The 56,450-nt window shown below is 53.9% G+C and carries 55 protein-coding genes and 1 tRNA gene (2 of these 56 running past the window's edge); 26 read left to right on the forward strand and 30 right to left on the reverse strand.

Annotated features, from left to right (window positions below):
• On the reverse strand, nt 1–1,722 hold the 5' portion of the coding sequence (locus ACJJH9_RS20880) for a Tex family protein (protein WP_444923887.1). It extends 633 nt beyond the left edge of the window; only the first 1,722 of its 2,355 coding nucleotides appear in the window; its start codon is at nt 1,720–1,722; its stop codon lies beyond the left edge, outside the window.
• Nucleotides 1,723–2,017: 295 nt separating this feature from the next.
• Between ACJJH9_RS20880 and ACJJH9_RS20885 the strand changes: the two genes are divergently transcribed.
• The 6 genes from ACJJH9_RS20885 to ACJJH9_RS20910 all read left to right on the forward strand — a co-directional run bounded on the left by ACJJH9_RS20885 (nt 2,018) and on the right by ACJJH9_RS20910 (nt 9,017).
• Complete coding sequence (locus ACJJH9_RS20885) at nt 2,018–3,259, forward strand: efflux RND transporter periplasmic adaptor subunit (RefSeq protein ID WP_444923888.1); 1,242 nt, start codon at nt 2,018–2,020, stop codon at nt 3,257–3,259.
• The gene (locus ACJJH9_RS20890; protein WP_444899515.1) at nt 3,259–6,390 is read left to right on the forward strand and encodes an efflux RND transporter permease subunit; all 3,132 of its coding nucleotides are present in this window, start codon (nt 3,259–3,261) and stop codon (nt 6,388–6,390) included. Before ACJJH9_RS20885 ends, ACJJH9_RS20890 begins: the two co-directional genes overlap by 1 nt.
• Nucleotides 6,391–6,525: 135 nt before the next feature.
• Nucleotides 6,526–7,272, forward strand: coding sequence for a 16S rRNA (uracil(1498)-N(3))-methyltransferase (locus tag ACJJH9_RS20895; protein WP_444899516.1), 747 nt, complete (start codon nt 6,526–6,528; stop codon nt 7,270–7,272).
• 50 nt (nt 7,273–7,322) lie between these two features.
• Nucleotides 7,323–7,688, forward strand: a complete 366-nt coding sequence (locus tag ACJJH9_RS20900) for a hypothetical protein (protein WP_252083806.1) — start codon at nt 7,323–7,325, stop codon at nt 7,686–7,688.
• Between the two features lie 14 nt (nt 7,689–7,702).
• The gene (locus ACJJH9_RS20905) at nt 7,703–8,350 is read left to right on the forward strand and encodes an HAD family hydrolase (RefSeq protein WP_444899517.1); all 648 of its coding nucleotides are present in this window, start codon (nt 7,703–7,705) and stop codon (nt 8,348–8,350) included.
• Between the two features lie 73 nt (nt 8,351–8,423).
• On the forward strand, nt 8,424–9,017 hold the full coding sequence (locus ACJJH9_RS20910; protein ID WP_444883153.1) for an OmpA family protein: 594 nt from the start codon (nt 8,424–8,426) through the stop codon (nt 9,015–9,017).
• Between the two features lie 74 nt (nt 9,018–9,091).
• Here the strand turns inward: ACJJH9_RS20910 and ACJJH9_RS20915 are convergent, their stop codons facing one another.
• Nucleotides 9,092–10,795 carry a phytoene desaturase family protein gene (locus ACJJH9_RS20915; RefSeq protein ID WP_444923889.1) on the reverse strand — a complete coding sequence of 568 codons (1,704 nt, stop codon included), beginning with the start codon at nt 10,793–10,795 and terminating at the stop codon, nt 9,092–9,094.
• Nucleotides 10,796–10,949: 154 nt separating this feature from the next.
• Between ACJJH9_RS20915 and ACJJH9_RS20920 the strand changes: the two genes are divergently transcribed.
• Both ACJJH9_RS20920 and map read left to right on the forward strand, forming a co-directional pair.
• Entirely contained in the window at nt 10,950–11,156 is a 207-nt protein-coding gene (locus tag ACJJH9_RS20920) for a ParD-like family protein (protein ID WP_152455728.1), read from the forward strand.
• The gene (gene map / locus ACJJH9_RS20925) at nt 11,149–11,925 is read left to right on the forward strand and encodes a type I methionyl aminopeptidase (RefSeq protein WP_444923890.1); all 777 of its coding nucleotides are present in this window, start codon (nt 11,149–11,151) and stop codon (nt 11,923–11,925) included. The genes ACJJH9_RS20920 and map overlap by 8 nt, the downstream gene beginning before the upstream one ends.
• A gap of 80 nt (nt 11,926–12,005) precedes the next feature.
• Here map and ACJJH9_RS20930 read toward each other — a convergent pair whose 3' ends face one another.
• The 5 genes from ACJJH9_RS20930 to ACJJH9_RS20950 all read right to left on the reverse strand — a co-directional run bounded on the left by ACJJH9_RS20930 (nt 12,006) and on the right by ACJJH9_RS20950 (nt 17,696).
• The gene (locus ACJJH9_RS20930; protein ID WP_444923891.1) at nt 12,006–13,508 is read right to left on the reverse strand and encodes a tetratricopeptide repeat protein; all 1,503 of its coding nucleotides are present in this window, start codon (nt 13,506–13,508) and stop codon (nt 12,006–12,008) included.
• A 186-nt stretch (nt 13,509–13,694) separates the two neighbouring features.
• Nucleotides 13,695–14,327 carry a DUF6058 family natural product biosynthesis protein gene (locus ACJJH9_RS20935; protein WP_444923892.1) on the reverse strand — a complete coding sequence of 211 codons (633 nt, stop codon included), beginning with the start codon at nt 14,325–14,327 and terminating at the stop codon, nt 13,695–13,697.
• A 228-nt stretch (nt 14,328–14,555) separates the two neighbouring features.
• Nucleotides 14,556–15,374 carry a prolyl hydroxylase family protein gene (locus ACJJH9_RS20940; RefSeq protein WP_444923893.1) on the reverse strand — a complete coding sequence of 273 codons (819 nt, stop codon included), beginning with the start codon at nt 15,372–15,374 and terminating at the stop codon, nt 14,556–14,558.
• Nucleotides 15,375–15,413: 39 nt separating this feature from the next.
• Nucleotides 15,414–16,742, reverse strand: coding sequence for an aldehyde dehydrogenase family protein (locus tag ACJJH9_RS20945; protein WP_444923894.1), 1,329 nt, complete (start codon nt 16,740–16,742; stop codon nt 15,414–15,416).
• A 27-nt stretch (nt 16,743–16,769) separates the two neighbouring features.
• Nucleotides 16,770–17,696 (reverse strand): CmcJ/NvfI family oxidoreductase, encoded by a 927-nt coding sequence (locus ACJJH9_RS20950; protein WP_444923895.1) that lies wholly within the window; start codon nt 17,694–17,696, stop codon nt 16,770–16,772.
• Nucleotides 17,697–17,712: 16 nt separating this feature from the next.
• Here ACJJH9_RS20950 and ACJJH9_RS20955 point away from each other — a divergent pair, with 16 nt between their 5' ends.
• Together ACJJH9_RS20955 and ACJJH9_RS20960 are read left to right on the forward strand one after the other, a co-directional pair.
• The gene (locus tag ACJJH9_RS20955; protein WP_252083791.1) at nt 17,713–18,729 is read left to right on the forward strand and encodes a LysR family transcriptional regulator; all 1,017 of its coding nucleotides are present in this window, start codon (nt 17,713–17,715) and stop codon (nt 18,727–18,729) included.
• Nucleotides 18,730–19,011: 282 nt separating this feature from the next.
• Nucleotides 19,012–20,349 (forward strand): dicarboxylate/amino acid:cation symporter, encoded by a 1,338-nt coding sequence (locus tag ACJJH9_RS20960; protein WP_444887529.1) that lies wholly within the window; start codon nt 19,012–19,014, stop codon nt 20,347–20,349.
• Nucleotides 20,350–20,371: 22 nt separating this feature from the next.
• Here ACJJH9_RS20960 and ACJJH9_RS20965 read toward each other — a convergent pair whose 3' ends face one another.
• From ACJJH9_RS20965 to ACJJH9_RS20975, 3 genes are all read right to left on the reverse strand, one after another.
• A complete protein-coding gene (locus ACJJH9_RS20965; RefSeq protein ID WP_444923896.1) occupies nt 20,372–20,806 on the reverse strand; it encodes a DUF1810 domain-containing protein in 435 nt (144 codons plus the stop codon).
• A 260-nt stretch (nt 20,807–21,066) separates the two neighbouring features.
• A complete protein-coding gene (locus ACJJH9_RS20970; RefSeq protein ID WP_444903426.1) occupies nt 21,067–21,492 on the reverse strand; it encodes an acyl-CoA thioesterase in 426 nt (141 codons plus the stop codon).
• 638 nt (nt 21,493–22,130) lie between these two features.
• Nucleotides 22,131–22,646, reverse strand: coding sequence for a hypothetical protein (locus ACJJH9_RS20975; protein ID WP_444899523.1), 516 nt, complete (start codon nt 22,644–22,646; stop codon nt 22,131–22,133).
• A 385-nt stretch (nt 22,647–23,031) separates the two neighbouring features.
• On the opposite strand from ACJJH9_RS20975, the gene ACJJH9_RS20980 reads away from it, so the two are divergent.
• Nucleotides 23,032–23,193, forward strand: coding sequence for a hypothetical protein (locus ACJJH9_RS20980; RefSeq protein WP_444923897.1), 162 nt, complete (start codon nt 23,032–23,034; stop codon nt 23,191–23,193).
• Between the two features lie 699 nt (nt 23,194–23,892).
• Here ACJJH9_RS20980 and ACJJH9_RS20985 read toward each other — a convergent pair.
• Nucleotides 23,893–24,219, reverse strand: coding sequence for a hypothetical protein (locus ACJJH9_RS20985; protein WP_444923898.1), 327 nt, complete (start codon nt 24,217–24,219; stop codon nt 23,893–23,895).
• An 89-nt stretch (nt 24,220–24,308) separates the two neighbouring features.
• Between ACJJH9_RS20985 and ACJJH9_RS20990 the strand changes: the two genes are divergently transcribed.
• On the forward strand, nt 24,309–25,250 hold the full coding sequence (locus ACJJH9_RS20990) for an IS1595 family transposase (protein WP_444923899.1): 942 nt from the start codon (nt 24,309–24,311) through the stop codon (nt 25,248–25,250).
• Here ACJJH9_RS20990 and ACJJH9_RS20995 read toward each other — a convergent pair.
• The 4 genes from ACJJH9_RS20995 to mutY all read right to left on the reverse strand — a co-directional run bounded on the left by ACJJH9_RS20995 (nt 25,242) and on the right by mutY (nt 27,775).
• Entirely contained in the window at nt 25,242–25,526 is a 285-nt protein-coding gene (locus tag ACJJH9_RS20995; protein ID WP_444923900.1) for a DUF5677 domain-containing protein, read from the reverse strand. The two genes, ACJJH9_RS20990 and ACJJH9_RS20995, sit on opposite strands and share 9 nt — an antisense overlap.
• 671 nt (nt 25,527–26,197) lie before the next feature.
• Nucleotides 26,198–26,273: transfer RNA gene (locus tag ACJJH9_RS21000), tRNA-Phe, on the reverse strand.
• Nucleotides 26,274–26,398: 125 nt separating this feature from the next.
• A complete protein-coding gene (locus tag ACJJH9_RS21005) occupies nt 26,399–26,674 on the reverse strand; it encodes an oxidative damage protection protein (protein WP_152455703.1) in 276 nt (91 codons plus the stop codon).
• 15 nt (nt 26,675–26,689) lie between these two features.
• Complete coding sequence (gene mutY / locus ACJJH9_RS21010) at nt 26,690–27,775, reverse strand: A/G-specific adenine glycosylase (RefSeq protein ID WP_444923901.1); 1,086 nt, start codon at nt 27,773–27,775, stop codon at nt 26,690–26,692.
• Nucleotides 27,776–27,954: 179 nt separating this feature from the next.
• Here mutY and ACJJH9_RS21015 point away from each other — a divergent pair, with 179 nt between their 5' ends.
• Nucleotides 27,955–28,122 carry a hypothetical protein gene (locus tag ACJJH9_RS21015; protein WP_444923902.1) on the forward strand — a complete coding sequence of 56 codons (168 nt, stop codon included), beginning with the start codon at nt 27,955–27,957 and terminating at the stop codon, nt 28,120–28,122.
• Between the two features lie 227 nt (nt 28,123–28,349).
• Here the strand turns inward: ACJJH9_RS21015 and ACJJH9_RS21020 are convergent, their stop codons facing one another.
• From ACJJH9_RS21020 to ACJJH9_RS21035, 4 genes are all read right to left on the reverse strand, one after another.
• Nucleotides 28,350–28,877 (reverse strand): hypothetical protein, encoded by a 528-nt coding sequence (locus ACJJH9_RS21020; RefSeq protein ID WP_252083777.1) that lies wholly within the window; start codon nt 28,875–28,877, stop codon nt 28,350–28,352.
• Between the two features lie 360 nt (nt 28,878–29,237).
• Entirely contained in the window at nt 29,238–31,406 is a 2,169-nt protein-coding gene (locus ACJJH9_RS21025; protein ID WP_444923903.1) for an AsmA family protein, read from the reverse strand.
• A 176-nt stretch (nt 31,407–31,582) separates the two neighbouring features.
• Nucleotides 31,583–33,718, reverse strand: a complete 2,136-nt coding sequence (locus ACJJH9_RS21030; RefSeq protein WP_444923904.1) for a TonB-dependent receptor — start codon at nt 33,716–33,718, stop codon at nt 31,583–31,585.
• A gap of 88 nt (nt 33,719–33,806) precedes the next feature.
• On the reverse strand, nt 33,807–34,106 hold the full coding sequence (locus ACJJH9_RS21035; RefSeq protein WP_444923905.1) for a hypothetical protein: 300 nt from the start codon (nt 34,104–34,106) through the stop codon (nt 33,807–33,809).
• A gap of 116 nt (nt 34,107–34,222) precedes the next feature.
• Between ACJJH9_RS21035 and hisB the strand changes: the two genes are divergently transcribed.
• The 4 genes from hisB to hisF are packed head-to-tail and all read left to right on the forward strand — an operon-like array spanning nt 34,223 to nt 37,005.
• Entirely contained in the window at nt 34,223–34,810 is a 588-nt protein-coding gene (gene hisB / locus ACJJH9_RS21040) for an imidazoleglycerol-phosphate dehydratase HisB (protein WP_444883132.1), read from the forward strand.
• On the forward strand, nt 34,810–35,460 hold the full coding sequence (hisH, locus tag ACJJH9_RS21045) for an imidazole glycerol phosphate synthase subunit HisH (protein ID WP_444899532.1): 651 nt from the start codon (nt 34,810–34,812) through the stop codon (nt 35,458–35,460). Before hisB ends, hisH begins: the two co-directional genes overlap by 1 nt.
• A 52-nt stretch (nt 35,461–35,512) precedes the next feature.
• Nucleotides 35,513–36,244: a 1-(5-phosphoribosyl)-5-[(5-phosphoribosylamino)methylideneamino]imidazole-4-carboxamide isomerase gene (gene hisA / locus ACJJH9_RS21050; protein ID WP_444883130.1), complete on the forward strand. Its 732-nt coding sequence runs from the start codon at nt 35,513–35,515 to the stop codon at nt 36,242–36,244.
• Nucleotides 36,244–37,005 carry an imidazole glycerol phosphate synthase subunit HisF gene (hisF, locus tag ACJJH9_RS21055; RefSeq protein WP_444923906.1) on the forward strand — a complete coding sequence of 254 codons (762 nt, stop codon included), beginning with the start codon at nt 36,244–36,246 and terminating at the stop codon, nt 37,003–37,005. Before hisA ends, hisF begins: the two co-directional genes overlap by 1 nt.
• A gap of 80 nt (nt 37,006–37,085) precedes the next feature.
• Here the strand turns inward: hisF and ACJJH9_RS21060 are convergent, their stop codons facing one another.
• The 3 genes from ACJJH9_RS21060 to gpmI all read right to left on the reverse strand — a co-directional run bounded on the left by ACJJH9_RS21060 (nt 37,086) and on the right by gpmI (nt 41,334).
• Nucleotides 37,086–38,447 carry a S41 family peptidase gene (locus ACJJH9_RS21060; RefSeq protein WP_444883128.1) on the reverse strand — a complete coding sequence of 454 codons (1,362 nt, stop codon included), beginning with the start codon at nt 38,445–38,447 and terminating at the stop codon, nt 37,086–37,088.
• 212 nt (nt 38,448–38,659) lie between these two features.
• Nucleotides 38,660–39,787, reverse strand: a complete 1,128-nt coding sequence (locus ACJJH9_RS21065) for a murein hydrolase activator EnvC family protein (protein ID WP_444923907.1) — start codon at nt 39,785–39,787, stop codon at nt 38,660–38,662.
• Nucleotides 39,787–41,334, reverse strand: coding sequence for a 2,3-bisphosphoglycerate-independent phosphoglycerate mutase (gene gpmI / locus ACJJH9_RS21070; protein ID WP_444923908.1), 1,548 nt, complete (start codon nt 41,332–41,334; stop codon nt 39,787–39,789). Before gpmI ends, ACJJH9_RS21065 begins: the two co-directional genes overlap by 1 nt.
• Nucleotides 41,335–41,561: 227 nt before the next feature.
• Between gpmI and ACJJH9_RS21075 the strand changes: the two genes are divergently transcribed.
• From ACJJH9_RS21075 to smrA, 6 genes are all read left to right on the forward strand, one after another.
• Nucleotides 41,562–41,978, forward strand: a complete 417-nt coding sequence (locus ACJJH9_RS21075; RefSeq protein WP_444883125.1) for a rhodanese-like domain-containing protein — start codon at nt 41,562–41,564, stop codon at nt 41,976–41,978.
• 39 nt (nt 41,979–42,017) lie between these two features.
• Entirely contained in the window at nt 42,018–42,278 is a 261-nt protein-coding gene (grxC, locus tag ACJJH9_RS21080) for a glutaredoxin 3 (RefSeq protein ID WP_444903415.1), read from the forward strand.
• Between the two features lie 158 nt (nt 42,279–42,436).
• Nucleotides 42,437–42,931: a protein-export chaperone SecB gene (gene secB / locus ACJJH9_RS21085; RefSeq protein WP_444883123.1), complete on the forward strand. Its 495-nt coding sequence runs from the start codon at nt 42,437–42,439 to the stop codon at nt 42,929–42,931.
• Nucleotides 42,932–43,053: 122 nt separating this feature from the next.
• Nucleotides 43,054–43,506, forward strand: coding sequence for an acyl-CoA thioesterase (locus tag ACJJH9_RS21090; RefSeq protein WP_444883122.1), 453 nt, complete (start codon nt 43,054–43,056; stop codon nt 43,504–43,506).
• Entirely contained in the window at nt 43,499–44,362 is an 864-nt protein-coding gene (locus ACJJH9_RS21095) for an SDR family oxidoreductase (protein WP_444923909.1), read from the forward strand. The genes ACJJH9_RS21090 and ACJJH9_RS21095 overlap by 8 nt, the downstream gene beginning before the upstream one ends.
• Before the next feature lie 18 nt (nt 44,363–44,380).
• Nucleotides 44,381–44,968 carry a DNA endonuclease SmrA gene (gene smrA / locus ACJJH9_RS21100; RefSeq protein ID WP_444883121.1) on the forward strand — a complete coding sequence of 196 codons (588 nt, stop codon included), beginning with the start codon at nt 44,381–44,383 and terminating at the stop codon, nt 44,966–44,968.
• A 168-nt stretch (nt 44,969–45,136) separates the two neighbouring features.
• Here smrA and ACJJH9_RS21105 read toward each other — a convergent pair whose 3' ends face one another.
• Nucleotides 45,137–45,634, reverse strand: coding sequence for an META domain-containing protein (locus tag ACJJH9_RS21105; RefSeq protein WP_444923910.1), 498 nt, complete (start codon nt 45,632–45,634; stop codon nt 45,137–45,139).
• A gap of 64 nt (nt 45,635–45,698) precedes the next feature.
• Nucleotides 45,699–46,172 (reverse strand): META domain-containing protein, encoded by a 474-nt coding sequence (locus tag ACJJH9_RS21110; RefSeq protein ID WP_252083757.1) that lies wholly within the window; start codon nt 46,170–46,172, stop codon nt 45,699–45,701.
• A gap of 181 nt (nt 46,173–46,353) precedes the next feature.
• On the opposite strand from ACJJH9_RS21110, the gene pyk reads away from it, so the two are divergent.
• Nucleotides 46,354–47,790: a pyruvate kinase gene (gene pyk / locus ACJJH9_RS21115; RefSeq protein WP_444923911.1), complete on the forward strand. Its 1,437-nt coding sequence runs from the start codon at nt 46,354–46,356 to the stop codon at nt 47,788–47,790.
• A gap of 704 nt (nt 47,791–48,494) precedes the next feature.
• On the opposite strand, the gene ACJJH9_RS21120 is transcribed toward pyk, so the two are convergent.
• The 5 genes from ACJJH9_RS21120 to hutC all read right to left on the reverse strand — a co-directional run bounded on the left by ACJJH9_RS21120 (nt 48,495) and on the right by hutC (nt 54,012).
• Complete coding sequence (locus ACJJH9_RS21120) at nt 48,495–48,995, reverse strand: hypothetical protein (RefSeq protein WP_252083754.1); 501 nt, start codon at nt 48,993–48,995, stop codon at nt 48,495–48,497.
• Between the two features lie 97 nt (nt 48,996–49,092).
• On the reverse strand, nt 49,093–49,434 hold the full coding sequence (locus ACJJH9_RS21125) for a hypothetical protein (RefSeq protein ID WP_444923912.1): 342 nt from the start codon (nt 49,432–49,434) through the stop codon (nt 49,093–49,095).
• Nucleotides 49,435–49,718: 284 nt separating this feature from the next.
• Entirely contained in the window at nt 49,719–51,269 is a 1,551-nt protein-coding gene (gene hutH, locus ACJJH9_RS21130) for a histidine ammonia-lyase (RefSeq protein ID WP_444923913.1), read from the reverse strand.
• Nucleotides 51,270–51,536: 267 nt separating this feature from the next.
• The gene (gene hutU / locus ACJJH9_RS21135) at nt 51,537–53,213 is read right to left on the reverse strand and encodes a urocanate hydratase (RefSeq protein WP_444923914.1); all 1,677 of its coding nucleotides are present in this window, start codon (nt 53,211–53,213) and stop codon (nt 51,537–51,539) included.
• Between the two features lie 88 nt (nt 53,214–53,301).
• Nucleotides 53,302–54,012 (reverse strand): histidine utilization transcriptional repressor HutC, encoded by a 711-nt coding sequence (gene hutC, locus ACJJH9_RS21140; protein WP_252083750.1) that lies wholly within the window; start codon nt 54,010–54,012, stop codon nt 53,302–53,304.
• Between the two features lie 187 nt (nt 54,013–54,199).
• On the opposite strand from hutC, the gene hutI reads away from it, so the two are divergent.
• Entirely contained in the window at nt 54,200–55,429 is a 1,230-nt protein-coding gene (gene hutI, locus ACJJH9_RS21145) for an imidazolonepropionase (RefSeq protein WP_444923915.1), read from the forward strand.
• A complete protein-coding gene (gene hutG / locus ACJJH9_RS21150) occupies nt 55,413–56,381 on the forward strand; it encodes a formimidoylglutamase (protein WP_444923916.1) in 969 nt (322 codons plus the stop codon). The genes hutI and hutG overlap by 17 nt, the downstream gene beginning before the upstream one ends.
• Before the next feature lie 49 nt (nt 56,382–56,430).
• Here hutG and ACJJH9_RS21155 read toward each other — a convergent pair whose 3' ends face one another.
• Nucleotides 56,431–56,450, reverse strand: the 3' portion of a protein-coding gene (locus ACJJH9_RS21155) for an organic hydroperoxide resistance protein (protein WP_444887504.1). The gene runs 403 nt beyond the window's last position; only the last 20 of its 423 coding nucleotides appear in the window; its start codon lies beyond the right edge, outside the window — the gene reads right to left on this strand; it ends in the stop codon at nt 56,431–56,433.

The raw sequence follows: 56,450 nt of genomic DNA on the forward strand, positions 1-56,450 counted from the left end.
GTGTACGCCGGATTTATCCAGCGGGTTTTCACCGTTATTAATTCGCAGGAAGCCGGCGGCTTGCTCAAAGGCTTTGGGCCCCAGGCGCGGTACTTCCATCAGCTGTTTGCGGTTTTTAAAGGCGCCGTGTTGATCGCGGTAGCTGACGATATTGCTGGCGATGGAGGCAGTCAGGCCGGAAACCTTGGCCAACAGCGGCGCTGAGGCAGAGTTCAATTCGGCACCGACACCGTTTACACAGTCCTCTACTACAGCGTCGAGGGAACGCGCCAGCTGAGTCTGTGAAACGTCATGCTGATACTGGCCGACACCAATGGATTTAGGCTCGATTTTTACCAGCTCAGCCAGCGGGTCTTGCAGGCGACGGGCAATAGAGATGGCGCCACGGATGGTGACATCCAGATCGGGAAATTCCCGCGCGGCGAATTCGGAAGCGGAGTACACGGAGGCGCCTGCCTCGTTTACCACCACCTTTTGCGCATTTAATTTGTATTGCTTAATGGTCTCGCCGACAAATTTATCGGTCTCGCGACTGGCTGTGCCGTTGCCGATGGCGATCAAGCCTACATTGTATTTATTGCACAGGGCGGCAATAACCGCGGCGGATTCCTGATGACGGTTTTGCGGCGGATTGGGGAAGATGGCGGTGTGGTCCAGTATCTTACCGGTGGCATCTACCACTGCAACTTTCACACCGGTACGCAGCCCCGGATCCAGGCCGATAGTGGCCTTGTGTCCGGCAGGTGCGGCCAACAGCAGATCTTTGAGATTGCGGGAGAAGACCTTGATGGCTTCCTCTTCCGCTTTCTCGCGCAGCTCACCCAACAGGTCAGTTTCCAACGCGGTAAGCAGCTTGATACGCCAGGTCCAGCGCACCACTTCGCCGAGCCATTTGTCCGCCGGGCGGCCTTCGTCGCTGATATCGAAATGCCGAGCGATCATAGATTCACAGGGATGGCTGGCGGTGGCTGGAGTACCTTCCTCTTCTGGTAATCCAACACTGATGGCGAGGATGCCCTCGTTGCGACCGCGGAAAATCGCCAGGGCGCGGTGGGATGGCACCTTGGACCAGTCCTCGGCGTATTCGAAATAGTCGCGGAATTTGGCTCCCTCTTCCTCTTTGCCGTCGAGCAGCTTGGATTTAACCTGGCCATCGCGCTTGAGGAAGTCTCGCAGTTTACCCAGCAGTTCGGCATCTTCGGCAAAGCGTTCCATCAGGATAAATTTGGCCCCGTCGAGGGCGGCCTTGATGTCTTTTACCTGCAAGGAGGCGTCTTCGTGATCGGTGTTGAGGTATTGCTGTGCTTCTGCGGCGGGATCGAGGGATGGATCGTTAATCAGGGCGTCGGCGAGAGGTTCGAGGCCCGCTTCGATGGCGATCTGCCCCTTGGTACGACGTTTGGGTTTGTAGGGCAGGTAGAGATCTTCGAGGCGGTTCTTGGTGTCGGCACCGTTGATTTGCTGCGCTAATTCCGCGGTGAGTTTGCCCTGTTCATCAATACTCTTGAGGATAGCTGCGCGGCGCTCTTCCAGTTCGCGCAGGTAGCGCAGGCGCTCTTCCAGTTTGCGCAGTTGGGTGTCGTCTAAGGCTCCCGTTACTTCTTTCCGGTAGCGGGCAATAAAGGGCACCGTGGCGCCTTCGTCCAGCAGGGATACTGCGGCAGTTACCTGTTGGGAGCGTACGTTGAGTTCTTCTGCGATGCGAGCGTTGATATCCAGCATTTGATGTCTATATCCGTTTTCCGGGGGTTCGTACCTTAAGGAGCGGCGTTTGACCGGGAAATAGCCTATCGGTTTCCTTGGCTTTGCGCGGCCCGTTGTCTCTCCTGCAACGGTAAATTGGGGCGGGCATTATGCGTTACCAGGGGCCAGCGAGGAAGGTTTGCGATAAAGCACAAACTCCTGCGGCGACCTGCATCCGAATCGACTCTTATCGGCGTCGAACTCCAGTAGAATGCGCGCTAATTAAAATTTGACCAGTATCGGTCACAGAATGGGGTAGAGGGTGCCTGTGAAAGTGTCGAGCAAGAACAAGCTTTTATTTACCGTTTTGGCTATCGGGGCGGCAGCCATTACTGCGGTGGTGCTATTGAAGCCCAAGCCGGAAGAAAAACCACCGGAGACGGTGGTACCGCCGGTGGCGGATGTCCTGTATGCGGAACCGGGGCGCCAGACCCTGTTGGTACCGAGCCAGGGCACCGTGCATGCTCGCCATGAAATTGAGGTGGTGGCCCGTGTCGGCGGTGTGATTGAAGGTGTGGGCGAGTCCTTTGTGCCCGGCGGCTTCTTTGCCGAGGGGGAATCATTGCTGCAGCTCGAGCAAGCCGACTACATCCATAAAGTGACACGTGCCGAATCACAGCTGGCCGATGCCAAGTCCGCCCTGGCTCAAGAGCAGGGTCGCGCCAAGCAGGCCAAGCGCGAGTGGCGCAATCTGGGCAGCGAAGCTGCCAACGCCCTGTTTCTGCGCAAGCCACACCTTGAAGCCGCCGAGGCCGCAGTGGCCGCAGCGCGAGCGGATCGCGACCAAGCCAAACTCGATCTGGCGCGCACCGCAGTGAAAACGCCGTTTGCCGGGCGCGTAGTGGAGACTTATGTCGATCTGGGCCAGTACATCACCCCCGGCACGCCTCTGGCAAAAATCCACAGCACCGGCATCGCCGAAGTGCGCCTGCCTCTGACCGATCAACAGCTGGCACTGCTTGATCTGCCTCTGGGTAAATCCTTCGAACATGGCCCCGAAGTACGCCTGCGGGCGATGGTAGCTGGGCTTGAGCGCGAGTGGCGTGCCCAGCTGGTGCGCACCGAGGCCAGCATCGATACCAATAGCCGCTTTATTTATGCCGTGGCTCAGGTGCAGAACCCTTATGAGGGTGCTGTTCCCCTGATGAATGGCCTGTTTGTGGAGGCCGATATTGCCGGTCGCACTCTGGATGGCATAGTGGTTTTGCCGCGCCAGGCTTTGCACGAGGGCGACCACCTGCTGGTGTTGGATGAAGAGAGCAAGCTGGTGTTCAAAACTGTGGAGCTGCTGCAAAGTATCGGCGACCAGGTGTGGTTGCGCGGTGATATTGCCGTTGGTGATCGCGTCGTGGTGTCCAGCCTGGGCTACTCCCGCGAGGGCATGGCACTTACCGCTAATCCTCTCAACGAGAAGCCTGCCGGTCTAATCGATAGCGTTAAGAGCGATGCCGAAGCCGATTCAAGTACTTCCGGTGAGACCGCAGCCACGAATAGCGCTGCCCACGGAGGCCACTGATGAACGGCATTATTTCCTGGTTTGCGCGCAACAGTAAGGCCGCCAACCTGTTGATGATTATGATCATCATCGGCGGCTTCTTCGGAATCAGTGGGATTGATCGCGAGGTCTTTCCAGCGATTCAGCCCGGTATTGTCGAGGTGGAAATATCCTACCCCGGTGCCGGCCCGGCGGAGGTCGAGCAGCAGGTAACCGTGCGTGTGGAGGAGGCTATCTCTGAGGTGAAGGGCATCAAGGAGGTGAACTCCGCCTCTCGCCGCAGCCACGCCTCTATCGAAGTTCAAGCAGTGGATGGCTACGATGAGCTGCGTCTGCTCAACGATATCAAGGTGCAGGTGGATAGTATTAACACCTTCCCCGAGGGTATCGAGCGCCCGGTGATTCGCCTGCAGGAGTGGGATACCCAGCTGATGATGATCGCCATTGGCGGTCCGGTTTCCGAGCGTCAGCTCAAGGAGACCGCGCTGGACCTGCGCGACAAACTCACCCTGATTCCCGGTGTGCGCCGTGTGGATATCTGGGGCGAACGCCCGGATGAGCTGTCCATCGAGGTTTCCGAGCTGGACCTGCGCCGCTATAACCTGAGCTTCAATGACGTAGCCAATGCGGTGCGCCGCTCCTCCCTCGATCTGCCCGCGGGTATGGTGCGTTCGGATCGCGGTGATATCCAGGTGCAGACCCGTGGTCAGGCCTACACCGCCGAGGACTTCGAGCGTATTCCGGTAGTCAGCCGTGCAGATGGCTCTGTACTGCTGCTGCGTGATGTGGCCACCGTGCGCGATGGCTTCGAGGAATACAACAACGTCATTCTCTTTAACGGCAATCCGGCTATGAACCTGCGTGTGGTTCAGGGCGAGCCGCTGGATGTGGTGGCCACCGCCGAGCGTATCAAGGCGTTTATGGCGGAGGCGCGCACCCAGTTGCCGCCGGGTATGGAGTTCGATGTCTGGTTCGACTTCTCCAAAGCTTTTGAAGGCCGCATGAACCTGTTGACCACCAACGCCTTAAGCGGCTTCGCCATGGTCTTTATCATGTTGATGCTGTTCCTGCGCCCGGCGCTGGCGATGTGGGTAACGGTGGGCATTATTGTGGCCTTCCTCGGTGCCTTCTGGTTGCTGCCGATTACCGGGGTCAGCCTGAATATGCTGTCGCTGTTCGCCTTCCTGCTGATTCTCGGCATTGTGGTGGACGATGCGATTATTGTGGGGGAAGCGGTGCATGCGGCCCACGATCGCGGTGTTACCGGTCTGGCCGCTGCGGAAGAGGGTGTGAAGCAGGTCTCCGCGCCGGTGATCTTCGCCGTGACCTCCACCATGGTGTTCTTTATCCCCATGCTGTTCCTGCCCGGTTATACCGCGCAGATGATGTTGGCACTGCCGGTGGTGGTGCTCTTGTGTCTGGTGTTCTCCCTGGTGGAGTCTCTGCTGATTCTGCCGGCGCACCTGGTGGGCATGAAACCAGAGCAACCCGCCAAATCCGCCCTGGGTATCAAGTTGCAGAAGCTGCGTGGCCGCTTCGCCGGGGCCATGAAGACCGCCGGTGACAAGTACTACTTGCCGCTGCTCAAGAAGTCCCTTGGCAACAGCCGCACCACGGTGATGGTCTTCTTCATGGCGCTGGTACTTTCCATCAGTGTCTTTACCAGTGGTTATGTGGGTTCTTCCTTCTCGCCACAGGTACCGTCGGATCTGTTGGAATTGCGTGCCAGCATGGCCGATGGTGAGCCTTTCCATGAGGCCGAGCGCGTGATGAATCAGGTGCTGGAGGCCGCAGATAAGCTCGCTACCGATGAGGAGATGCTGAAGCTCAACGACGGCGAGCCCTTCGTAATGAACTCCATGGTGTTCAACTGGCGCGGCAACATCTTTGTGATCTTGCAGCTCACCGACGGAGAGATGCGTGATGTGACTTCCAAAACCCTGTCGTTGCGCTGGCGCGAGCTGATCGGTGAAATGCCGGCCAGTGTTGAAGACCTGAATATTGATGCCACCATCAACGATGGAGGCAACGGTATGAGCCTGAACCTGAGCACCGCTTCAGGGGATATGGACGAATTGCGCGCTGCCGCCGATGCGGTGAAGAAGAAGATGAACAGCTATGCCGGTGTTTACGATGTGCGTGACAATCTCACCAGTGCGCGTCGCGATATCGAAATTCAGCTGAAGCCCCACGCCACCACCATGGGTATCAACCTGGCGGATGTGGCCAGGCAGGTGCGCCAGGGTTTCTATGGTGAAGAGGTACAGCGTATTCCCCGCGGTCGCGAGGACGTTAGGGTGATGGTGCGCTACCCGCAGGAAGAGCGCGCCAGCGAAGAGCAGATGGACCGCGTGCGTATTCGTACGGCGGAGGGAGAAGTGCCCTTCTCTGCGGTGGCCGATGCGGTCTATGTGCCCGGTTACACCACCATCCGCCGCAACAACCGCGAGCGCACCGTACGCGTGTTTGCCGAGTTGACGCCGAATACCTCCACTGCGCAGGAAATTCTCAAGGATATGCGCGAGACTCTGGTGCCTGAGCTGGAGCGCCAGTTCCCCGGTTTCTCCCTGAGAACTGCCGGTGAAATGCAGGAGGAGGAAGAGTTCAACGGTGCGATCCTGGCGTTCTTCGTGCTGTCTCTGTTCGCCATTTACGCCCTGCTGGCCATTGCTTTCCGCTCTTACTCGCAGCCGCTGTTGATCCTCACCGCAGTACCGTTCGGCTTCTTCGGTGCGGTAGTAGGCCACTTGTTGATGGGCCACGATATCAGCATCATGTCCATGCTCGGCTTCCTCGCCGCCGCTGGGGTTGTGGTGAACGATAACCTGGTATTGATGGACCGCATCAACCAGCTGCGCGCCCAGGGTTGGGCGGTGATGGATGCGGTGGTACAGGCGGGTCGCGATCGTTTCCGCCCGATTATCCTCACCTCTATCACTACCTTTATCGGGTTGGTACCGATCATGTTCGAGCGCTCTATTCAGGCGCAGTTCCTGATTCCCATGGTAATCAGCCTCGCCTTTGGCGTCCTGTTTGCCACCGCGGTAACCCTGGTACTGGTGCCGAACCTGTACAAGGTGATCGAAGTGCTGCGCCCGAAAGGCAAGCGCCAGGAGCAAACTGACACTCCGGTGTCTCTGGAAACTGCCTGATCGCGATTTTCACGCCGGGCAATGGTGGGGGTTTTCCGCCATTGCCTGGTCTGTGCATTAGTGCCTAAACTACCCGCCTGCAAAATGCCGACATCTCTGTCGGCTTTTTTATAGTGCTTTACAGGATCTTTACCCATGCGCATTCCGCGTATCTTCTCCCAGCAGGCCCTGGCCGGTGTTTCGCAAATCGAGTTGGATGAGGGCGCTTCCCGGCACCTGGTAAAAGTCCTGCGCCTCGGCGCCGGCCACCCTATTACTCTTTTCGACGGTTTGGGCGGCGAGTACAGCGCGGAATTGCTGGCAACGGGTAAGCGTGTACAAGTGGGTGTTGGTGCGTTTCGCGAAGATAATCGCCAGTCGCCTCTGGCGTTAACCCTGGCAATTGGCATTTCCCGCGGTGACCGATTCGACTGGGTGATACAGAAGGCTACCGAGCTGGGGGTGGCGGCCATCCAGCCGCTGTTCAGCGAGCGCTGCGAAGTCAAACTATCTGGTGAGCGCCTGCAAAAAAAACTCGGCCACTGGCGCCAGATTGCCATCAGCGCCTGTGAGCAGTGTGAGCGCAATCTGTTGCCGGAAATTGCCGAACCGGTAAAACTACCGCACTATCTGCAGACCTCAGCACAACAGGGTGCACCGCAAACCAAGCTGGTATTACACCACCGCACCGAGCTGGATCTGCGCCGCTGGGAAGCGGACAATGGCAAGCCGGATTCGGCCCTGTTGATGGTGGGGCCAGAGGGTGGATTGTCCCAGGCGGAGATTGATCTGGCCTTGGGCCAAGGCTTTATGCCACTGCGCTTGGGACCGAGGGTTATGCGCACCGAAACCGCGCCTATCGCCGCACTGTCTGTATTACAGTTCCAATGGGGTGATCTGTAGGAGCCGACGCAAGCCAAAATTGGATAGGATGAAAACCAGGAAGGGAAACTATGATTCGAGTGATTGTAGGGTTATTGGGTATCGCGATTGTCTTGTTGTCGCTGGCGGTTATTGCCAAGCCAAAGTTGGCGCAAACCATCAGTGAGCGACTCAGCGAAACGGGCTATTTCTTTTCCGCCTGGCTGCGCATCTTTATCGGTCTCTTCCTGTTGTTGATCGCTGACACGCGCCACTGGTATATCCTCTTCAACGCCCTGGGCGTATTGGTGCTGCTGAGTGGCGCCTATATGCTGCAAATGGGTTTTGAGCGCGGCAAGGCGCTGGCCATCAAGATCTCCCAGGGCAATGAAAACTTCTTGCGTATCAGCGGCATACTCGGTGTGGTTATCGGTATTATGCTGCTTTCCGCGCGCTGATTTTACGGAGTCCCATGTCTTCCACAGATTTAATTATTTTTGATTGCGACGGTGTGTTGGTGGATAGCGAGAGTATCGTTTGCCGCATCCTCGCTGAAGAAATGAATAAGTTGGGTATGGCCACCACTGCGGAGGAGCTGGATGAGCAATTCAGCGGCCGGCCCGCCAGGGACTGCCTACTGGAAATCGAGAAGCGTTTCGGCGGCCCCCTGCCAGACAATTATTTTGGCAATACCGAGCGCCGTATTCGCGAAGCATTCCACGCCGAGTTGGAACCCGTAGTCGGTATTGAGGGCTTGCTCGATCACTTACAGCAGATCGGCATGCGCAGTTGCGTGGCCTCATCGGGCTCTCACCAGAAAATGCATCTCACCCTAAATAAAACCGGTCTCTACGACTACTTCGACGGCAGGATCTACAGTGCTGAGGATGTTTCCCGCGGTAAACCCTGGCCGGAGCTGTTCCTGCATGCGGCCACCAGTATGGGGGTGGAGCCGGGGCGTTGTCTGGTCGTGGAGGATTCTAACGCTGGCGTGGAAGCTGCGGTAGCCGCTGGCATGCGGGTAGTCGGTTACAGTACCCATAAGCAGAGAGCGCCACAGCTGGAGCAGCGCGGTGCCAGGGTAGTTAGCGATATGATGTCGGTGTTGAATTTCCTCTAACGGCTAGATATCTCCTCCCGCCGGCAGCTTGTTCTACACTGAATTTGACGTCTGCAAACCGGAAGTTTTGTCTATGGCGGGCAAGCCTTTATTCGTCTGCTATCTCGCCCTGCTGGTGCTATTACTTGCCGGCTGCCCCACCCCCGATCCCAATAGAAAATATGCCCTTGAGCCTCAGTCTGCGGTGCAGTCCGGAGACAGTGAGAAAGAGGCGCGGCAGGCGGCTCCCTTTGCCGATGATTTGGTGCGCTTTTTACGCGGAAATTCCCGTAAAGATGGGGATACTTTTAGATTGCGCCTGGAGTTTGACCCCGGTGGCTTTGCCCCGCGTATGGATAGCATCGCCGATCTGGAGGCGCTATTGGTGATCATGCGCGATTTCCCCGAGATGCGTATTACGATTGAGGGGCACACGGATAATGACGGTGACCCAAAGAAAAACCTGCACCTCTCTCAGTGGCGCGCAGACTGGGTACGCAATTTTTTGATAGAGCGCGGTATCGATGGCGACCGCATGCGTGCACAGGGCTATGGCGATACAGATCCTATCGCTGATAACGAGAGCAAGGCTGGGCAAAGGGAAAATCGACGCCTGGTTATCCGCGTCTTGAACTTCGATCGAATGCCGAGCAGATTGCCGCGATTAAATACATCTCCGAGCCCATAAATTTAATAAAAACCCGGCATTGATCGCCGGGTTTTTATTATTGCAGTTGCCGAATGAGCGTTATTGCCGACAAATCAGGTGGATGCTTTGCCTAGCGCCTCACCGTTATTTGCCGGTGTTTGAAAAGGCTGCCCACTAATAACCTGGCGCATCAACTTCGCCCCCTGGCGAAAGCCGAGAATACTTTGAGCGGTTAATACCCCCGAGATCATTGCCCCGGCGACACCGCAACTCATCACATCCTGGCCGGTGAGATAGAGTCCATTGAGTCGTGTCTTGGGTCTCAGCCAACGCTGTTCAAAACGTTTGGGATCGTGGTCGAGGCCATAAATTTCACCGCGTGGATAGAAGCAGAAATAATCTGTCGACAGCGGTGTGGATAACTCGTAGTAATCGATTTGCCCGCGCAGATGGGGGAAATGCTTGTAAAGGTGCTCCAATAAACGCTGGCTGAAGGCCTCTTTCAAGGCTTCATAGTCATCACCGCGCTTGCCCCAGGGTTTGTCATGCCACTGGGCGAACCAATCGTAATTGGCTGGTGCAACGATTTCGATAGTGGCGCGCCCAGGATAGCGCTGGGTAAAGGTGGGGTCCTTGGCCGAGGGGAAAGAGATATAGGCTAGCGGAATATCTTTGTCGCTATCCTGCTGGAAGGCCTGCATATCCTCCTCGTAGTTCTCACTGGTATAGAGCCAGTAATTGGTTTTCGGTAGTTGTAGTTCTTCGGCGGTCTTTTCCAGGCCGATATACAGGCACAGGTGAGACATAGATGGAGTGACGGTTTTCAGGTCGCGCAGGTAACCGAGGCGCTCACTGGCACTCTGGGGCAGTAATTTTTCGAAAGTATTGAATACTCCCGCTCCGGAAATCACCACGGGCGCCTCGATTTCGGTGCCATCGCTCATGCGCAGGCCGCGAACCTTATTGCCGTCTAACAGAATGGTCTCCACCTTGGCATAGGTAAATACATCGCCGCCACTGGCCTGAATTTGCGGAATAATGGTCTCGGAAATCTTGCTGGCACCGCCCACGGGGTAGTAACCCCCATACAAATAATGTTTGGCAATCAGGGCGTGAATAATAAAACTGCTCTGTGCCGGCGCCATGCCGTTGTCGCCCCACTGGCCAGTGAGTACGGAGATCAGTTTCTCGTTGTTGGTGATTTCAGCCAACACTTCGCGGGTGGTTTTGTTCAGCCAGGAGGGGTCGCGCAGTTTACGCCAAAGCCGCAGGAGTGGGCCGCACCAGCCGGGAAACAGCTTCTCCATCGCAATGCGTTGCATGGATTTGGCCACCTCGTTGAGGCGGCCCAGATAGCGCTCGATATTTTCCCGCTCGTCGGGAAAATGTTTAACCAGTTCATCGATAAACGTTTGGCGACCGGCGCGCAGATCAAACTGCTCTTCGCCGATACAAATGCGATCGTAGGTGTCGTCCATCGGCGCCCAATGCAACTTACCCCCGCTGATAAAGTCGAAAATCCTGCCTGTCATGGTCGGGTGCTCGCCCACATCGCCAATGTAGTGCACGCCGACATCCCACTCGTAGCCATTGCGGTCGTAGGCATGGGTATAGCCGCCGGCGGTGTAGTGCTGTTCCAGGACCAGTACCTTCTTACCGGTGGCACTCAGCATAGCCGCAGTAGTCAGGCCGCCGATTCCAGAGCCGATTACCAGGGCATCGTAGGGGCCGTTCAAGCGACTGGCACGGTAACGCTGGCCAATACGCAGGCGGCTGGGCTTGGGGGCACTGCGTTTCTTCTCGGTGGTTTCGGACATGGTGGCCTCATCACTATTGTTTTTATCTCTCAACCATATCGTTCAAATATTGACTATGCAACAAGTTGCATATTTTTGATCTTGCTGGTCGGCTTGTACTTTCAATGAAAAGAAATATACACTTTGTATATGAATAATATATGCGGTGTATAAAATGGGTATCGTTAAGATCTCGGATGAATTACATGATGAAATCCGTAAAGCGAGTACAACATTGGCGCGTTCCATAAACGCCCAGGCCGAGTATTGGATAAAGATCGGCATGTTGGCCGAGCTGAATCCAGAGCTCAGTTACAGCCAATTGTGCAAGAAACTACTGCGCACCGAATCATTTACTCTGGAAGAGCTCACTCGTGAATAACATAAAAATAAAGACCGCCAGGGAACAGGCGTTGATGCGTAACTCCGGTGAATTATTGAGCCGGGTGTTCGTCATGCTCGATGGTATTGTGAAGCCGGGTATTACTACCATGGAAATTAACGACCGGGTGGAAACGTTTATTACCCGGGAGTTGCAGGCGCGCCCGGCCAGCAAAGGGCAATACGACTATCCCTACTCTCTCAATACTTCGATTAATGAGGTGGTTTGCCACGGCATGCCACGTGAGGGGCAGGTGTTGCGCGATGGCGATATCGTCAACGTGGATATAACCCTGGAAAAGTCCGGTTATATCGCCGATTCCAGCAAGATGTATATGATCGGTAATGTGACTCCCATTGCCAAAAAACTGGTGCAGTGTTGCTACGATGCCATGTGGGCCGGTATTCACACCGTAAAACCCGGCGCGACTTTTGGTGATGTGGGCCATACGATTCAACAGTATGTTGAAAAGCGCGGGTTCAGTGTGGTGCGTGAATACTGTGGCCATGGTATTGGCCGTGAAATGCATGAAGAACCCCAGGTAATGCATTTTGGCCGAGCGGGCAGCGGAGCTGTTTTACGCGAGGGAATGACATTTACGATTGAGCCCATGATCAATCAGGGCAATCGCAAAACCAAACTCAAAAAAGACGGTTGGACCGTGGTGACCAAAGATGGCAGGCTCTCCGCGCAGTGGGAGCACACAGTGCTGGTTACGGCGGATGGATATGAAGTGCTGACTTTGCGGGAAGAGGAAAAGAAGAGTTAGGGGAGAGGCTAATTTCTTCGCTTTCATAGCACGTAGAGAGTAATTCTCTACGTGCTATGCGCTTGATCTAGCGCTCGGACTCAGGATATCTGTCCTGAACTCACTCCATTGTCAGTGGAGGTTTCCTTTGCTACCCAATCGAGCAATTTTTTAGCGCGTGATCGAACCTTGTGATTGTGGGACCAGGCCAGAGTTCTTTCCAGAAATGGTTTTGCAAGCTTTGGCTTTTTAAGTTTTGCGAGGTGAAAGCCAATAGCGCTATTTATTTCAATACTATTTGGGTTCTTCTGATAGGCTGCCATCATGGTTTTCAGTGCGGCAACACTTTCGCCTTTGTACTGCTGAGCCATCCATTTGTACTGGTAAGCCGATAGGGAAGCCGGATTTAGCGCTATAGCCATATCTGCATAATGCACTGTTTTGGTATAGCTCCCTTCATCCCATTGCCGGGATTCAAGCGTATCATGTAAGCTATATAAATGGTAAACAGATAGATTCGTTGCCGCTGTATGATTCAAATCAGATATTTCTGATAATTCCTGAAGTAAAGCCTGTGCCGCAGCCTCCTGCTGATTGTGCATTAATAGATTCGCTTTCAGAGCGATAACTCCTGGTAACTTGGCAGCATCTTTTTTTACTTTATTCAGATAGCTTAACGCCTGATCATATCTTTCAAGGTCAACCGCTCGCTCCGCCAATAATAGGGATTTTTCATTATGGTTCAGTTTGCGCTTTTCGATTTTAAAGACGTTTTTGGTTAGATTAACCTTGTAGCCCGACAGACGCCGTTCTTTTAGGTAGCGAGTTAATGCGATATCTAAATCTTCCTCTCGGATATCATAATGTTGTGTAAAGAGATCTAGTGGATCTCCTCCATTATTGATATCCGCTAGGTAATTTTTGGTTTTTTCATGATATGCATTTTTTCTGGCATCTTCGCTAAAAAATAAATAATGTAATAATAACCATGCACTGGCGTAATACTGGTTAGCATGTTTCCAACCTTTCCTGTTGTAGTTTGGTTGGAGAATTTCCCTGGCTTTCAAAGTGCCTTCTTCCAGAGAGTAAGCTCTCCACTCCGGAACGTTGCCGATGGTGATGGAATCCTTATCAATAGTCGCACTGGCTAATAATTCTGCGAAGCCCTCTGAATACCACCTGGGGTAACGCATGGAACCCCGTTCACGCATAAGATGGTGAACATATTCATGAAACATGATTGCTTGGCCACTAAATATGCCACGTTTATTTTCCTGGGAAAAAATCAAGGGTCCATTAATAGTGTTGGTATAAAAACCTCCGATGCTTCTTTTTCCAGAAAATTTATCAAACTCTTTAGAGCTATTAAAATGATAGACCCTAAGCCTAGAATTTTCAGGACGGTCTTCCATGCCTGTTACCATAAGTGAGGCACTGCGAAATTTTTCCAGTTCGCGCAATAAGTTCTCAGCTTTTTTCGGTGAAACATCGGAGTAGACGGTAAAGTTAGTGCTTTTATATTCCCGCCAATCTCTGGCGTAGGCCGATACCGTTAAGACGGATAGCAATAGAAAGGATATAAGGCAGTAAACTCTGCTTTTCATGGAATATCTCTAATAAAAGTGCGGAGAGGCTTGAGCCAATTAAAGGGGCGGGATTTTATAGAGGCATATACGTTTAGTACATGCCAAATCATATGGCCATTTGGTATAGGTGTTGTCTATCCTGCTTTCCTTGGCCTATGGCGACAATATGTTTCTCAGTTTGTGACGTTGGCTTTTACAGTATCCTTATCTGAGATTAAATTGTTGACGAATATCATGAATCAGTATTTGCCTCGAACTCTTATGCCGCTCATGGGGTGCGAAAAGGCTGCTGGCGCTCTCTAGCAGGTCAACAGCCCTCTGTAATTTTTGTAGGCCTATTCTGCTGAGATTGCCCTCTTTTGTTAACTCCTTGATCACTAGAGAGGCCAGCTCTTTACGTGCTATATCCTCGGGGAGTCCGCTTTTAGTACATAGCCCATAAGTACCATCATTAAAGTGTTTCCATTCGCTTTCAATATGTGTGGTAAGCCCCTTGTTCATTTTTATGTCAGAACAGCTATGGCCAATAGACTTTAACTGATAGATTGTATCCGTGTATCTTGTTTTAAATAAATCAAAAATCTGTTTTGGATTATTTTGTAGCCGAAGGTCTTTTAACCAGGATACATAACCTTTGGCGTAGAACTCCTGGTTATGGGATTCATTATGGGTGCCGAAGAATGAATGGCATTGCAGGCCCAGTACCAGCGTGTAGGAAGCTTTAGGCATAACAAGGGCATTCTGGTAGTTTACAAATTCTTCCTGCCTTAAACCGCTTAGCGATAGCAGCTCCTCTTTACTATAAAAGTGACTCTGTAAATATTCTATTAATTCCATAAGTACACACCCGAATGTGCCGTTGCGATTGGATTGGCAGTGCAGCTTGACATAAACCTTACGGCAACACTTCGATGGAGGGCGTAGTATATAAGTCGGGCTATAGATTATATGCAGCGACTTTAGGGAAGCTCTAAGTAGCGATTTATTGTTATTTAAGTTCGAGACGCTTCCCTGCGACTGAATGCTTTATTAAGATTTTTTAAATAAAATTGTTAACTCTGTTAATCAATCCTGAAGAAATAATATATCTGTACGAATAATATATTTTATTCCACGAGTAATTGGCGTTGAGCTGTGGATCCTATGCAAGGGGTGCATACCATGGGGGAAACACAGTACGGATCCAGCGGGGGTTCTTACATCAATATCCATCATGGAGTGCCGGCTGGGCTGTTGGTAGGGGTTATCTGCATTGACACGAAAACGTGTGGCACCGCCGTCAAAATCTTCACTGAGTAAAACTAGAAAAGTCATTTCGCTAAAACGGTCTGGAAAACCATTAGCGACCAACTGGCCATCTATGATTCGGCTGCCCGGCCAGGCTCCATCGGTGTGAAATTGAAAGTAATCACCTTCGCCGTAACGATAAAAGCGAAAACGCTGATTGAGTCCCACTGGCTCCCGCCCTTCAAAGTAGCCATTGGGGTCCTGCATAAAAGCGCTGCACCGCTGCCAGATTAGCCGTTCGGTAGTTTCATCTACCACCCAGGTAAGGCTGTCGTTATGGCGTACCTCCCTAGGCAAAGAAACGGCGGCATCTGGCAGATAACCGATATTTTCAGTGATATCGATGAGACGCTGGCATTCCTCACTGGAAAATACATTGAGTAATTGAAAAGCACCGGGCACCTCAGCAATCTCTCTGCGCTGAACCAAAGACGGGGCGCTATCTTTGAGTGAGGCTGGGTTTTCCAGTCGTGCGGCCCAGGTGGGCAGAGCAGGATGCTCCGCACCGGGTTCCCTGGCGATAATAAATAAATCCTGCTCAAGGCTGCTGTTGGCCTCAGTTGATGGATTTATCGCAATGTCTGGAGAGCTTGGCATAATGATTTCGTCCAAAATATCTGCACTCGGATTTTTTAATTAATGATTAATAAGGGTGAGCTGGGCAAATTGTCGATGTCCCTCAGCCCCGCCGTGGTAGCCAAAACCACTCTGTTTGGCACCTACCCATGGTGTCCCACCGGCACCCTGGTTAATACCAATCATGCCCGCCTGTAGTTGATTCGCGACTTCCTGGGCGTCTGCTTTGCCAAATACCACGGCGCCCAAGCCGTATACAGAGTCGTTGGCTCTGTGAATCCCCTCTTCAATGGTGCTGAACCGGTCTATTGCGACTACTGGACCAAAAGTTTCCTCGTCCTCAAGTTGCATACCCGGTTTGATACCACTGATGACCGTGGGAGGAATAAAAGGAAGCTCGGGGGATTTTTCTCCCAGCAAAAGCGTTGCGCCCTTCTCTATGGCGTCATGAATATGCTGAACCACTTTTTGATGCTGACGGGGATTGACCAGTGGACCTATGTCGACATCCCCTTCTGGCCAACCACCGGTGCGATAATTTTTTGCAATGGCAACCACCGCTCGCTCAAACTGGTCCGCAATATGCTCGTCCACATAAACACGCTCGGTTGAAGTACACATTTGTCCGGCATTTTCAAAGCTGGAAGCCACGGCGAATTGTGCCGCGCGGTGAATATCGGCGCTGGCCAAAACCAACATGGGATCATTGCCGCCCAACTCCATGATCAGGCGTTTTAACTTGGGAGCGGCATTGGCCATGATGGCCTGGCCGGTTGCACGGGAGCCGGTGAAAGCGACCATATTAATGTCCGCTTTCACCAGGGCTTCTCCGGTTTTCCCATCCCCATGGGCAATCTGTAATACCCCGCTGGGCAGCGACTGGTTCAGGGTTTTTACCAGTAGGTCCGCAACCAGAGGGGTTTCTTCGGAGGGTTTTAAAACCACGCTGTTGCCGGCAATCAGTGCCGGAACGATCAGGTTATTGGCCATTGCCAGGGGATAATTCCAGGGGGAAATAACCGCGACCACGCCCAACGGACGATATTGAATTTCACTATTACCCTGGCGCTGGCTGCGCAGGGCCTCACCGGAATCTCCGGCCAACCAGGGGCCACTGTGGATGGCACCACCCGCCTCGTAGCTGGCCCGCCGCGCATCTTTACCCATCTCACGACTGATCAGTTTTGCCAATTTCGCCTGTATGGGTTCAAGCTTTTTATAAGCTTGTTGTACAAGCTGTACACGCTGCTGAATGGATTTTTTGCCCCACTCAACCTGTGCCTGCTTGGCCTGTTGCAGCAATTTTTTTAAATCGTCTTCATAACAAATAGCGACACTGCCGACAACTTCGTTATTTAAAGGATCTATTGAGTTCAGGGTTTTATTCATGGGGTTTTGATCGATATTTCAATTTATTTAATGTTTAAACAACGCGATAGTACGAATTTCCAGGCTGGTACGCCGGGGGACATTTTCGCTTTCCGGTAAGTCGAAGGCGCTATGGGGGCTGCCGGTAATCACATCGCTGTGTTCGCTATCAAAAACCCGCAGTAGCAACCCTTCGCCGGGGCGCATATCACTAAACCAAATCCAGCGGTGCTTAGGGTTGGAGCTAATGACAGAAATCTGCCCTTCCCGTTTTGGGTAAATCAGGCGCATTTTGTGGAAATCCGCTGCTTCCACGCTGCGTAGATCCGCCATAGCCAGGGGGGACTCTTCAACCCGATACAGCAGCGGCAGCCACAAGTTCACAAACTTAAACCGGGGATAATCGTCCGGATTTAAGCCGTATTCCGGTAGCGTCTGCTTGAGCTGGCGCTGGGCAGACCAGGGCGTGTAATCGTTGTGCGCGATTTTTACTGGGGCGCGGCGACTGCGGCTCTGCTCAGCGATGGCGTCTGCTTTAGTCTGAGCGCGCAGCGTGTGATCGAAGGTTACAACCTGGTCCGCCCCCAAATAAGCAGCCAGCCATCGCTCAATCGCCGGATACCACTGAGTACGGATCAAGGTGTCTCGGGATTCTGGCGAAAGCACTGTGCTATTGGCTGAAGGCTTGTTGCTATCCAGCGCTTTTAAAGTGTCATCCAGCTGGTGCAGGTCGATACCGAGGCTGGGCTCTACCAGCTCAAACCCCTGTTCGTCCAAACGGAAGGTCTCCCCCGCAGCCTGCAGTTGCCTGCCGTCATGAATTGTCACCAGGTGGGGGATTACCTGATCGATCAGGCTAGCGGGGCCGGGGCCTGTATGACGTTGGTCGTAGACCAGCTCTGCGCTGGGGTCCGCGTAGTTGATACTTGCCCGCATTAAGCCCGGTGTCGATGATTGCAGAGTCGCGCCTGGCATAGTGGGTTCCTCACTCATGAAGGTCTATGTATCGGCAATGCTAGGCTGGAGCAGATACAATGAAAATCAAGTAACGATTGTGAGTGATACAGGTTTGACTAGGGGCAACAGAGACGATCGCCTGGACCGGCTGGAACTAAAGCAACTGCGGCTACTGCAGGCAATTCTGCGGGAGTTAAATTTATCCCGGGTGGCCGACCAGCTCGGTGTGACTCAGCAGACCGTGAGTGAACAGCTCAAGCGACTGCGGGAGATCTTTGGCGACCGCTTATTTATTCGGACCAGCAATGGAGTGGTAGCCACTCCCCTGGCAGAACGGCTGGCACCGAGGATCGATAGCGTGTTAAACGAAATCGCCTCACTGTTGCGTGGGCACGAATTTCTGCCGGCCGAGTACACCGGTATTTTTACTATCAGTGCCACTGACTTTGAACAGCGAGTGGTATTGCCGGGTCTGCTGAAAAAACTGCGTGAACAGGCCCCTGGTCTCAAAGTGGTTGTGCTCAAGCTGGAAATCGACCGCATGGCGCAGCAGCTGCAAACCGGCGAGGTAGATTTGGTCTTCAGTACACCCGGTTTTGTGCCGGACAACTGCCCGACAATGCTGCTGTATCGAGAGCACTATGTTTGCGTGTGCTGCCGGCATGCAAAAATACCCGGCCAGTTAACAGGGGAGACCCTGGCATTGGCACAGTTGGCGGCGCTACCGCAATTGGTGGTGTCTCCCTCCCGCGGAGAACTGCGTGGCATGGCCGATACCTGGTTCGAAGAGTTTGGCCTGCAGCGCAATGTGGTGTTGTCGGTTCCCTCTTTCGCCGCTGCAGCCGAATGTATCGCCTCCACCAATACCGTGGCTTTTCTGCCGTCGCGCCTGTTGCCCGATGAGCGCCTGAGTACCCTGCCGATTGCCGACCAGCCCCCCGGTTTCGATGTGATCGCCGCCTGGCACAGTCGCAGCGGGCAGGACCCGCTGCATAAATGGATCAGGGAGTTATTGGCGCAGCAATTTGCTCCAGCGACGGATCATCAGTAACAACGCGCAAGAGTAGCGGCCTCGCTATTAGATAAAGCATTGGTGTTGAATGTGGGTAATCAGGCCGTAGTATTTTTAGAGTGGTGAACGATCTATCCCTTGCCCTTTTCCACTAGGGACGCACGGTGTCATCTTTCTGCAACCGCTCTTACCAATCATTGCCTGGGATTGCGTGATCGCCCTCACTTGATCTGACTAAAGAGTTTTACTCTAGAGTTGCAGGATACTGGTGGCTTTCCTTTTGGGTGCCGAGTTAATGAATTTGAATCTGGTAATTCTCGTATGAATTATGGTTCCAATGTTTACCTGTTCAGGATGGTGGAATCCCTGGGGCTGTTGATGCGCACCCGGCTGTGGATGCAAATCCTGTTGGCTATGGTGCTGGGGCTCGGTATTGGCCTGTTGCTGTCGCCGGAAGGGGCTGGGCTGGTCGATGAGAATCTCAGCGTAATATTGGCCAGCTGGTTCAAACTGCCCGGTGCCCTATTCCTGAATATGATCCAAATGGTGGTGATTCCACTGGTGGTCTCCTCCATTATCCTCGGGCTCTGTGGCAGTGGAAATGTATCCCAGCTCAAGCGGGTTGGCCTGCGTATAGCGCCCTATTTTATTGCCACCACCACAGTAGCGGTGATTATCGGTATAGTCCTGGCCCAATTTATTCAACCGGGTAACTATATCGATGAAGCCCTGCTCACAGCGGCTACTGAATTACCCGGCAGCCCACCGCCACAGATGCTGGAATCCAAGCCGCTACCGGAGCGAATCGCCGAACTTATTCCGGCCAATCTGAATCAGAGCATCGCCATGCGCAATATGCTGCAGCTGGTGGTCTACGCGATTTTCACCGGAGTGGCAGTGATGTTACTGCCGCAAAAGCAGCGTGAAACTGCAGTCTATGCCTTCGGCATAGTGCAGGAAATCGCCTTGAAAATAGTCGGTTGGGCCATGCTGTTCGCGCCGCTGGCGGTATTCGGATTATTGGCGGATATTGCCATTCGCGTGGGCTTAACCGCAATCGTGGGGATGTCTGTCTATGTAGGCACGGTTATTCTGGGGCTACTGATTCTACTGCTGTTTTATCTGTTGATTGTCGCACTGGCCACGCCAATGCGGCCTCTGAGCTTCCTGCAGCGCATCAGCGGCGTACAGCTACTGGCCTTTTCCACTTCCAGCTCCGCGGCCGTAATGCCGCTTTCAATGCGCACTGCCGAGACTTCCCTGGGAGTGAAACCTTCTATAGCCAAATTTATTGTGCCTCTTGGCGCTACGGTGAATATGGACGGCACTGCCCTCTATCAGGTAATTGCGGCGATTTTTCTCACCCAGGTTTATGGCATTGACCTCAGCACGGCACAACTGGTGGGACTTACCGTAACTACTGTGGGCGCTTCAATCGGTTCCCCAAGTACACCGGGCGTGGGGATAGTGATTCTCGCTAGTATCCTGGCTGGAATAGGTGTCCCACCAGAGGGTATTGCACTGATTCTCGGTGTGGACCGCATACTCGATATGTGCAGGACCGCCGTAAACGTCACGGGCGATCTCACCGCCTGTCTGGTGATGGATAAACTACTGGGCAGCGACAGTCTGGAAGAACCTGAAACCCAAACTGCTTAAGCGGGAGGTTTGGGGCTAGAGGTTAATGGAAGCTTTGCAGGATCTCCAGGGTACGGGGGTCCTGTTTGCCCTCATAATATTTCTCTAAAACCTGCATAAATAGATTATCAGCGCCAGCCGCAGCAAGGGCGAACAGGGTCATACTGGATCTGACCTTGATCGCATTAAGACTACCGAATATTTCCAGGGCGCTGAGATCTTGCAGGTTTAATAACTCCTGACAACACTCCCGCAATCGTGGCCCAAGCTGTGGATGTTTCAGGTAAGCATGCGCCTCCTCTAGACCTGTCACTCCATATCGTTGTGAAGTAGCACTGTGTCCCAGTCCCTTGAGCTGCGGAAAAATATACCAAATCCAATGGCTGCGTTTGTGCCCCTGCCGCAACTCCTGCAAGGCCTGTGCATAAGAGTCGTTTTGTGCCTGGCAGAACCGCTCCAGGTCAAAATAATCACTCATAAACATTTTCCCGTAAAAGGTCATTGATGTTTTACAGAAAGAAAAGCGTAGCATGAATATTCATGCGCGAGGTTATAGCGGCTATGTTCTGGCAGGAGTAGTAAAGTGGTAGTACTTACCCTCTAAGCAGTTGCTTTTTTGACATGTGTACTCGTGGTGATCAAACCCTTGTCTATTACGCCCTGTTTAACGGTAAAATTTTTCAGGGTCAGTTATTTGAAAGACGGGGTTAACCGTCTTTTTGAATGAAGAAATCCAATTTAATCGGTGGGCAATAAAGCCCGTATATCATCAGGTACCGGCATGGATTTCCCAGCCTGTTGGTCTACCCAAACAATCTTAGCTTCACCGGTGGTGTAGAGTTTATCGGTGTTATCCGCATCTCTGATTTCGTAATAGCTATTAAAGCTACTACGCCCGGGAGTGCCGCCATACATACTAACAGTAATGTTGGCTGGAAATACCAAAGGTAAATGAAAATTGGCCGAAGCATTGAGTAGTACTGGGCCATCTCCTTGGTTACTGCTTACCGCGCCGGAGCGTTTAATAGCCGCTAACCAGCTGCAGCGGCACTGCTCAAAGTAGGTGAAGTAGGTAGCGTTGTTGATATGTCCTAAGGCGTCCATATCACCCCAGCGTACAGCTAAGGTTTCCTGGTGTAGAAGGTTACGGGGGGCTTCACTCATTGTCATTACACTTAAATCAAAACAGTAAAGCGGTTAATTGTAATGGGCCGTCGAGGCTGTGAGTAGGTTTATATTTTATATTCTTAAGTTAATGCAAGACTGCAAGAAAACATCAATATTACTTTTGTCTCTCCTGCTTACTCCTACGTTGCGGCGGTTGACTAGTAGTAGGTGCCAGCAAAAAATAGTTACTTGCCGGGCCGCTTCCGTAAACTGGAGCCGGGAAACCCATGGGAATGTTCGCAAGAAATCACTACGCCGTATTATTGAGGCCGCCGAAATACAGTCTCCCTGTGATAACGAACACGACCAAGCTCGTTAGTATTCCATGGAATACCCAGGAGAGAATGTGAAGTCAAAGAAAGTGACTTCTTTGCAGGCGTTTAATGGTCGTGTGATAAATTATAAATGGCTCTTGTATGTAGTGGACATGTAATCTTTATAGTTTTGTATCTTTGTTATAGGGCTGAATGGTTTTTTAATTTCAGATTTACAATTTATGGCTGCTTTGAAAGTAGTAGCCTTTGAGGCAGGTGAGAGTTTTTAAATATTATTTTAGTGGGAGGTCTCACTTACATGATGCACAGGAGTTAATATCCAGTGCATCATGATTGATTTTCTAAATTATTTTTGCTGCTTTATTCGGCTTCAACGGTAATTCGTAGTGTTCCAGAAAAGGGGGCCGATGCCTGATTGGGCTCCCACTGATTTTCGGGGATAATAATAACAAAAGTGGCGTTATCATCCGCGCAGTTGGACGCTTGAAGGACATTGTTGGTGATGGCTTGTCCAGCTGGGGCCGGTTCAGGAAGTGCACCATCATTCTGGTAGACCACATCGTAACTAATTGAAGTCCCGTCAGATCCAATTAAGCTATATGTAGGGTCAGCACCATCATTTTCAAAGGTTATGCCATAAAGTGAAAAACCATTTCCGGCAACACAAAACCTGTCGTCGGCTATTGCGTCATTTCCCGGTGTGGGGTTTGAAATAGTGATTGGATCAACATTATCTATTGTGATAGTTGTATCAAATTGGAGGGTTATCAAACTGGTTGCACTATCTGTGGCTTGGGATAGCGCGGATGGAGTAAAGCCAATGGCTAATCCGGTAACTACTATGGGTGCCAGAAAATTTGCTGTAACAATTCTCATTGTGAACTCCCTTTCACATTAGATCACACAATATCTGTAAATCAATAACGACAAAACCAAATGAGAATGAGTGGTTTCTGTATTGAAATATTAGTCATGAATTTTCTGTGGAATCTTACTGGGCGGTTATCTAATTATTTTAGAGATATAACTACTAGTTTTAGAGAGAGGTTTCTTATTTTTAGGTTGGGGCTTTGGCGGTTAAGTTGCCTTTGTAAATATTCTAGTGAAGCTTTTTTTTGAGGTTTATGGGTCTTTAGGCCTGTTGTTAGGCGGCGGTTTCAATTTTTCGGCGCCGGAAAATTTAAATCTGATAGGCTCAAGTGACCCCAATCACTAAGTAGACCGTTACCTAAAAGGGCAAATAGGGAATATTCACGAATCATTGGCCAAGGTCCGCCAAGCTATCAAAGTAAAAGACGGCGGCGAGGTCTGGCTAAGCAGTGAATTTTTAAATGTGCTGAAGGTATTAGAAGATTTAATCGGCGTAGTGTCGGCCCTGGCCGGCATACTCACTACACATGCACTTAGCAGTGGAAAAACCTGACCAGGATGCAGCAATCAACGGCAACAAAAGCAGCGCGGATAGTTTGGGGTCTCAACTTAGGCCAATAAGGGCCTAAGTTATTTATTGTGTTAAAGGATGTTGTTTATGGAAAAGAATATAAGCAGATACGGCTTTTTTCTGAGAGAGTCCACCTTATGAATGGTAGAGAAAAGAGTTTCAGAGGTTCAGCACCTACAGAAGTAACGGCAATGGAGCTGGTGGAAGAGATTGCGAAGTCTAAGTAAGCAGATTTTTATTCTTGGTTACAGGATTTGAATATTGTGACAGGGAAGTTTACCGAATACTCGATTGAGTGGGGCGAGTTTCTCGTGGAACCTTGCTCAGATACTGAAGAACAGCACAAAAACTAACTTGCCCAAGCTGGTATTGGCGGCCCCTAGTCACTAGAAATAATTTCTTTGATGGAGAGACAATACAGATCAATCTTTTTCTTTCAGGCAATCATATAGGCCGGTGTACGCTATTAGCATCTTGAACTATAAAAAATATGTTGGAGCTTGTCTGTTGCCGTGGGCGTGAATCTTCGAAAGGAGTTAGAACTAACGCTTACACAGATGCGTGGAATTGAAAGTAGTATGGATTGGCTAGCAAACCACACTACGGAAATGCTTAACCAGTAAAGTTACTTTTCTAGCTGTATTGCTTTGAGTCGACACACTGAAATTTAACTATTTAATATTAATTGGTGGTTGATGGTATGTTATTAAAATGCTGCTCAATCTCTAGGAAATTATCAGTTACTTCTTTTAAATATGCTGGGCCATGTATTTTTGATACAGCTATAGATGCATCTTTTAACATATACGACAGGTAGGTTATTGCTTCAGCTTCTAGGCAATTTGGTTTGCTTTTAAATAATGACTCCCCGGATAGCTCATTAACTTTGTACCCACTTTCTAATCTCGCCATGAATAGATTGACTCCGCTGTGCGTGTGTGCGGAAAAATAGTCGTAGATTTTTATGCTGTTTTGGTTGTGCTCGGCTAATTTGAATTTTTGAGCCACGCTTAATTCTTCCTAATTACCACCCTTGCTAAGTCACAGTTAACTGTATATAAATACAGTTAACTGGTTGATCCACAAGGGAATAGATCATGGCTCGTAATAAGGTACAGTTCCAGAAAGGCATTAGTTTGCCCCAATTCCTCAAAGAATATGGTACCGAAGAGCAGTGTTTCGAGGCTCTCTGCCAGTGGCGGTGGCCAAATGGCTTTTCTTGTCCTCATTGCGGGCATGACAAACATTGCGATCTCTCTCACCGGAAGCTCAAACAGTGTAATCGCTGCCGGCGCCAGACTTCGATCACCTCCCGTACGATCTTCGATTCCACTAAATTACCTCTTACTACTTGGTTCCTCGGTATTTTTCTTATCACTCAGGATAAGAAAGGTATCTCGTGTATGGAGTTGTCACGTCACTTGGGGATCTCATACAACGCAACTTGGCGTATGAAACAGAAACTCATGCAGGTAATGATGGAGCGAGATCATCAATATAAGTTGTCTGGCTTTGTTGAACTGGATGATGCTTATCTCGGGGGAGAGCGTACAAAATGCAAACCCGGGCGCGGAGCTAAAGGTAAAACGCCCTTTGTGGCTGCGGTTGAGACCACCAAGGAAGGGCGCCCAACCCGTATCAAACTCTCTATTGTTAAGGGATTCAGGAGTAGTGAGATCTCTGCCTGGAGCAAAAAACACCTCTGTGATGGCAGCACCGTGATCTCTGACGGTCTTGCGTGCTTCAATGCCGTTACAACTGCTGGCTGTGCACATGACAAGATCGTTTGCGGTGGAGGTCGGGCTTCTGTTGAAGAGCCTGAATTTTATTGGGTAAATACGGTTCTCGGTAATTTAAAGAGTGCTTTACGTAGCACCTACCATGCAATTAGGCCGAAATATGCCCAACGTTATTTGGCTGAGTTCCAGTACCGGTTTAACCGGAGGTTTGATTTGTCAGCTCTTATTCCTCGACTTGTCTTTGTTTCACTTCGGACACCGCCGATGCCAGAAAGGTTACTGAAAATTGGCTTAGCTTAGGTGGTAATTAGGTAATTCTTTGAATTCTTCGTTTGGTTTATAAAGCTTATAATAATCACCCCTCCTTTTCTTTGACTCTCTTTCATTTGATCTACCTTTTATGGAATCTTTTTTCCAGTTCTGCCTTTCGGCGAGCAGATAGTTCGCATAATTTGGATTTTTTTCTAAGTTTTTAATATCTATATAGACTTCATAGGTAGTGCGAGCGATTGGCAGTGTTGCTATATATAATTTGTTTTGAAAGAGTTTAGAGAAGGCCGTGCTTAATTCTATCATTTAGGCATGTAGTCCCATAATAGATTGGTAAGGCGCATCTTTGTTATCCTTGTTGCAGCACCCTTCGAATGTTACTTGGGAATATTTTATGATTGCATCAAGTTCTTTTAAGTAGTTCTGCCTTTAGAGGTTTTATTTTCTTTCCCTCTCTTTAGTTAGAAACCAATCAATTGAAGTGCGTAATTTATTGATGAGCCGTCAAAATCCTATCATCCTAAGGCGATGCTTTAAAATCTGGAACACGCAGCAGCAACGGTCCAACCAAATTTCAAAACTCTTCACACCTTCCTGAAGTAATCAAAACCACCAATTTTCCCACAAACCCCACAGCAGCTAAGGGCTCCTAGGCTCACTGGTGAAAAAAACATACCGAAAAAGGGGCTGCCATTCACTCCTCCCGATTTTGGGTGCTCTTTTAGTTGATGAAATGAGATTGGCGGCGAGGGCCTGAACTGGTGCGGGGGTTGGTTAAGAGTTGGGTTTCACACTTTGAAGAGTTGGGAAGAAAGGTGAAGAAAGATTGCACGACCAAAAGGCTTGAGCAGCGGCAAAGTGTCAGCGTGATTTTGCGGTGACACAATGTGACATTTTGGGGAAATATGGCGCCAATTTTTTAGAGAGGGGGAGAATTAAAAAACCCGCGAAAGCGGCTGCTTGCGCGGGTTTTAATATGGTGCCCGGAGGCGGAATCGAACCACCGACACGGGGATTTTCAATCCCCTGCTCTACCGACTGAGCTATCCGGGCTTTGCGATCTTGCTGGGCTTCCCCTGCGTCGCGAGGCGCGTATTAAAGCCTTATCGCGGGGCTGAGTCAACCCCTTGATTGTAAAAAGTTTTTTTTCTTTTGCGGGGAGGCTTTGCGGGGCCCGTTTACTGCTGTTCCGGGGGCACGTAGCCGTCGGCTGCGTCGTACTCTTCACCGCTCAGGAACTTCATCATCTGCTCGCTCAGGTAGGCGCGGCTGGAGGGTTCCATCATGTTGAGGTGCTTTTCATTGATCAGCATGGTCTGGTGCGACATCCACTCCTGCCAGGCTTTTTTGGAAACATGCTCGAAGATATCGACGCCTTTGGGGCCGGGGAAGGGCGGTGCGTCCAGGCCTTCCAATTCCTCTTGGTACTTGCGGCAGAATACGGTTCTGGACATGGACTCCTCCTGGTTCTAGTCGGCCGTAGTTGGGGCGAGCAGGGGTGCCTGCAGCGCCAATAGTTGTTTTGCCAGCTTTACGATCGGGGCGGGTAGCCCCAGTTCCTGGGCCGCGCGGGCGCGGTTTAGTTGTCGCAGTTTATACCAGCCGGCGCCGCTCTCTGCCACCTGGGCGGGGACTTTGTCGAGCTGTACCCACAGCGGTGTAATATCCAGGTGGAAGTGGGTAAAGGTGTGGCGCAGTAGCGGTAGCGTGTGTATTTCACTGGCGCGCCAGCGTTGTTGTTTGAGCCAGGCCTTGGCATCTTCTGCCTGAGGAGGACACCAGAGGCCACCCCAGATACCGCTGGCGGGGCGCTGCTCTAGATAAATTTCGCCCTGGTATTCCAGCAGTAACAGGGTGGCGCTGCGCACCGGTTTTTCCTTGCGCGGTTTTTTGACGGGGTAATCCTGCGGATTGCCTTGGGCGTGGGCCACACAGGATTTCTTTAACGGGCACTCTTCACAGCGGGGTTTGCTGCGGGTGCACAGGGTGGCACCCAGATCCATCATCACCTGGGTGTAATCGTTAACGCGTTTGTCCGGGGTGTAGGTCTCGGCCAGCTCCCACAATTGATTGGCCACGGCACTCTTCCCCGGCCAGCCTTCCACGGCGTGGAAGCGCGCCAGTACCCGTTTTACGTTGCCATCCAGAATCGGTGCTCTGAGTCCCATGCTGATACTGGCGATAGCGCCTGCGGTGGAGCGGCCAATGCCGCTCAGTTCGGTGAGCGCTTCTACATCCTGTGGAAATTCCCCACCGTGTTCCTGCAACACCGTCTGTGCACATCTATGTAAATTGCGCGCGCGGGCGTAATAACCGAGGCCGCTCCAGTGAGCCAGCACCTTATCCAGCGGCGCGTTGGCGAGGCTCTCCAGGGTAGGAAAGCTCTGCATAAAGCGCTCGAAGTAGGGGATCACCGCGCTGACCTGGGTCTGCTGCAGCATGATCTCGGAAACCCACACGCGATAGGGATTGATATTCTGCTGCCAGGGCAGGTCCTTGCGCCCGTGTTTGTCGAACCATTTGAGAACGGCGTTTTGGAACTGCTTTGGGGTCATGGAGATACTGCGGGCTGATGTTTGTGATGGAAACCTTGGGCTGTGCGCGGGCTAACCTTGGTGCACTTTGCTTTGAGCCTTAGCGGCTGAAGAGATTTTTCATGGTTTCTCTCAATTCGTCGACCTTTTCTTCTACCCAATCGCCATATTTTTTCTTGGTGTTGTATTGAAGCTCTTTTGTGCACTGGGTCTTCAAAGCGATTTATGCCGGGTGTTGCCGTATCTATATCTTCAAAGTCAGCCTTGCGGCGCTGTGGCAGCGGGTCGATGCGCCAGCAGGTTATAAAGAGAGGGATACCGCCTGTGCGGCCAATGGAGGGGTAATCGCGCTATCAGATCAGTATTGATCAGTTGGAATTTGAGCGGAGGAGATTACTATCTGCCCGAAGCGGAAATTGTCTCTGCTAGAAGCCCCCCGCCGGCTGCGAATAGCCTGGGGGAGCTTCCACTAGCGTTGCGGACACAGGGTGGACCGCCCTGGTGAAAATTCGGTGAGGGCAGGCCTAGCTGCCCATCTTATCTAGTTCAGGTCTAGCTCAGGCTGAGCAGCACCGTGACGATCTTCGCTTAGCGATTAGACCTGAATACCCTCTTCCGGCACATAGAAATAGCCGACAAAGTGATAATTTGTGGCAGCCATACCATAGTTATGGTTTGCCGTCTCCAGCTGCTTGGGCAGAATCACAAAACCGGGCCCGTAGTTTTTCACTCCGTGAGCGCCTGGTTTGTGCGTCCAGTAACCGGTTTCCGGGTCCCGCCGGTACCAGTGGTGATCGGTTGTGGACTTATACAGGGCAACACAGTAATACCCCTTGGTGAAAGGCGGGGGATTGTTTGCTGGGGCGTTGGCTACATAGGCCATCCCATCGCGTTTGGCGCCCTCAATCAGGCGGTCATTATCCAAGCCCGCGACATAGCCGGAGTTGGAGCCAGGGTCTGGCTTGCCCTTGTGGGGCTTCTCGCAGTTTGCGGCCCAGGCATAGCAGTTCACGTGGTGGTTACCCCAGGCCTCCTCTGCAGGTGTGTTTTTCGCAGCGCTAGTAACCAGCTTGGTGATCACCTGTTTGGATTTATTGTCTTGCGCTCGTTGCATTAATGGCATTTGTTATTCCCTTTATATGGCCGATCAAGCTTGTACTGATCTTGGGAAAAGAAAGTGCAAGTAATAAGGAAATTGTCGCGCAATGGGAAAAATATAAATAAAAGTAAAAGATGGCCAGGGTGATGTAGAAGCACCTGATGACAGCTCCCGGCACCGGCTAGGGACCGAGTTAAGTAAATCGCACTAACCCCGCCCTTTTACGGTTTATTCGCACTCTTTGCGCTTCGCGGTCATTGGTTGCAGCAATTTAGCGCGGTATTTTTGTCGTGGCTTTGGCGCTATGGAGAGGATTCGGAGATGGAATAGCGTGCAATATTTGGGGCGGAGATGCGCACCGGGCGAAACCCGGTGCGGCTTACATTAACGGCCGAAAAGATTTTTAAGTTTTTCTTTTAGTTCGTCGACTTTTTCTTCCACCTTATCGCCATATTTTTTCTTGGCTTTGTATTTCAGCTCTTCGCGCACCAAGTCGTCGAGGCGGCGGCTGTCGGGTTTACAGGTTGTTGGGCCCACATCGTCGAAGTCGCCTTTGCAGCGCAGTGGCAGCGGGCGGTTGCGCCAGCGTTTGTTTTTTACGGTGCAGCCATCGGCGGAGGTGCTCTCACCCACTAGAGCGAGGCCGAGGGCGAAGTCGAAGTCCTGTTTCTTCAGGTCCACCTCGCCATCGCCGGTCATGGCGATATTCTCGATGCCGGCGAGAATTTCGGTCACTTTTACTTCGTCCCCTTTCACCGCGATTGTGGCGCGCACATCTTGCAGATCGGTCTGGGCGGGCCAGTTCTTCTCCGGCAGTGGAGTATTCTCGGCGTAGCTGAACAGCTGGCACATGCTTTTCTCCAGGTTGAACGGCGCTATGGACAGCTCTTTACTGGACACATTGACGGCGGCGCGCAGGTTCTGCTGCAGATCTGTGGAGGTCTTGCCCTTGGTCTGCCCGTCCCAGTTGACACTGGCTTCGCCGGCCACCTGCACTTTTTCATTGGGGAACAGCGCCTTCTGGACCTTGCCGATATCCACACCGACAAGGCCGCCGCGCACCTGTCCCTCTGCCGTTTGGGCGCGGGCATTGAACTGGCCGTTGCTATTGAGCTGGCCGCCGTAGAGGTCGGCGCTGAGTTTTTGCAGCTGGTAGAGACCGTTATCCACGGTGAGCAGAATTTCGGGGCTGTCCAGCTGTAGGCCGGCGGCCTGTAATTGGTCCAGGGCCAGGTTGATATTGGCGTTAAAGCCGCGCAGATCACTCAGAGGTAGGGGCTCGGCGGATACCTGTTGGGTACCGGCTTTGGTGGTGGCTTTCTTTTCCGTCTGTTGGGCGCTCAGGGTCTCCGCGGAAGTTGGGGTCTGGGTAGACTCCACACTCTGTGCGGTGGCTTCAGTAGAGGGCGCCTTGGTTGTTGACTCTCCACTGGTTTTTTCGTCCTGCTTACCACCTTTTTCATCGGCGGGTGGCAAATAGTTGTCCAGATTGAAAGCGCCACCGCGCAGGCTTAGATCTAACCCCGGCATCTCCGCATTGCGCAGCTGGGCGTTGCCGTTAAAGGTGGTGCCGTCGAGTTGCAGTTGCAGAGGGGTCAGGTTGATCTTTTGTTCGGTGCCTTCGATGCTGGCTTCGATACTCAGCTTTTGCAGTGCGGCGCTATCGCGGGTCACTACTTCACTGCCGGTCAGCTCCAGCCAGGGGCGCAGGGGATCGGCGCTGGCGTTTAGATTCATCTGCACGCGCCAGGGCTGGTTGCCGTTGTCGCGGCGCACATAGCCGCGCAGGTGCATCGTGGCTTTGGCGTTGTTGTCGGAAGTGAGCACCAGCTGCAGAGGTTGCAGGCGCAGGCCGTTGAGGCCTTCATCCAGGGCCAGGGTGCTATCCATTTTAAGTTTGAGCGGGTAACGTAAGTCGCTGCCGGTCACGCTGGCATCGGCGTTGAGTCGCCCAGGCTCGCCGCCGGGCACCAGGTTGTCGGCGGTTATGCTCAGGTTTTCAACCTTGTAGGCCTTGCCGCTGCGGGCGTCACTGTAAGAGAGCAGGCCTTTTTCAATACGCAGTTTATCCAGGCTGAGCTCAACCTGTTGCGCGGCGGGCTCTTGTGTTTCCTTGGGAATCTCCAGCTTGGGTGGCTGTTTTTTCTTTGCCTCCAGAGCCTCACTGATCAGCTCCCAATTACCGCGCCCCTCTTTGTCCACGGAGAGTTCGATCTGCGGTGCCACCAGCACGATTTCCTCGGCTTCAACGCGGCGCTGCAGCAGTGGCTTGAGGGCCACACCCACGGCGATTTTGTCGGCGCGCACCAGGGTCTCTTTCGGCAGCTGCAATGGCGCCATGGTGACATCATCTAGTTGCAGCCCCAATTTGGGCCACAGCTGCCAACCGATATCGCCCTGGAGTTGCAGGGAAATGCCCTGTTTGGCGGCGAGTTTTTCCAGTTGCGGCTTGTATTGATTGATGTCGAGGCCGGCCAGCAGCCAGGCGACAGCGCCGGCGAGTAGCAGGAAAACGACCAACAGAGCGATAAATGTGCGCTTGATCCAGGCCATGGAGTGGATTGTCCCTGTGTTTTTTTAGAAGGTACGTCGAGCGTGTATTAATACTTCAGACGCCGCGGTGGGGGTTGATGTTCCCACAGGTGTTCACCGAGAGCCTATCCGGGAAGTGTAGGAGATGCAGCCCCGCGGAGCTGGGTGCGCCGCGGAGCCATTGAAGCAGTTGTGGCTTAGAAAATAAACCGCACGCCGGCTTCGATGCTGCGGCCTGGAGCCGGGGCATAGTCGCGCAGCAGAGAGGTGGAATTGCGGATTTCTTCGTCGAGCAGGTTGCGGGCGCTGGCGAAGAGCACCGCGTCGCTGCCGCCGATATTGAGGTTGTACTCAGCGCTCAGATCCATGCGGGTGTAGCCATCGGTGGGCTCCTCATAGGCACCGGCGCGGTCCTGGTCCGCCGCCTGTACCGTGCGCCACTCCCATCCCCACTGATCGTACTCGGCCCCCAGGGCCAGGCCCATACGCAGCGGCGGCATACGTGGTACATCGGAGCTTTCGCCGGCGATGGCATCATCGAAGCTGGCGCGCACCATATCGCCAAACAAGGTGATATAGTGGCCTCCCTGTAAGGGGAAGGTCACTGAGGCCTCGGCACCGTAGAAAGTTGCATCGCGGTTGGCATAGGCATAGACCGGCAGCTCCTCTTCCTCACCGCCAGTGTTTAGCGCGTAGATATAGTCACCGATCTGGTTGTAGAACACACTGGCCTCAATACGCGCAGCGTGCCAGCCGTTGGCGGCTTCGTTGTGGTGGTGATAACCCAGTTCCAGGTTAACGCCGTTCTCTTTATCCAGCTGGTTGTTGCCCAAGAGGTAGCGGGATTCCGCCAGGTGCGCTCCGTCGGCAAACAGCTCCTCGGCCACAGGAGCGCGCTCGGAGTGGGTAGCGCCGAAGCTGATATGCTGGTGCTCGGCGAGGAAGTACTGCAGCGTCGCGCTGGCGCCGATCAGGTTGTAATCGCGGTCGCTGGCGGTTTCCGGATCTATATCCACTCGCTCCAGGCGGGCGCCCAGATCCAGGTGCCAGTTACCCCACTCGCGCTCTTTCATGGTGAAAAAGCCAGCGCTGCGGGTGCGCGAAGGCTGGATAAAGGCTTCGTCACCCACTGCGGCAAAGTCTTTGTCGGTCAATTGCAGGCCGTAGGCACCGCGCCAGCCGTTGCCGGCATCGTGGGTTATTTCAACCCGGCTCTCCCAGGCCTCGTTGGTGAAGCGGGTGCCCGGATTACCGGCATCCAGCTCTACATGCTCATAATCGTTGTAGCCGATGCGCAGGCTCAGTTTGTCCCAGTAATCGCCGTCGAAGCGGTGCTCACCTTTCAGGTCATAGCGGGTTTGCACCAGGTGGATACGTACCGCATCGATCTCACCGGCCTCGGCGTGCTCCTCGTGTTCATCATGGTCGTGATCATCGTGGTCTTCACCCGCATGGTCCTCATCGTCATGGTGATGCTCATGGGTGCCCAGGGGGATGCCGTAATTGTTTTCCAGTCGGTTTACGGAGAAGCCGATAAAGCCGCTGTCGGTGATCCAGGAAACGCCACCGCTATAGCTGTGGGCGCGGGCATTGGTGTTGCCCACGAAGCCATCGGTGTTGAAGGCCTCTTCGTGTTCGCCTTCTTCGCCGGCGTGCTCTTCATGATCATGGTGTTCTTCATGTTCACCGTGCTCAACGATAGCGAGACCTGGGATTTCGGTATTGTCATTTTCCCGGTAGACACCGTCCACATACCAAGCCAGCTGCCCGGCGCCACCGGTGAAGCGAAATACCGAGGCATCCTGATTGTCGGCGCTGTTGTGGCGCAGCTCTACCGCGCCTTCCACTTTTTCGGGCACGGCGGTGGGAATGCGTCCGTCGGTAATATTCACCACACCGCCCACGGCGCCGCTGCCGTAACGCAGGGCGGCGGGGCCGCGCAGTATCTCAATGCGCTCGGCCAGTAGGGGTTCGATGCTGGCGGCATGATCGGCGCTGGTATTGGAGGCGTCAGACACATCCAGGTTGTCACTGAGTATTTTTACCCGGTTGGCGCTTTGGCCGCGGATAACCGGCAGGCCAACGCCACTGCCGAAGGAGGCATTGGCGACGCCGGGCTGGTCTTGCAAAGTCTGGCCCAGGGTTGCGGCTGCTGATTTGCGCAGTGCGTCGCCGGAGAGAATAGAAACTGGTGCCGCCACAGCATCGGCGGGTTTATCCAGCGGCGATACGGTAACGTTGACCTCTTCCAAGGGCGAGTTGTATTCAGCGGCGTAAATAGTGGGCGCAGCCAGGCTGGCAATGGCCAGGGCCAGAGTATTGATCTTGATCATTTGTTTTTTTATGTCCTGTCACAGGCGGATGCTGCCGTACGCGCACAGGCGCGGGCATCCACAAAAAAAATTGTTGGTTTTTTTAGGGTTAGCTGAGAGACAGGGACAGGGGAGGGGCGCGCGCGCTCTGGCGCTCCGGCTGGCGATCGCGCGCTGCTAGCGCAGAGGGCCGGTTGTAGTGACTTTGGGGCTCAGCCTGAACGAGCAGTGGCTCGCTGCCGAGTGCTCCAGGCGAATGCATGCAGCACAGGTCACACAGTTCCACCTGGCTGTTACCAAGATGGAAGTGCTCCGCCCACAGCGGCTGAGCTGCTACTAATGCAAGTAGCAGGAACAGGCTGGCCCAGTAATGGGATTTTCGGCGCTTTAAGGTAACCATACCGCGCATGATAGGTACTTACGGTTACGAATCAAGTTTCATCTGACACTAGCGAACCACAGAGGGCATCATTCATCTTATAATCTGCGCCCTCTGTCTTATTGCTCATAAAAGGAACGCTTTCGATGCGCAAGGCTAGCGTCACCCGCGACACACTGGAAACCAAGATTCAAGTCAGCGTCAATCTGGACGGCCAGGGGCACGGCCAGTTTGCTACCGGCGTTCCTTTTCTCGAGCATATGCTCGATCAAATTGCCCGTCACGGCATGATCGACATGGATATTCATTGTGATGGGGATATCCATATCGATGACCACCATACGGTGGAAGATATCGGCATTACCCTCGGCAAGGCCATTACTCAGGCGCTGGGGGACAAGAAGGGGATGACCCGTTACGGCCACAGTTATGTCCCCCTGGATGAAGCTCTCTCCCGCGTGGTGATCGATTTTTCCGGCCGCCCCGGTCTGGTGATGGATGTGCCTTTTACCCAGAAACGCATCGGTAATTTTGATACCGAGTTGTTCTATGAATTCTTCCAGGGCTTCGTCAACCACGCATTGGTAACAGTGCATATCGATTGCCTGCGCGGCCACAACGCCCACCATCAGGTAGAGACAGTATTCAAGGCCTTCGGCCGCGCCCTGCGCATGGCGCTCACCCTGGACCCGCGCATGGCTGGCACCATGCCCTCTACCAAGGGGGTGTTGTGATGGGCAAGATCGCGGTCCTCGATTACGGTATGGGCAACCTGCACTCGGTTGCCAGTGCTCTGGATAAGGTGGCGCCGGAAGCCGAAGTGGTACTGGCGCAAACCCCGCAGCAGGCCCAGGGGGCGGAGCGTTTGTTGGTACCGGGGGTGGGCGCCATTCGTGACTGTATGGCAGGATTTGTTGACGCGGGCTTTGCGCCGTTGCTCAAAGACGCTATCGCGGCGGGTACACCGGTATTGGGTATCTGCGTGGGTATGCAAATCATGATGCGCCACAGCGAGGAGAATAACGGTATCGATTGCCTGGATATCTTCCCGCAACCGGTGAAGTTTTTTGGCAAGGACCTGCCGCGAGTTGCCGCAGGTGAACGTTTAAAGGTTCCACATATGGGGTGGAACCGGGTGCAACAAACCCGCGAGCATCCACTGTGGGCCGGTATCGCCGACGGCAGCCGCTTCTACTTTGTGCACAGTTACTATGTGCCGGCTGATGATAATCGGGATCTGGCTGGGCGCACCGATTATGGTGTCCCCCTGGCGGCTGCGGTGGCGCGTGAGAATATCTTCGCCACCCAGTTCCATCCGGAAAAAAGCGCCGAGACTGGCCTGCAATTACTAAAGAACTTTGTCAGCTGGAATGGCCGGGCCTAAGCCCAGCAGACCTTTCCTGACATCAATAACTACCGCCGACGAAAGACAGAGCATGATTGTAATTCCCGCTATCGACTTAAAAGACGGCCAGTGTGTGCGCCTGCGCCAGGGCGAGATGGACGACGCCACCGTATTTTCCGATGATCCCCTGGCTACCGCCCAGCACTGGGTGGACCAAGGGGCCAAGCGCTTGCACTTGGTCGACTTGAATGGTGCCTTTGCCGGCAATCCAGTCAACGGTGAAGCTGTAACTGCCATTGCCAAGCAATTTCCCACATTGCCGGTACAGATCGGCGGTGGCATCCGCGACTTGCATACTATCGAGCGCTATCTGGATGCCGGTGTGACCTGGGCCATTATCGGCACCGCCGCGGTGAAACAGCCGAAACTGGTCGAGGAGGCCTGCCGCGAATTCGAGGGCCACGTAATTGTCGGGCTTGACGCCAAAGATGGCCTGGTGGCTACTGAGGGCTGGGCCGAGGTGTCAGAGCTAAAGGCCACCGAGCTGGCCAAGCGCTTCGCGGATTGTGGTGTCAGCTCCATTGTGTACACCGATATCGCTCGCGACGGGATGATGCAGGGCGTCAATATCGAGGCCACTCTGGAAATGGCCCGTGCGGTACAGGTGCCGATAATCGCCTCCGGTGGTGTCAGTAGCATTGAGGATATCGAGCAGCTGTTGGAAACCGGTGAGATCTACGGCGCGATTACCGGCAGGGCGATTTATGAGGACAAGCTGGATCTGCGCGCGGCGCAGCAGCTCTGCGATCAACGGAGCAAGTAATGGCACTGGCGAAACGTATTATTCCCTGCCTCGATGTCGATGCCGGGCGCGTGGTAAAGGGCGTTAATTTTGTCAATATCCGCGATGCCGGCGACCCGGTGGAGATTGCCCGCCGCTACAACGAGGCGGGTGCGGATGAAGTTACCTTTCTCGATATCACCGCTACTCATGAGCAGCGCGACACCCTACTGCACACCGTGGAAAAAATGGCCCACGAGGTGTTTATTCCACTTACCGTGGGTGGCGGTGTACGTACCCTGCAGGATATCCGCAACCTGTTAAATGCCGGCGCAGACAAGACCGCGATCAACTCCGCAGCGGTGAAAAATCCCGAGTTTGTGCGTGAGGCCGCAGAGCGTTTTGGCAGCCAGTGCATCGTAGTGGCGATTGACGCCAAACAGGTGGGGGAGAACCGCTGGGAAATATTCACCCATGGCGGGCGCCAGCCCACCGGCATAGACGCTGTGGCCTGGGCTCGGCAGATGGCGGAGTTGGGTGCTGGGGAAATACTGCTCACCAGTATGGACCGAGATGGCACCAAGAACGGTTTTGATTTGGCCCTGACCCGTGCGGTCAGCGAGGCGGTGCCAGTGCCGGTCATTGCCTCCGGTGGCGTCGGCAATCTCCAGCACCTGGCCGAAGGTGTTCTGCAGGGCGGCGCCGATGCGGTGCTGGCGGCCAGTATCTTCCACTTTGGAGAATACAGCATCGCCGAAGCCAAGGCGTTTATGCAGGAAGCGGGAATAGAGATGCGAGTTTAGCCTGCGGGCTGACGAAGGCTGGATGTCACTGCTGGGGCGGATGCGCTGGCGGCGGGCTTGAGCCCGCCGCGCGCCAGTTACTACTGTTTATCTGCGCGGGCAAAGCGTTCGCGCAGACCCCGGTCCCTGTGAGCGTAGAGATTCAGCCCTTTAAGTACATTGAGTGCTTCGAAGATCTGGTTGTCGCGATCCATCCAGTTGTCGCGCTCTCCCTCTTCCCGTTCCCGCGCGCGGTCTTCCGAGGTGCGATCAGCCCCGCCGTTGCCATTGTTCAAATGGCCGGCCAGGTCCGCCTCGGTGGGGCGCTGCATATCTTTCAAACGGGTGATCTTGGCCCTTTCCACAACAATATCTGGCGTGATGCCCTGGGCCTGGATGGAGCGGCCATTAGGGGTGTAGTAGAGCGCGGTGGTGAGTTTGATGGCGCGTTCGCTATTGATAGGTATCACGGTCTGTACCGAGCCCTTGCCGAAGCTGTCGGTGCCCATCACCACGGCGCGGCGATGGTCCTGCAGGGCTCCGGCGACAATTTCCGCCGCCGAGGCGGAGCCGGCATTGATCAGCACTACCAGCGGGGCGCCTTCGGTGAGGTCGCCGGGTTCGGCGGAGTAACTCAGGTTGGCAGCCTCATTGCGGCCTTCGGTGTAGACCACCAGCCCTTCCTCAAGGAAGGCGTCGGCCACTTCCACCGAAGACTGCAGCACGCCGCCGGGATTGTTGCGCAGGTCGATAATCAGGCCTTTGAGCGCCCCTTTCTTTTGAAGTTTGATCAGCTCTTCCGCCACATCGGCGCCAGTATCCAACTGAAACTGGCTGATGCGCAGATAGCCGTAGCCTTCATCGAGCACCTTGCTGCGCACACTGCGCACGCGCACGGTGTCCCGCTTGAGGGTGACGTCGAAGGGCTGTTTGCGGCCCTTGCGGGCGATAGTCAGGGTGACGCTACTGCCTTTGGGGCCGCGCATCCATTCCACCGCCTCATCGAGGCCGACCCCCTTCATGGATTTGCCGGACAGGCGTAGTATCACATCACCGGCTCTGAGACCCGCGCGCGAGGCGGGAGTGTCATCCATGGGGGTGATCACAGTGATATGGTCATCTTCGATACCCACCTCAATCCCCAGGCCGGCAAATTCGCCGGTGGTGTTGGCCTGTAGATCGTCGAAAGAGCGGCGGTCCAGGTAGGAGGAGTGGGGATCGAGTCCTTGCAGCATACCTTTGATGGCGTACTCCAATAGGGTGCGATCATCCACTTCTTCCACGTAGCCCTGACGGATTTGTTCGAACACCTTGGCGAAGCTGCGCAGGTCTTCGAGGGGGAGGCGCCCGCTGTTCTCGGTGGCGAGATTGGGTTGTTGGCCACCTTCGCTGAGACCCATTAACGGCAGGGCTGTGAGGGCGGCGGCTCCGAGAAATGTGGTGAGCGCCTTGGAGATGAACATATTGTTGTGACCTCTGCCTTATTTCTTCGCTGCTTTGCGAAAGTGTAGACCGCAGAGATTGGCAGGGATTCTAATGCGCCGCCAAATTCTACTGTGCCACAGGCTTAGTCGTGAAAAGCCCAACTGCCTTACAACTCCCTTTTGCGCTGGTGCACAAGTCCGGCGTCAGGGGAAAAAATGGGCGTATCGTCGCAGAAGAGAGCGGCAAAGTGTCAGCCACGGCACCAGCCGGTGGGATCGCGGGCCTGGCCGCGATGGCGTATTTCAAAATAAAGCCCACTGTGGGTGAGGCCGCCACTGTTGCCTACCCGAGCGATAGTGTCACCGCTCTCCACCCACTCACCGACATTGCGGCTGAGGGATTGGTTGTGTGCATAGAGGCTCATATAGCCATCGCCATGATCGACAATCACCAGCATGCCGTGGCCGCGCAGGTAATCAGAAAAGACGACGCGCCCGCGGTGGATTGCCTGCACGGGCGCCCCCTCGGCGGCGCGAATAATCACCCCCTTCCAGCTGATTCCATTGGCGCGGCGCTGTCCGAAAGCATTGGCGCGTCGGCCCTTGACCGGCCACTGCAATTTTCCCCGCTGCTTTGCGAAGGGTTTGTGCTGGTCCGGATTTACCAGGGTGGCGATCGCGCGCCCGACTTCATCGATCAGGGTCTGTAGGCGTTTTCGGTCCCCTTGCAATTGCTTGAGTTCACCACCGCCATTGGCGAGCCGCGCCGCGAGTTTTTCCAGGGTGCGCTTGCGTGTTTGTTGCGCGCTGCGCAATTTGTCCTGGCGCTCCTGCAGCTGTGCCCGTTCCGCCTGCAGGCTATTGCGCTCGCGCTCGATCGAGGCGGAAACCGTTTCCAGCGAGGCGAGGGTTTGCAGGTAGTTGTCGATAACGCGGCTGCGTTCTTGGAGGAAGTAATCGTGGTAGCGAAGTTGGCGGGCGATATTCTGTGGATTTTGTTGGTTGAGAAGGAGCTTGATCTGTTCTTGTCGGCCCAGTCGGTAAGCGGCGGCGATCTCCTGCTCGACCCGCCGCTGCATACTTCGTCGCGCTTCTTGCAGCTGCTTCTGCTCCTCTTGCAGTTCTCGCAGCTTATCCGTGCGGCTGCGCATATCCCGCTTGATCTGGTCTATGCGCTGGTACAGCCCAGAGATATCTTTCTCGTTCTCTTCCAGATCCTTGAGCAACTGGTCGCGCTGGCCGCGCACCTGGTTGAGCTCCTGTTGCAGGGAGTCGATGCGCTGCTTGATTTCCGCGAGGCGTGCCTGCTGGTTCGCTTCCGCCTGGCTCCAGGCGGGCAGTGACAGCAGGGCAATCAGGAAGAGTACGAGAGTTTTCATCAGTCCATTTTTACCAAACTGTGGCCGGTCATTTCCGCCGGCTGTGGCAGATCCATCAACGCTAACATGGTTGGCGCCACATCCGCCAGACTGCCTCCGTCACACATTTGCACATTGCGTTCGCCGATGTATACAAAAGGCACCGGCAGGGTGGAGTGCTGGGTACTGACCTGGCCGGAGTTGGTGTCGAACATCTCTTCCACATTGCCGTGGTCGGCGGTGATCAGCACTTCACCACCGGCACTCAGGGCTGCATTCACGACACGCTCAACACATTGGTCCAGGGCTTCTACGGCTTTTACCGCCGCTTCAAAAACACCGGTGTGGCCGACCATATCGCCGTTGGCATAGTTGCACATAATGGCGTCGTACTCGCCGCTCTCAATCGCCGCGACCAGCTTGTCGGTTACTTCCGGCGCGTTCATTTCCGGCTGCAGGTCGTAGGTGGCTACGTCCGGAGACTTGATCAGCTCGCGGGTTTCGCCGTTGTAGGGCGCTTCGCGGCCGCCGCTGAAAAAGAAAGTCACATGGGCGTATTTTTCGGTTTCGGCAATGCGCAGCTGGGTCTTGCCCTGGGCAGACAGATATTCACCGAGGGAATTCACCAGGTTTTCCGGTGGGAAGGCGCAGCTGGCGTGGATGTCTGCGGCGTATTCAGTGGTCATGACAAAGTCTGCCAGCTTGGGCTGGGCCTTGCGCTCGAAGCCGCTGAAGTCTGCTTCGGTAAAGGCGCGGGTCAGTTGGCGTGCGCGATCTGGGCGGAAGTTCATAAAGATCAGAGCATCGCCATCTTTGATGGGAGCGGGCTCGCCGATCACTGTCGGCGCAACGAATTCATCATTTTCACCGCGCTCATAGGCAGCAGCTAATCCCGCCAGGGCGTCAGTGGCTTTGTGTTCTGCGGTACCCAGGGTGAGCATGTCGTAGACAGATTCGGTGCGCTCCCAGCGCTGGTCGCGATCCATAGCAAAGTAGCGGCCTGCCAAAGTGGCCATGTGGGCATTGCCGACGGTGTCGCACACCTGCATCAGGCGCGCGATGGAGGGCTCGGCGCTGCGCGGCGGCGTGTCCCGGCCATCCAGGAAAGCGTGTACGTAAATGGCGCGGGCTCCGCGCTGGGCCGCCAGGGTCACCATCGCGACGATATGGTCCTCGTGACTGTGTACGCCGCCCTCGGACAGCAGTCCCATAATATGTACCGCGCCGTTGTTGGCGATGGCCTTATCTACCGCAGCGGTGTAGGCGGTATTGCGGAAGAAGTCGCCGTCCTGAATGGCCTTATTGATACGGGTGAAATTTTGGTAAACCACACGGCCGGCTCCTAGGGTCATGTGTCCCACCTCGGAGTTACCCATCTGCCCTTCTGGCAGCCCCACCGCCATACCGGAGGTCTGGATCAGGGTCTTGGGGCGCGTCGCCCAGATGTTGTCCCACACTGGGGACTTCGCGGCGCGAATGGCGTTGAACTCGGCATTGTCGCTGTGGCCGAAGCCGTCCAGAATCAGCAGGACCAAGGGGCGTTTGTGCGGGGCTTGCGAAGCGGCCATAGCGACGGATTTCCTCTATCGGGTGGTTTGGATTGCGGACGCGGATTTTAACCCGTTCGGCCATCGTTTAACTACGTCGAATAGTGTTGGGTGAGTCCATTTGAGTCTATATCCATGCCGTTGGAGTATGATTTTGCTGGTTAGAAATTCGCCACAATCGTGTATACTCCCGCCAGCTTTGGCGCAGCTGCGCCGTAACGATAACCACGATGGATTTTGGGGGCGGAGTGGATTTTTTCGTTTTTTTAAGTGAGCAATGGCTGCTGGTCGGCTTGCTCGTGGCACTGCTCTATGCGCTGGTTCTGAGCGAGCGTTACAAGGCGGGCGTACCGGTTTCCCTGCACGAAGTGACCCGACTGATCAACAGTGATGGGGCCAAGGTGTTGGATGTGCGTGATCGCAGCGAGTTTACTGCCGGGCATATTGTCGATGCACTGCATATCCCCCACGGGGAAGTGGCGGAGCGGTTCGCCGAGCTGGAACCCTTTAAAGATAAAGTGGTGATCGTCGCCGATAAAATGGGTCAGCACGCAGGCCCTGCGGGCCGCCTGCTTAAGCAGAAGGGCTTCCAGGTACGCCGCCTACAGGGCGGTATGAGCGAGTGGAGCAACCAGAATCTGCCCCTGGTCAAAGGCAAGGGCTAGCTCAGTAGTTTTATAGATGGCTTTAGGTGGAGTTTTATTATGCAGGATGTAGTCATCTACACCACCCGTTTTTGTCCCTACTGTATTCGCGCCAAGCAGCTGCTCGACAGCAAGGGTGTGAATTATCGCGAGATTGCGGTGGACAATAAACCTGAGCTGCGCGCACAGATGGCAGCCAAGGCTGGGCGCCGGTCGGTGCCGCAGATTTGGGTCGGCGACTTCCATGTGGGCGGTTGCGATGATCTGATGGCCCTTGAGCGCAATGGTAAGCTTAATGGCTTGCTTAAGTCCGCTGGCTGATAAAGGTTGACGCCGCGTGCCTCACGCGACTCTTTATATTTGCTATTAATCCGGTCCGGGCCTTGAAACGGTATTTGCAGGCCCCAATCTGAAGGCTCATACAGGGAGTCTTTCTCACGGAAGGCATCAATAAACTTTTTATAAAAACAGGCAGTAACATGGCTGAAGAATTAAACGGCGCGGCAAACGCAGAGGCTCCACAAGTACAATTCGCGATGCAGCGCATCTACCTGAAGGATCTCTCCTTCGAGACTCCCATGGGCGTTGAGGTTTTCAAGAAACAGTGGAAGCCCCAGGTAAATCAAGAGCTGAACACCAAGACCGCCAAGGTTGAAGAAGACCTGTACGAAGTGGCACTGACGCTCACTATAACCGTGAAGCTGGAAGAAGACACCGCTTTCCTGGTGGAAGTGAAGCAGGCTGGTCTGTTCGGTATCAAGGGACTGGAAGGTCAGCAGCTGGCACAGGCCCTGAATACTGCCTGCCCACAGATCCTGTTCCCATACGCTCGCGAAGTGATCGACAACGCGGTTGTTAAGGGTTCTTTCCCGGCTCTGATGCTGCCGCCAGTTAACTTCGACGCCCTGTTTGCCCAAGCCCTGAATCAGGCGCAGCAACAAGCGGAAGGCGCACAGGCTAACGCGGACGCATAATCCGTTCAGCTTTCAAAAAAAAGGTCCCATCAGGGGCCTTTTTTTATATCTGCTATTTGCCCACTTAGCGTGATAAATAAAAATAAATACCAGTCATTTATGAGATCCAGCGAGGGCTGCCTATGCAATGGGATTTACCCAATCCATTTATCCACAGAGTCAGGGTAAGTGCTGAGCATGTGGATGGATTGCACCATGCCAATAATGCCGAGTATGTGCGTTGGTGCGAGGCTACCGCCTGGGCCCATAGTGCCGCATTGGGTCTTGATGTCATAAATTACCAGGACCTCGACCGGGGAATGGCCATTCGTCATGGGCAGTATGACTATATACTGGCGGCGAAAGAGGCGGATGAACTGGTATTCGGCACCTGGCTCACCGAGGTGGATGGGCGCTTGAATATGACCCGCCACTTTCAAGTCTTTCGCGCCGCCGATGGAGCATTGGTATTGCGGGCCCAGTGGCGGTTGGTATGCATCGAACTTTCCAGTGGTAGACCGAAGCGCATGCCGGCGATCTTCAAGGAAATTTACAGTCCGGCAGTGACTGCCCCGGAGGCTGAAAAAAATGAGTGAAGAGTTTGTAACCCTGACAGAAAATACAGGGGCGCTTAAGGACAAGACCATCTTTATCACTGGCGCTAGCCGCGGTATTGGCCGTGCCATAGCGCTCAAGTGCGCGGCGGATGGCGCTAATATTGTGATCGCCGCCAAGTCTGCAGAGCCACACCCGAAGCTACCCGGCACCATCTTCTCAGTAGCGCAGGAGGTGGAGAGCGCTGGCGGTAAGGCCTTGGCCCTGCAGGTGGATGTGCGCGATGAGCAGCGGGTGCAGGAAGCGATGGCGCAGGCAGCCGACAAGTTTGGTGGTATCGATGCAGTGATCAATAACGCCGGCGCGATCAACCTGAGCAATGTCGAGTCCACCCCGCCCAAGCGTTACGATCTGATGCAAGACATCAACAGCCGTGCAGTGTACCTGACGGCGCACCTGGCGATTCCCTACCTGAAGAAATCGGATAGCGCCCATATCCTCAGCCTGTGTCCACCGCTTAACCTACAGCCCAAGTGGCTGGGGCCTTTTGCGCCCTACGCACTGTCCAAGTTTGGCATGACTATCCTCAGCCTGGGGTTGGCGGAGGAGTTGCGCGAGGCGGGGGTTGCCGTTAATACTCTGTGGCCGCGCACTCTGGTGGCTACCGCCGCCATTGAGTTTGCCGTGGGTAGCCGCGAGATGTTTGAGCAGAGCCGCAGGCCGGCGATTATGGCCGATGCCGCCTACGAAGTACTGATCACCAAGGACGCCGCCTTGAGCGGGTGTCAGCTGATCGATGAGGAACTTCTGGTGGAACGCGGGGTAAAAGATTTTACCGACTATGCCCACAACCCCGATAATGCGGGGGACCTGACTAAGGATTTATTTTTGGACTGACGCTGGCGGGGGTATTTCATGAGCGGCGACAGCAAGCTATTCAAAGACGCTCTCGGTGAGCTGGGAGACGTGAAACCGCTGGTGCAGGAGCGCCGCGTCACCCTGCGCAAGGAGAGCGAGCCATCCGAGCGTATCTTGCGCGAGCGCCGTGCTGCTGCGACGCGTTTGACCGAGCGCGAAATGAACCCCCTTTCCGGTGAGTATATTGAGCTTGTGGCGCCCTGGGACCCTATTGAATTCAAGCGCGATGGGGTGCAGAACGGTGTGTATCGCAATCTGCGCCTGGGCAAGTACACGGTGGATGCACGCCTCGACCTACACCGCCACTCGGTGGAAATGGCGCGCAGTGCCGTTGTGGAGTTTGTGCGTGATTGTGTCGAGGCGGATGTGCGCTGTGCGCTTATTACCCACGGCAAGGGCGAGGGCCGCAAGCAGCCCGCACTTTTGAAAAGCTGTATCTATCACTGGCTGCCGCAACTGGATGAGGTGCTAGCATTCCACAGCGCGCAAAAACAACACGGTGGTATGGGCGCTACTTACCTTTTGCTGCGCAAAAGCGAGCGCAAGCGTCAGGAGAATCTGGAGAGGCATCAGCGGCGCTTTTGAGGTCCGTTATGTCATTTTTCTGTCATCTGTGAGAACTATGATGCGCGCCGAGGCTTTCCAATGCGATTGCGCATCTGACTCATCTTTTTGATTCTTCTTGATTGTAATATTGGCGACCCTATGGGTCGCCTTTTTTATGGCTGCGCTACAGGCATTGGTATCGGGAATTCAACGCATAATGTCATCGACCCGGTTAAATTCTAGCCGTGTGGATTTGTCATTACTGCTCAAGATCAGCTTGTCACCCACCACTTCGAGAAAACGGGTTTTGCGCAGGGCTTTCAGGTAGTCGGCCTCTAGTTCATCACTGGGGCGGCGGTTTCCCACTCTGGAGATAATCGGCGACCTGGGCCAGGAAAGTTCGCCGCTGCTCTCGAGAGAAAAGCGCCCCAGATAGGGATTGATGCCACCGTTACCCCGTACGTAGCCGAAGCGATCACAGGTAAAGAATGGGCGCTCGCGCCAGAACTTTTTCCACAGTAGCGTGTACTCGTAGGTGTTCTCGCCATCTCGGAGGTTTGAGAGTATCCAGTCGTGCTCACAGGCAGACCACGCCGGCTGTTTGGGGGGCTGGGGAGAGGGCTCCCTGAAAGACATACACCCGGAAAAAAGCAGGCTCAATACGGCTGGGACCACAAGCTGCAAGCGTAAGTGAGATCGCGGCATGATGTCGTTCTCATTGTTTTTGCGACATTTAATCGTAAAAGCTATCAGTGGTCTGTGGTGGTGTTCAAGATCCTGCCCTGACATATTCAATATAAATATCGCCAGAGGCGTCGCGAAGGATCAAACGCTTACCGCGGGACTTGGTAAATGCCTGGCGAGTACCGGCCAGGGCGCGCAGGTAGGCATTTTCCTGCTGCAGTAGGATCTCCGGGCCGCTCATCTTGGTCGAGGCGAAGCTGGAACTGTCCCACAACATCAGGCCGTTTTCAGTTATCTGCAGCTCGCCACGGTAGGTATTAATACCGCTGCGCCCCATCACATTGCCATCGAGATTACACACGAAAGTAAAATCTGCAGGCTTCTGGATCGGTACCGCAGCGCCGTTAATACGCAGGCGTACCAGCTGCCACTTCTTATTGCAGACCGAACTTGCAGTTCCCGCACTCTGCACAACTCGGGCTTCTTCCGCACTATTCGACAGGCATCCGCCAATGACCAGCAGGGCCCCCAGCAGCCACAGTTGCACCAACCTGCTCATCGGCGAGTTACTCCCTGACCCTTGCACCTACAATGTCGAACGGGCCTGTCGCTTTAGCCTATAACCCGCTCTATGCAAAGCTTAGTCGCTGGCCTCTGTTGAGAGACGACAGGTGTGACAAGCTATGCTTCTCCTGTGAAAGCGAGTGCTATCCGGGCAGTAAAACGAGGCTAGGTGCGGCATGATCCGGCGGACAAAAATAGTCGCAACACTGGGTCCCTCAACCGATAAGGGGGACACCCTGGGGCAACTGGTCGCCGCCGGGGTGAACATCGTGCGCCTGAATTTTTCCCATGGTGAAATCGACGAGCACCGCCGCCGCGCCGAGCAGGTTCGGGCAGAGTCCGCTCGCCAAGGGTGTCATATCGCCATATTGGGTGATCTTCAGGGGCCGAAAATTCGTGTGGGCAAGTTCACCGATGGCGGTGTGCATCTCAGCACTGGTGCCGAGTTTACTCTGGACCCTACTTGGCCAAGGGAGCAGGGCAACAGCGCCGGGGTTTCGGTGGATTACACCGAGCTGGCCGAGGACTGCCGCCCAGGAGATACCCTGCTGCTGGACGACGGGCGACTCAGTCTGCAGATCAAGAAAATTGAAGGCAGTGCGGTTATCACTGAGGTACAGGATGGGGGCTGGCTCTCCAATCGAAAAGGAATTAACAAGCGGGGCGGTGGCCTCACCGCGCCCGCATTAACGGACAAGGATTTGTGCGATATTCAAGTTGTCGCCGATCTGCAGCTGGACTACTTGGCGGTGTCCTTTCCTCGCGATGCGGGGGATATTCATAGGGCGCGGGAGCTTCTACAGCAGGCGGGGGGTAGCAGCCAGATTGTCGCCAAGATTGAACGGGCCGAGGCGATCTCTTCTGATGAACACTTGCAGGAGCTGATTCTGGCGAGCGATGTCATCATGGTGGCGCGCGGCGATCTGGCAGTAGAGATTGGCGATGCGGAATTGATGGGGGTGCAAAAACATTTAATTCGTTTTGCCCGCTATCTGAATCGCACGGTAATTACGGCAACACAGATGATGGAGTCAATGATCTCCAGCCCTGTGCCTACGAGAGCGGAGGTGTGTGATGTCGCCAATGCGGTGTTGGATGGCACCGATGCGGTAATGTTGTCGGCGGAAACCGCCAGCGGGGACTACCCGGTGGAGACTGTTCGGCATATGGACGAGGTAATTATTGGGGCGGAAAAACACCGTGCAACACAGCGCCCTTCGGATAGTTTGCGTGGCAATTACCCTGCAGGGGATGCCTGTATCGCCATGGCTGCAATCACCATTGCCAATCACTGTCGAGATATCAAGGCTATTATCTGCCAGACAGAAACGGGCAACACAGCCCTTTTGATGTCCAGGGTTCGCGCAGCCATTCCGATTTACGCCTTTTGTCGGCACCGTAGAGTTTGTAATCGGGTTGCCCTTTATCGCGGCGTCGATCCGGTTTTAATGGCGGTGGCAGGTATGGATGGTCCCTCCCGTGACCACAAGGCAATCGACCACTTGAAGCAGCGCAGTCTTTTAAAATCGGGGGATTTTGTCTTGGTTTCCCGTGGCTATCGACAAGATGCCGGCGGCCAGACTGATACCCTGCGGGTCGTAAGAGTTGAGTAAGCATTTTTTCTGCTCTGGGCGAAAATTCAATTTTTATTTTTTAAATCTAAATCCCGACTTTTTTATCTGTATTTTTCTGGCAATTAATAAATTCGTTTTTTAGCCGGGACGTGCGCAGCGCACTAGAGTTTTTGTTTCCAGTTCCTGTTCAACGCAGTGAAATTTTTTCCCGTTGAGTGATAAAGATTTTGGGGTGCCCTGTGATTTAGTTGTGGAACAGCCGGTAATGCTTATTACCAGTGTCACAGCAAGCAGTTTCGGCAGGAGTTTCTGCACTGCACTTACCTCGCAAGGTTTACAGGATTCGCTTTCTTAACTCAGGGTAGTGGTAATAGCTGTCAAAGTGAGGAAAAGAACGCCAATTTGCAAAAAGTAGCGACAGAGCTGTTGAATGGCTAAAGATAAAACAGGCGTTGGTACCCAGTGAGTAAACTCGCCGGTCACTATTGTGGAGTGGATGTGAATTATCGAAGAGAGATTTTTCTGATCACTCTTTTTTTGCGCGCAAATAAGTAATCAAATATTTCTAAATGATTAATTCAAAGTTACTAGAGGACCAATTTAAAATTTGTATTGATGTTGTTTTGTGGATTGGTGAGCCCGCAAAATACCAGTAATGTTATTGATCTGTACCGGCATTTTGCGGGCAAAATGAAATATCTGGATTTCAGCTATTTCAAGGCTGGATTAATAGCAGCTAAACGCTAGCGTCTTCTATGGTGATATCCACCGCGGACGCGATGGTGCCCACGCACTCTGTAGCTGCGGTGGCTGCGATATCCTCGGTGGCCACCGCGATAGTAACGGTGCTGGGCACGATAGCGGATTTGTGCAGCACCGGGGGAGTTAAAGCGGTTGTAGTAGGGAAGCCCGCGATAAAAGTACCTGGCCCGGTAGCGGGGGTTGCCGCGATAACCTGGTGCGCGGTAATAGGAATAGGCACCGCGATAATAATAGCCATAGCGCGGGGTTGCCCGGTAATACTGGTAAACCGGTGTGCGGTAAGAGACATAGATATTACTGGAGGGATAGTAGTTCGGGGTTGCGTAAGGGTAAACAAAGGAAGATGTGTAGGCCACTCCCCCTCCTCTGTAGTAACCGCCGTAGTAGCCACCGTTATAGTAACTATCGGTTGCACAGGCACCTAAAGTTAGGGCCGTGCATACCGTGACGGCAATAAAAGCCGTCTTAACAGCTCTATTCATAGTGCAATCTCCGGTAAGCGAAAGTTCCCCCCGGAGAGGCCCGGCAGGGGCCAAGCCCCTTTATGTGTGCCAAATGGACGCACACAGAATTTCTTTCTCAGTAGGGCCTGGCCTGGTAGGGCGGATCGGGCAGATCAATTACCTGGTAACTTGTGTTCACCACCGCGGGCGGCCTCAGGCGATAAAAATTCCCATCCCAGTAAAAGTTGCAATGCTGCATGTTGTGGCAGGTTCCATCGGGGTGGCAGTGGGCATAGCGGCCCCGTAGGTTGTAATATGACCTGCTGTAATAAGGGCTATATCCGTAATAGCTAGCTGAGCAGTCATAGCCTCCTCCGCAGGGGTAACCTGTTCCGTTACAGGCTGACAGGGCAAACCCTGTGGCAATAGCCAGCGCGTAGCCCGAGTGGCGGAGCAGCCGAAGCGACAGCGGTTTCATCTAGACCTCCACACCTTTTGGCGGGTAAAACGTCTAATTGTCAGCCTAGCACTTTTGGCGCAAATTTCCTCACAAAGAAAAAAAATTGTTCTAGCGGTACTTGATAAAGAAAAACTTGTCTCTTTACTGATTTTTTTGTTTTAAATTGCGACCGCGGACAAACAGCTACTTTAGAGTCGCTGTTGCTGGCGGACCAAAGACAGAGAAAAAAATACCGGGGTTTTGGCCCCGGTATTTAGTAACGAAATATTCTATAAAAACTAATTTATAGAAATTAAAGGAAATTAATGACTACTTGGGAGCAGGGCTGGATCAATGGATTCCAGGTAGGCGCCGCTGCTCAGCAATTGCTTCGCCTCTTCAATATCCGGGGCAAAGTAGCGGTCCTTGTCATAGAAGGGTACTCGCGCGCGCAGTTTTACCTTGGCGGCCTCCAGTTTTTCCGTAGATTTTAACGGCGCACGGAAATCCAGTCCCTGGCAGGCAGCGAGTAGCTCCACCGCCAGGATGCCACAGGTATTGTCGGCCATATCCCGCAGGCGACGGCCGGCAAAGGTGGCCATGGATACATGGTCTTCCTGGTTGGCGGAGGTGGGCAGTGAGTCCACGCAGGCAGGGTGCGCCATGGATTTGTTCTCACTGGCAAGCGCCGCTGAGGTGACCTGGGCGATCATAAAGCCGGAGTTCACCCCGCCATTTTCCACCAGGAAGGGAGGCAGGCCGGATAGGTTACTGTCGATCAGCAGCGCCATGCGACGCTCGGATAGAGAGCCGATTTCTGCCAATGCCAACGCCAGGTTGTCGGCGACCATAGCAACAGGCTCTGCGTGGAAGTTACCACCGGAAATAATGTCGGAGTTATCCGGATTTTCCTCATCGGTAAATACCAGCGGGTTATCGGAAACACCATTTGCCTCGGCCAACAATACTTCTGCAGCGAAGCGCATCTGCTGCAGGCAGGCACCCATGACCTGGGGCTGACAGCGCAGGGAGTAGGGGTCCTGCACTTTTTCGCAGAATTGGTGGGAATCACCGATCTGGCTGGTTTCACCGAGCAGGTCCCGATAAATTGCCGCTACGTCGCGCTGAGCCTGTTGGCCGCGGGCGTTGTGAATACGATCATCGAAAGGGCGGCGTGAGCCCTTGGCGGCTTCCAGGGTAATAGCACCGGTTACCAGGGCGCCGGCGAACAAGTCTTCACTGGCGAACAGGCCGAGCAGGGCAAAGGCGGTAGAAGCCTGGGTGCCATTTAGCAGGGCGAGGCCCTCTTTGGGAGCCAGGGTAATAGGCTCTAGCCCTGCCGCTTTGAGGCCTTCGTGAGCACTCTTGCGCTCACCCTTGATAAATACTTCCCCTTCACCGAGAAGTACCACGCTCATATGAGCCAGCGGCGCCAAATCGCCAGAAGCGCCGACAGAACCTTTCTCAGGAATAGCGGGGTATACACCGGCATTGACCAGTTGCATTAAAGCTTCGATAACCTGCGGGCGCACACCGGAGAAGCCGCGCGCGAGCGAGTTGATTTTCAACACCATCAGCAAACGCACGGTGGCTTCACTCATAAAGTTGCCGGTACCGGCGGCATGGCTCAGTACAATAGCGCGCTGCAGGTTTTCCAGGTCGTGCTTTTCAATGCGGGTGTTGGCCAATAAACCAAAACCGGTATTAATTCCGTAAACCGTGCGCCCCTCGGTAATAACCTGGGCAACAGTGTGGGCAGAGGCTTCAATAGCGGGGTAGGCGCTTTTCGCCAGGGACAGCTGCACCGACTCGCGGGCTACCCGGCGCAGTTGCCCAAGGCTCAATTGACCGGGATCGATTTCCAATTGATACATAAACTCATTCACCAAAAAATATTTACTGCTTAGCAGGCTGTTGAAAAACAGCCTGCGTGGGCGGTGCGAAAGCGCCTGCCGCAAAATCAAGCACTGCAAATGCTTGATTTGAGTGCCCATCTTTGTGGACATGTGCCGCAAAGATGGCTTGAAAAAGTCGCTTGTTGGCTTTTTCAACACCCAGTTAGGTGCCGGCGGCGCAGCCCGATCAAAGTTATTCGGGCTGTAAAAGATTTCCGCCGGCGGTATTTTTATTGCGGTAAAAAATCAGTCGTTCAGCATGGGCAGGTCTAGGCCCTGCTCTTTTGCGCATTTTTTTGCGATCTCATAACCGGCATCGGCGTGGCGCATTACGCCGGTGGCGGGATCATTCCAGAGAACCCGTTCGATACGTTTGCGCGCAGCTTCGGTACCGTCACAGACAATGACCACCCCAGAGTGCTGGGAGAAGCCCATGCCTACGCCACCACCGTGATGCAGGGATACCCAGGTAGCGCCGGAGGCAGTGTTCAGCAGGGCATTCATCAGCGGCCAGTCGGAGACAGCGTCGGAACCATCCATCATGGCTTCAGTTTCGCGGTTGGGGCTCGCTACAGAGCCGCTGTCGAGGTGGTCGCGGCCGATCACTACCGGTGCTTCCAATTCACCGTTGGCTACCATCTCGTTAAATGCCAGTGCCAGGCGCGCGCGATCTTTCAGGCCCACCCAGCAGATACGTGCGGGCAGTCCCTGGAAATGAATCCGCTCGCGGGCCATGTCGAGCCAGTTATGCAGCTGCGGATTGTCGGGAATCAGTTCCTTAACCTTGGCATCGGTCTTGTAGATATCCTCCGGGTTGCCGGACAGGGCGGCCCAGCGGAAAGGACCGACACCTTCGCAGAACAGAGGGCGAATATAAGCGGGTACAAAGCCGGGGAAATCGAAGGCATTTTCCACACCTTCCTCGAGAGCCATCTGACGAATATTGTTGCCGTAGTCGAGGGTCGCGGCTCCGCGCTTTTGCAGCTCCAGCATGGCTTCAACCTGAACCGCCATAGACTGTTTGGCAGCCTTTACTACTGCGGCTTCATCTTTCTTGCGCATCTCCGCTGCGTATTCCATGGTCCAGCCCTGAGGCAGGTAGCCATTTAAAGGATCGTGAGCGGAAGTCTGGTCGGTAACCGAATCCGGCAGAATATTGCGTTTTACAATTTCCGGGAAAATATCTGCTGCGTTGCCCAGCAAGCCAACGGAAATGGCTTCGCCTTTTTCCATCGCGGCTTCAATCATTTGCAGGGCTTCGTCGAGGCTGGTGGCTTTTTTGTCGACATAGCCAGTGCGCAGACGGAAATCGATACGGGTTTCGTCGCACTCTACTGCGATCATGCTGAAACCGGCCATGGTCGCCGCCAGTGGCTGAGCGCCACCCATGCCGCCGAGGCCACCGGTAAGAATCCATTTGCCTTTCGCTTCGCCCTTAAAATGTTTGCGTGCGACTGCGGCAAAGGTTTCATAGGTACCCTGGACGATGCCTTGGGAGCCGATATAAATCCAAGAGCCGGCAGTCATCTGGCCGTACATGGCCAGGCCTTTTTTATCCAGCTCGTTAAAGTGTTCCCAGTTGGCCCAGTGGGGTACCAGGTTGGAGTTGGCAATTAAAACCCGGGGTGCATCGACGTGGGTTTTAAAGACTCCGACAGGCTTGCCGGACTGCACCAGCAGGGTTTCGTCGTCTTCCAGGCGCTTTAGTACCTCGACAATTTTGTCGTAGCATTCCCAATTCCGCGCGGCGCGGCCGATACCACCGTAAACCACCAGGTCCTCCGGGCGTTCAGCTACCTCGGCGTCCAGGTTGTTCATCAACATGCGCAGGGGAGCTTCGGTGAGCCAGCTTTTGGCATTGAGCTCACTGCCGCGAGGCGCGCGGATTTTACGGCTGGGGTCGTGGCGTTTATCAGCGGACATACATTCCTCTCAAATTATTTGGTAAAAATTCTTGCGCCCTATGATTGGCAATCCAGTGTTGCTGGGACGTATGAGATACATGCAGAAATTAGAATCTCAGCTGAGCCCCCAGGCGGTAGCGTTTACCCGGGTGCACCAGGCGGGCAAAGCTCACAGTACCGGCGCTACTCTTGGTACGCCGCCACACCTGTAGGCAGGCATCGCCGGTGGCGATCTCCAATGCGTAGGCAATAGAAGCTTCTGCTGAGATTGCCTCAACCGTGGTATCCGCCTCGGTCAATGGTGCGACCCTGGAAAGATAGGCGTTTGGCGTGGTGTGGGCGAAATCCTGTTGTAAGTATTCGGGAGCCAGGGCCGGATTGGTAAAGCGCTCTTCCCACTGAATGGGAACGCCGTTATCACAGTGCACAATAATGGTGTGAAAGACCTTGGCCTGTTCCGGCACTTCCAGGGCACGGGCTACTTCGGCATTAGCCATACAATGTTGTGCCAGCAAAATTCGATTGCTGTAGCTGTGGCCGCGTGCTGAAATTTCATCAGCAATATTGCGCACTTCTAACAGGGAGCCAGCCGGTACTGGTTCGGCCACAAATGTACCGAGTCCCTGGGAGCGCATCAGCACCCGCTCATCGGTCAATTCACTTAAAGCGCGTCTGGCGGTCATACGGCTGACACCGAATTCCTGCGCCAGCTGATTTTCTGAGGGCACCTGGAAATGCACAGGCCAGCTGCCGTTTTCGATGTTTTGCCGGATATGGCGCTTGATCGCCGCGTAGCGGGGTTCGCTTGCAGTATTCATACTCGGATTTAGTGCCTTTATGGCTTGTATATGGTTGTATATACAAGAAATAATAGAAGCTACTATGGTTGTCTTAAAGATGACTGTCAAGCCGGGGCGATGGTCTGTATGCTGACTGCCCAAATCCCGCTCGGTATTGCACTGGGCATCTATGGTTAAAGAAGGAAAAGCGCGCCGCTAGAAGCTTATGACAGAACGCTGTGACCTACTGATTACGAATGTGAACGCCGCTACCATGGACCCTTCGATTGCCGGGGGCTACGGTGCTGTAGAGGATGCCGCAGTGGCGGTAACCGGCGGCAAGATTGTTTGGCTGGGGCCGCGTCGCGAGTTACCGGACTGTGCTCCAGATAAGGTGATCGACGGTGAGGGGCAGTGGTTGACACCGGGCCTGATCGATTGCCATACCCATCTGGTTTACGGCGGTCACCGCGCTGGAGAATTTGCCCGCCGCCTGGGCGGGGAGAGCTATGAAGAAGTAGCCCGTTCTGGTGGTGGCATTATTTCCACTGTGAGGGCCACTCGTGCCGCCAGTGCTGAGGAATTATACCGTTTGTCGGAGCCCCGCCTTCGCGCCTTGATGTCCGAGGGGGCGACCACTGTCGAGATCAAATCCGGCTATGGCCTGGATCTGGATACGGAGTTGAAGCAACTTCGCACCGCTCGCCGTTTGGCGCAGCACAATTCGGTGGAAATCGTTACCACCTGTTTGGCCGCTCACGCCTTGCCGCCGGAATACGATGGTCGTGCCGATGAATATATCGATTTGATTTGCGAGCAGATATTGCCGGCAGTTGCGCGCGAGCAACTGGCCGATGCGGTGGATATGTTCTGCGAAACCATCGGCTTTACGGTAGAGCAGTGTCAGCGGGTAATTGATGCCGCCAAGCAGTTGGACATGCCTATTAAAGTGCATGCCGAGCAGCTGGCACGCACTGGCGCCACTGAGATGGCAACCAAAGCCAGCGCCCTCTCCGCAGATCATATTGAATATATTAGCGATGCGGATGTGCTGGCCATGGCTGAAAGCGGCACTGTGGCAGTATTGCTCCCGGGAGCTTTTTATACTCTGCGCGAGACCCAGATGCCACCGGTAGAGAAACTACGCGAGGCGGGGGTTTGTATGGCCCTGTCCACCGATCTGAATCCCGGTAGCTGCCCTATCGGTTCTCTGCGGTTAATGATGAATATGGGCTGCAACCTATTTGGCCTTACCCCAGCGGAGGCGTTGGCCGGGGTGACTCGCGCAGCCGCGCGCGCCTTGGGGCTCTGCTGTTCCCGCGGAGTACTGCGGCCCGGATTGCGCGCAGATATGGTGTTATGGCCGATGGATACCCCAGATCAGCTGGCCTATGAATTTGGCGCGCTGAAACCCGCACAGATTTTCCTGGGAGGTAAAGATGTTACAGCTGGCTGATATGCGCTTGTGGAGTGGCCGCACAGACAGCGAGGACGGTCGCGCCGGGGAGCGTTGGCACCAACGTGTTTCGCCGCTGCAGCTGGATAACCCCCCTGGAATTGCCATCCTCGGTTTCGCCTCGGATGAAGGTGTGCGCCGCAATAAAGGGCGTATTGGCGCTGCGAAAGGGCCGCGAATCCTACGCTTGGCGACTGCCAATCTGCCCGCCACCTTTGATTTACCTCTTTATGATGCCGGCAATGTGCGAGTCGATCGTGAGGATTTGGAATCCGCACAGGCACTACTCGGTGCGCGTATCAATGAGTTGCTGGCTAACGGACACTTTCCCCTGGTTTTGGGGGGTGGACATGAAATCGCGTTTGGTAGTTATCAGGGAATAGCGCGATGGATGCGCGAGCTTCACCGAGAGAAGACCCTGGGTATTATCAATTTTGATGCCCATCTGGATTTGCGCATTCCTTCACCCAAGGGTTCCTCGGGTACACCTTTCTATCAAATTGCGGAACAGTGCCAGATCAATGGCCGCCCTTTCAATTATCTCTGTGTCGGTGCTGCCGATAATGCTAATACGCCGGCGCTTTACAATCGTGCCGATGAACTGAGTGCAGAAGTCATTCGCGATCGAGAAATTAGCAGCTGGAATCTGGATAAAATAAAACAGCAGATCCGGGACTTTACCGTTAAGGTGGACTTTGTGTACCTCACAGTATGCCTGGACGTATTACCAGCAGCAGTAATGCCTGCGGTCAGTGCCCCCTCTGCGCGCGGAGTCCCGCTGGAATTACTCGAAGAGCTATTGGATACCGTTCTGGACTCAAACAAGGTTTGCTTGGCGGATATGGCCGAGTTTAATCCCTATTTCGATATTGAGGATCATGGTGCGCGTACTGCAGCAAGGTTGGTTTTCCAAATAACCAATGGGGCCGCGCGCTCAACTCGCCAAGAGTAAGAGGGTAAAGTGGCCTGTAAGGCTGCCAGGGGTTGGCAGCCTTATGCTTCTAAACCGTAATATGCAGCC

The sequence above is a fragment of the Microbulbifer mixtoriginis (SeqCode) genome, assembly GCF_052466715.1.

Coding starts and splice junctions, on each gene's coding strand:
- ACJJH9_RS20920 (WP_152455728.1), top strand. CDS start 10,950: ATGGGTATCGTTAAGATCTCGGATGAATTACATGATGAAATCCGTAAA.
- hisB (WP_444883132.1), top strand. CDS start 34,223: ATGCGCAAGGCTAGCGTCACCCGCGACACACTGGAAACCAAGATTCAA.
- ACJJH9_RS20900 (WP_252083806.1), top strand. CDS start 7,323: ATGATTCGAGTGATTGTAGGGTTATTGGGTATCGCGATTGTCTTGTTG.
- hutH (WP_444923913.1), bottom strand. CDS start 51,269: ATGTATCAATTGGAAATCGATCCCGGTCAATTGAGCCTTGGGCAACTG.
- hutU (WP_444923914.1), bottom strand. CDS start 53,213: ATGTCCGCTGATAAACGCCACGACCCCAGCCGTAAAATCCGCGCGCCT.
- ACJJH9_RS20975 (WP_444899523.1), bottom strand. CDS start 22,646: ATGAGAATTGTTACAGCAAATTTTCTGGCACCCATAGTAGTTACCGGA.
- ACJJH9_RS21030 (WP_444923904.1), bottom strand. CDS start 33,718: ATGATCAAGATCAATACTCTGGCCCTGGCCATTGCCAGCCTGGCTGCG.
- pyk (WP_444923911.1), top strand. CDS start 46,354: ATGATCCGGCGGACAAAAATAGTCGCAACACTGGGTCCCTCAACCGAT.
- ACJJH9_RS21120 (WP_252083754.1), bottom strand. CDS start 48,995: ATGAATAGAGCTGTTAAGACGGCTTTTATTGCCGTCACGGTATGCACG.
- ACJJH9_RS20960 (WP_444887529.1), top strand. CDS start 19,012: ATGAATTATGGTTCCAATGTTTACCTGTTCAGGATGGTGGAATCCCTG.
- ACJJH9_RS21105 (WP_444923910.1), bottom strand. CDS start 45,634: ATGCCGCGATCTCACTTACGCTTGCAGCTTGTGGTCCCAGCCGTATTG.
- ACJJH9_RS20970 (WP_444903426.1), bottom strand. CDS start 21,492: ATGAGTGAAGCCCCCCGTAACCTTCTACACCAGGAAACCTTAGCTGTA.
- ACJJH9_RS21005 (WP_152455703.1), bottom strand. CDS start 26,674: ATGTCCAGAACCGTATTCTGCCGCAAGTACCAAGAGGAATTGGAAGGC.
- grxC (WP_444903415.1), top strand. CDS start 42,018: ATGCAGGATGTAGTCATCTACACCACCCGTTTTTGTCCCTACTGTATT.
- ACJJH9_RS21035 (WP_444923905.1), bottom strand. CDS start 34,106: ATGCGCGGTATGGTTACCTTAAAGCGCCGAAAATCCCATTACTGGGCC.
- ACJJH9_RS20890 (WP_444899515.1), top strand. CDS start 3,259: ATGAACGGCATTATTTCCTGGTTTGCGCGCAACAGTAAGGCCGCCAAC.
- ACJJH9_RS21020 (WP_252083777.1), bottom strand. CDS start 28,877: ATGCCATTAATGCAACGAGCGCAAGACAATAAATCCAAACAGGTGATC.
- hutC (WP_252083750.1), bottom strand. CDS start 54,012: ATGAATACTGCAAGCGAACCCCGCTACGCGGCGATCAAGCGCCATATC.
- hisH (WP_444899532.1), top strand. CDS start 34,810: ATGGGCAAGATCGCGGTCCTCGATTACGGTATGGGCAACCTGCACTCG.
- mutY (WP_444923901.1), bottom strand. CDS start 27,775: ATGACCCCAAAGCAGTTCCAAAACGCCGTTCTCAAATGGTTCGACAAA.
- hisF (WP_444923906.1), top strand. CDS start 36,244: ATGGCACTGGCGAAACGTATTATTCCCTGCCTCGATGTCGATGCCGGG.
- ACJJH9_RS21090 (WP_444883122.1), top strand. CDS start 43,054: ATGCAATGGGATTTACCCAATCCATTTATCCACAGAGTCAGGGTAAGT.
- ACJJH9_RS20965 (WP_444923896.1), bottom strand. CDS start 20,806: ATGAGTGATTATTTTGACCTGGAGCGGTTCTGCCAGGCACAAAACGAC.
- ACJJH9_RS20930 (WP_444923891.1), bottom strand. CDS start 13,508: ATGAAAAGCAGAGTTTACTGCCTTATATCCTTTCTATTGCTATCCGTC.
- gpmI (WP_444923908.1), bottom strand. CDS start 41,334: ATGGCCGCTTCGCAAGCCCCGCACAAACGCCCCTTGGTCCTGCTGATT.
- ACJJH9_RS20910 (WP_444883153.1), top strand. CDS start 8,424: ATGGCGGGCAAGCCTTTATTCGTCTGCTATCTCGCCCTGCTGGTGCTA.
- ACJJH9_RS20905 (WP_444899517.1), top strand. CDS start 7,703: ATGTCTTCCACAGATTTAATTATTTTTGATTGCGACGGTGTGTTGGTG.
- ACJJH9_RS20955 (WP_252083791.1), top strand. CDS start 17,713: ATGAAGGTCTATGTATCGGCAATGCTAGGCTGGAGCAGATACAATGAA.
- ACJJH9_RS20990 (WP_444923899.1), top strand. CDS start 24,309: ATGGCTCGTAATAAGGTACAGTTCCAGAAAGGCATTAGTTTGCCCCAA.
- ACJJH9_RS20945 (WP_444923894.1), bottom strand. CDS start 16,742: ATGAATAAAACCCTGAACTCAATAGATCCTTTAAATAACGAAGTTGTC.
- ACJJH9_RS21125 (WP_444923912.1), bottom strand. CDS start 49,434: ATGAAACCGCTGTCGCTTCGGCTGCTCCGCCACTCGGGCTACGCGCTG.
- ACJJH9_RS21060 (WP_444883128.1), bottom strand. CDS start 38,447: ATGTTCATCTCCAAGGCGCTCACCACATTTCTCGGAGCCGCCGCCCTC.
- ACJJH9_RS21065 (WP_444923907.1), bottom strand. CDS start 39,787: ATGAAAACTCTCGTACTCTTCCTGATTGCCCTGCTGTCACTGCCCGCC.
- ACJJH9_RS20895 (WP_444899516.1), top strand. CDS start 6,526: ATGCGCATTCCGCGTATCTTCTCCCAGCAGGCCCTGGCCGGTGTTTCG.
- secB (WP_444883123.1), top strand. CDS start 42,437: ATGGCTGAAGAATTAAACGGCGCGGCAAACGCAGAGGCTCCACAAGTA.
- smrA (WP_444883121.1), top strand. CDS start 44,381: ATGAGCGGCGACAGCAAGCTATTCAAAGACGCTCTCGGTGAGCTGGGA.
- hisA (WP_444883130.1), top strand. CDS start 35,513: ATGATTGTAATTCCCGCTATCGACTTAAAAGACGGCCAGTGTGTGCGC.
- ACJJH9_RS21025 (WP_444923903.1), bottom strand. CDS start 31,406: ATGGCCTGGATCAAGCGCACATTTATCGCTCTGTTGGTCGTTTTCCTG.
- ACJJH9_RS20950 (WP_444923895.1), bottom strand. CDS start 17,696: ATGCCAGGCGCGACTCTGCAATCATCGACACCGGGCTTAATGCGGGCA.
- hutG (WP_444923916.1), top strand. CDS start 55,413: ATGTTACAGCTGGCTGATATGCGCTTGTGGAGTGGCCGCACAGACAGC.
- ACJJH9_RS20915 (WP_444923889.1), bottom strand. CDS start 10,795: ATGTCCGAAACCACCGAGAAGAAACGCAGTGCCCCCAAGCCCAGCCGC.
- ACJJH9_RS20940 (WP_444923893.1), bottom strand. CDS start 15,374: ATGCCAAGCTCTCCAGACATTGCGATAAATCCATCAACTGAGGCCAAC.
- ACJJH9_RS20995 (WP_444923900.1), bottom strand. CDS start 25,526: ATGATAGAATTAAGCACGGCCTTCTCTAAACTCTTTCAAAACAAATTA.
- ACJJH9_RS21095 (WP_444923909.1), top strand. CDS start 43,499: ATGAGTGAAGAGTTTGTAACCCTGACAGAAAATACAGGGGCGCTTAAG.
- hutI (WP_444923915.1), top strand. CDS start 54,200: ATGACAGAACGCTGTGACCTACTGATTACGAATGTGAACGCCGCTACC.
- ACJJH9_RS21110 (WP_252083757.1), bottom strand. CDS start 46,172: ATGAGCAGGTTGGTGCAACTGTGGCTGCTGGGGGCCCTGCTGGTCATT.
- ACJJH9_RS20935 (WP_444923892.1), bottom strand. CDS start 14,327: ATGGAATTAATAGAATATTTACAGAGTCACTTTTATAGTAAAGAGGAG.